Below are 55,873 nucleotides of genomic sequence, written 5' to 3'. Positions count from 1 at the left end.
GCTCGGCGAGCTGGACGAAACGCTGTGATTCGGGAATCCATTGCCGATGACCGAGCGTGATCGCGACGAATCGGGCCGGCCCCGCAGCGCCCGACCCCGCGACGCCCTGGGCCGGCCCCTGCCGCCGGGCAGCGAAGGCGTTCCACGCATTCCGGACGACCTGGCGCTGGCGCCGGTCGAGACGCTGGCGTACGCCCAGGATCTGCTGGACCGAGGCCTCGCCTTCAACGCCCATGAGGTGCTCGAGGCCGCCTGGAAGAACGGACCGGCCGACGAGCAGGCCCTGTGGCAAGGCCTGACGCAGCTCGCGGTGGGGATCACCCACGCGCAGCGTGGCAACGTCAAGGGTGCGACCACGCTGCTCAGCCGTGCCCGCGCCCATCTGGCGCAGCAGGATCGGCCGGCGCCGCACGCGGTTGATGCGGCCGGGCTGGTGGACTTCGCCGATGCGCTGATCGACGCCCTCGCCGCCGGGGCGGATATCACCGCGCCGCGGCTACGGCCCCGCCTGACGGCCTGAAATGGCAGGTGCTCCAACGGGATCGGCGCGTCCCGCTACCAGTCTTGTTGATTCTCCAACAGCGTGACCCGGCGAAGTTCCACAACGAACCACAAGGTTGCGGCGACGGTGGCGAGTAGCGCGATGATCGCCACCGTGCTGAGCCATTCGTAATGCTGGTAGGCGGCGACGGCCAAGCTGGCGATGATGCCGCACAATGCGACCCCCAGCAGAATGAACCCGGGCCAAAAGAAGTTGTCCTTCATCGTGAGACCGGCGCGCGGATGCGCCGTCCGATGACGATCGGTCGGGTCGTGATGTGTGTCTCCCATGGTTCCCTCTCGTCGGTCAATTCCGCAGTGACTCGGCAACTTTGGGGAAGCCGATATCACGGGGAACGTAGACGTCGAACAGCAGGATCGCGCCGATCGTCGTCACGAGCCAGACCATGACCGTCGCGGCGAGCCACGATGCGCCGCCGTAGATGCTGAGTCCGTGCGTCGACACCGAAGCCAGGCTCATCGCGCCGATGGTCAGGGTCAGCCCGGTGCAGCCCAGCAGCAGCGACGCGTATCCATGGGGCAATTTCAAGATCTTCACCGACAGGGTCGTCTGCGTTACCGAGAAGAACACCACGGCGACGATGAGGCCCGATGCCGTCAGCACAACGTGGGGAACGGTCCTCGCCGCCAGCGCCAGCCCGATGGTCCAGGTGGCCGACCGCGCGGCGGTCCGGAGCACAAAGTGCTTCACGACACCGGGCGCTTTACCACGGCGATATCGCATCGTGGTCGGCGATGCGCGCGGGTAGCCTGATCGTCGAACCGATGGATGTGGGCGGCGCTGGTGGGCAAGGTGACCATGGCGGCTCCTGAAAACTAACAGATAAGTAATTAAACTTTAGAAATTATTCGCTGTAACGTCAAGACTCTTGTGATTTAGAAGTGGGCGCGATGGACCAACTGCAACGCGATGCCGCCGGAATCGGCGCCCTCGCCGACCCCGTGCGCTACGAGCTGTATCAGTTTGTGTGTTCGCAGCCCGGACCGGTGAGCCGCGATCAGGCGGCCGAAGTGGTGGGAATCGCCCGGCACCAGGCGAAGTTTCATCTCGACCGGCTGACGGACGAAGGCCTGCTGGAATGTGACTACGCCCGGTTGACCGGCCGGACCGGCCCGGGAGCGGGGCGCACCTCGAAGCTGTACCGACGTGTCCGTCGCGACATCGCCGTGAGTTTGCCGCAACGTCAGTACGAGTTGGCCGGGCGGCTGATGGGCCGGGCCATCGTCCAATCCCAGCAGAGCGGCGCGCCCGTCGTAGAGGTGTTGCACCGCAACGCCCACGACTACGGCCGGAGCATCGCGGAGAGCGCGCTGAGCGCGGCCCGCCGGCGGCCGGCCGACGCGCGTGCGGCGCTGAAACTGGTGGCACGCTTGTTGCGGGAGTATGGCTATGAACCGGGTCACGACGACGACGGCGTGTACCTGGTCAACTGCCCGTTCCATGCGCTGGCTCAGGAACAGACCGAATTGGCCTGCGGCATGAACCACGCGCTGATCAACGGGATGGTCGACGCGATGACCCCGCGTTGCCTGGATGCCCGGCTGCAGCCGACGCCGGGCCGGTGCTGTGTGGTGGTCGCAGCAAGCGCTGACTAGCTCACGGCGCTGCCGCGTGCCAAACCCGTTGCTTCAGTGGGCCATTCAGGCACCGCCGGCGTCCGCCGGGTACGTCACCCGCCCGCGCTCGTCGACGACGGGTGTGGCGCCCCATTGCCCGAGTCGATGCTCACGCGGCGTGGATCCGCTGATGAGGTGCCATACCGTCCAGCCCTGGGCGACAAGGCTGTTCGCGATCAATTGCCGATGGCATCGCCACGGCACGGGCTCACCGCACATGATCGCCACGCGGTGGGAGCGGGCGAGCGTGATCAGTTCCGCCAGGCCGCGCTGGTATTCGTCGGTGAGGGTGTAATCGGCGTAATTCTTGAAGCTGGCGTTCTGCCAGCCCGCGTTGATGGTGGGGTCGACGCTTTGCCGGCCGCGTCGTCCCCCGAGCGCGGGAAGGTGGAGGTAGCCGATGCCGGCGTCGCCGAGCCAGCGCGCCATCTCCGCACTGCCGAACTGGGGATTGCGTCGCGAGCCGGGCTGGGCGCGCACGTCGACGAGCAGGTCGATGCGGGCCTGATCGAGGGGTTCCAGGAAGGTGGGCACCGGGCATGTCCAATGCCCGATCGTCCAGATCTCGCCGTCGTCGCTCATGGTGGTGTCGCGGCGTGTCCTAGTCGATCTTCTCCAGGGCGTCGCCCTTGTGCATCGCGACGTGGTCGGTTTTGTCGCTTCTGATCTCGTATTGCGGGTCGTCTTTCGTGCAGTGCCGTTTGTGGCCCTTGTACTCGGTGTCGCGGGTGTGCTTCTTGACCACGATGCCGCTGACGTGACCGGCTTCCGAATTCCATCGGACGTGGTCCCCGACCTCGAACTGTTTGGCCACCGTGCGCCTCCTTCGCGTGCGTTGTGGTTCGCTCCGTGGGTTCCCCCACCACTGCGACGAGTAACCGTGCGCGTGGTCGAATGGGCGCATGCTGTTTCGTCAGCTGGAGTACTTCGTCGCGCTCGCGCAAGAGCGCCACTTCGCGCGCGCCGCGCGGGCGTGCTACGTGTCGCAGCCCGCGCTGTCGGAGGCCATCCGCAAGCTCGAATCCGAACTCAACGTCCCGCTGGTGCGGCGGGGGCAGCGGTTCGAAGGCCTCACCCCCGAAGGCGAGCGGCTGGTGCCCTGGGCGCGGCGCATCCTGGCCGACCGCGACTCGCTCAAACGGGAGGTCACCGCGCTGCAGGCCGGGCTGACCGGTGAGTTGCGGCTGGGGGTGGTCCCGGCCGCATCGACCACCGTTGCGCTGCTTACGGATCCGTTCTGTGCCGCGCATCCCCTGGTGCGGGTCCGGCTCGAGGTCAATCTGCGTTCGGCCGGCATCGTCGAACGCGTCCGCAAGTTCGAATTGGACGCGGGCATCCTCTATCCGGACCAACAGGACACGGCCGACCTGCTGGTCACGCCGCTCTACCACGAACAGCCGGTGCTCATCGCCGCCGCCGAGCTGCTGGGCGGCGAGTCGGACACCATCGCGTGGTCGGATGCCGTGCAGCTGCCGCTGTGCCTGCTCACCCAGGGCATGCGCGGGCGCCGGGTCATCGACGACGCGTTGGCCACCCACGGCCTCGAGGTGACACCGCAGCTGGAAACCGACTCCGTGGCAGCGTTGTTCGCGCACGTGCGCACCGGCCGGTGGGCGAGCATCGTGCCCCAACCGTGGATCCACACCCTGGGCATCCCCGCCGGGGCCAGCGTGCTGCGACTGCGCCGGCCCTCGGTCACCGCGCTGATCGCGTTGGTCACCAACCGGGCCGAGCCGGGTTCGTTGCTGGCGCGGGCGTTGCGGCGGACCGCGCGCGAGGCCCGCATCGGCGCCACGCTCTCCGAGCGGTCCTAGCCCCCGTCTCCACTGATCGGCGTCGCCTATCAGCCAGTCGGAATCGCGTCTTGGACAGCCCGTGGCCGCGCCGTGAGACTGGGGTTGATCGCCAGTTAAGGAGAATTCAATGGCCAAGTGTGTGATGGTGCTTTATCCCGACCCCGTCGACGGATACCCGCCGGCCTACGCGCGCGACAGCATCCCGACGATCCACGGATATCCCGACGGCAGCACCGTGCCGACTCCGTCAACGATCGATTTCACGCCCGGTGAGTTGCTTGGCTGCGTGTCGGGCGCCCTCGGGCTGCGCAAGTTTTTCGAAGACGCGGGCCACGAACTGGTGGTGACGTCGGACAAGGACGGACCCGACTCGGAGTTCGAACGCGCGTTGCCCGACGCCGAAATCGTGATCTCGCAACCGTTTTGGCCGGCCTACCTGACCAAGGAGCGCATCGCCAAGGCGCCCAAGCTCAAGCTGGCCCTGACCGCCGGCATCGGCTCGGACCACGTGGATCTGGATGCGGCCAAGGAGCGCGGGATCACCGTGGCGGAAGTGACCTACAGCAACAGCATCAGCGTCGCCGAGCACGCGGTGATGCAGATCCTGGCACTGGTCCGCAATTTCGTCCCGTCCCACCGGTGGGCCGTCGAGGGCGGCTGGAACATCGCCGACTGCGTCGAGCGCGCCTACGACCTCGAGGGCATGGACGTGGGTGTGATCGCCGCCGGACGGATCGGGCGTGCGGTGCTGCGCCGGTTGGCGCCGTTCGACGTCAACCTGCACTACACCGACACCCGCCGGTTGGCACCGGAGGTCGAAAAGGAACTGAACGTGACGTTCCATCCCACGGTGCAGGAGCTGGTGCGGGCGGTCGACGTGGTCTCGATCCACTCGCCGCTGTACGCGGACACCCGCGCGATGTTCGACGAGAAGCTGATCTCGACGATGCGGCGTGGCTCCTACATCGTCAACACCGCCCGCGCCGAGGAGACCGTCCCGGAAGCGATCGCCGACGCGCTGCGCAGCGGGCAACTCGGCGGTTACGCCGGCGACGTGTGGTACCCGCAGCCCCCGCCGGTCGCCCATCCGTGGCGGACGATGCCGAATAACGCGATGACGCCGCATGTTTCGGGGACGACCCTGTCGGCGCAGGCGCGCTACGCGGCCGGCACCCGGGAGATCCTGGAAAGCTGGTTCGCCGGCACGCCGATCCGTCCGGAGTACCTGATCGTCGAGGGCGGCAGGCTCGCGGGCACCGGGGCGCTGTCCTACCAGAAGTAGTCGCGGGCATCGGCCAGTTGGCGCTCAGCCCCCGCCTTTGCCCTTGCTCTCTTCGAGCTGCCCGGGGCAGTAGGCCTTCGCCGATATCGTGGCGAATTGGGCGGCGCCGTTGGTGGTCAGGGCGGGGTTGTTGTCGCGGATGTCGGTGAGGAGTTGCAGGCCGGATACGCCGCGAGTGATCATGCCGCACACCGACTTTCCCGCGGCGACGGCCTGGCCGGGGTCCTTGAAGCTGATCCCGACGGTGTGGAGGTCGGACAGGAAGGATCCGTTGTTGTCATCGGCGGGTGCCTCGTCCTCGCCCGGCGTGGCGTGTGCGGGTGCCGCGAGCGTGATGCCCAGCGATACGGTGAGAAGCGCGAGCAGCCGTGTCATGGAGCCTCCTTCGGTGTGGTTATCCCAGCTGGGATTCGGGGTGTGCGGCGGCGGGCGTCGGTTCGTCGTTGACGTGCACGGCGTGCACGCCGGGTGTGGTTCTGAGTTGGGCGACCAGGTCGTCGAGGCCGGCCTCGTCGACGTTCCAGTGCTGCACCTGGTCGGGCATTTCTTGTAGTTGGGCGATGATGCGGTCGAGTTTGACCGGTTGGGTGCGGCGCTGGCCGGCGATCGCGCGGGTCTGGATCCCGGTGGTGGTGTTGATGACGCGGGCGGCGGGGCCGCCGAGTGCACCGCCGGCCAGGCTGCCCAGGGTGGCGTCGTTGACCAGCTCGGCCGGGAAACCCGCCGCGGCGGCCGCGGCCGCGCTGGTGGCCGGCAGTGCGGTGGAGGCCAGCCGGATGGCGGGGGCGGCGGTGGCCCAGCTCGAGGGCACCGACAGCTTTCCCACGGTCGGCGCGGTGCCCAGCACCGCCGATACGGGACGCACCGGGACGCCGGCGCCAAGGCCTCCGGGGGAGGCCAGACCCGCGCCCAGCGACGCTTTGGGCAAGCCGGCGCTCCAGGGGGCGTAGACGAAGGCCCCCTTCCATTCCGAGACGCCCAGGCCGCCACTGGCGCCGACGACGTTGGTCCAGGTGGCCTGCCCGCCGACGCCCTTGACGCTGGAAAACAGCGCCTCCCACAGCGGCGCGACCTCCTTACTGCCGGTCATGCCCTCGATCAGCTTCTGCCACGATTGGGTGTATCCCGTGGTAAGCGAGTTGACGTAGTCCTGCAGCTGTTGCATCCACGAGGACGACGAGCTCGACGCCGCGGCGGCCGTGGTGCTCGCCTGAGCCGCCGACCCGGTGTCCTTGCTGACAGCGGGTGCCTGCTCGAACGGCGCCAGCTCCCCGGCGGACTGGGAGGCGGCGGCGTAGCCGAACATCGCGGTGACGTCTTGGGACCACATCTGGGCGTATTCGGCTTCGGTGGCCGCGATCGCCGCGCCGTTTTGCCCCAACAGGTTGGTCGCCTGCAGCGCTGCCAGCTGGGTGCGGTTGTCGGCGATCAGCGCGGGCGGGACGACGGAGGCCAGCGCGGCCTCATAGGCACTGGCCGCGGCCTGGGCTTGGGCGGCAGTCTGCTCAGCGAGGCCCGCCGTGGTCGAGATCCAGTTCACGTACGGTGCCGCGGCGGACGCCATGGAGTCCGACGACGGGCCCTGCCAGTCCTCGCCGATGAGTTCGGAGATCGCCGCGCCGTACGAGGATGCGGTGGAATGCAATTCGGCGGCCAGCGCCTGCCATGCGGCGGCCGCCGACAGCATGGGCGCCGCGCCGGGGCCGGCGTAGAGCTGGGTGGAGATGACCTCTGGTGGGAGCGCTGCGAAATCGGTGAAAACCATGGCGGTGCCTTTCCTTATTTCGGGTTCGGCGGGATCACGATGACCGTGGAGGTGGTGGCGATGTCATCAACGGCCACCGCCCCGGGCACCCGGACCGCCGGCCCGGCCACCGCGCGGGTGGCGCTGCTCCCGACGGCGCGTCCGGCCAGGCTCGACAGGGCGGTGGGGCCGAGCAGGCCCTGGCCGGGGCTCATCGTCATCGCCGGTGCGGCGTCCAGCATCGTCTCGGGCAACTCGGCGGCCAGGGTCCTGATCGCGGGCGCGGCCGAGGCCCAGTTCGCGGGAACCGACAACGATCCGACGACACCGGCACGACCCACCGCCGCCGACACCGTTCCCGCACTCGGCGCCTGAAAGGAGGTGGAGCCGGTCAGCAGATCGCTGTGCAGCAACGGGGCCAGAACCCCATGGAGACCCTTGGGATGCAGTGTGGGGTCGACACTTTGAACGTTGCCGCCCATCGCCTTGGTGTTGAGCGCAAGCTGATAAAAACCCTTCCCCGCGTCTGCGACCCCAAGCGGCGAGTAGGGCCCGGTCAGGGTGCTGAGGAAGCTGTTGAAACTCTTCAGGCCCCCCGTGGCTTCCCCGAGACCGAGCGACACTCCCGGCGACGTCGTCGCCGTCGCCGTCGCCGCGGTTTGTGCCGCGGCCGGGGCCTGCGAGAGCGCCTGGGAGACCGCGGATTCCACGTTCGAACTCGCCGAGGACTGGGCAGCCGAGGCGACCGCGGCGGCCTGGTTGGTTTCCGCGCTGCCGTCGGTGGTCGTCGGCGGCGTGGTGAACGGGGCCAGTTGAGTCGCGGCCGCCGAGGAACCCGCATAGCCATACATCGCGGCCGCGTCTTGGGCCCACATCTCGGCGTACTGGGCCTCGGTGGCCGCGATGGCCGGGGTGTTTTGGCCCAGGATGTTGGTCGCGACCAGTGTCGCCAACAACGCCCGGTTGGCCGCGATCACCGGCGGCGGCACCGTGGCCGCGAAGACGGCCTCATACGCGCCCGCCGCCGCCTTCGCCTGACTGGCCGACTGCTCGGCCTGCGCGGCGCTGCCGATCAGCCACGCGACGTACGGCGCGGCCGCGGCCGCCATTGACGTCGACGAGGGGCCATTCCACGCGGTTCTCAGCTCTGCGACGACGGACCCGTAAGACGCTGCCGTGGCGCGTAATTCGGACGCTAATCCGTCCCAGGCGGCCGCGGCGGCCAACAACGGGGCCGGCCCGGGGCCTGAGTAGATCCTGCCGGAGTTGATCTCCGGCGGTAACGCTCCGAATTCCATTTGTTTCCTCCGCCTCCGGCCGCGAACACCACGGACCCCGCGCTCGTCCTTGCCGATAAGGTTGGTCTTCAACAACATTGAGCAACTTCGGTCGGCACCCGCCAGTGGATGCCAGTTGCTTGAAATGTTCGGGTGCTCAGAAGACTAGCCAGCTCTGCCCGAAGAGCTCGTGGCAAATGCAGGCCGACGCCGGGGGAACACCGCGTTCGAATGGCAAGGCCTGCAACGCAGCGGTTTGATTGGCAAGGCGCCGATAGCCCCGTCTACCTCGGGCGAATTCGTACACGTCCCAGAGTGAAAACACGATCAACACCCGGCAAACATGAGCGTGCCAGGGGGTTTCCTCAATAAAAATCTCACCATCCAAAATTCGCTGCCCCGCACCGGGCGCGGTCATCCGCGTGCGCTTGACCAGAGTCCACTGGCAACACGACGTCGCCGTCGCGGCCCGGAATCACCGGCGCAGCGACGACCGCGAATGTTGTTTCGCTCCACAGCCTCCGGTGCCTGAGCCGGCCGCCCCGGCGGCGTCAACCGATGCGAACACCACTACGTCGGCCTTGCCGCGCCCACTATCGCGGGGCGGTCTGGCCTCGTCATCAGAAGTCCCACCTCATGCGGGTCAGTGAGTTTCGGCGGCGGTGGCGGCAAAGCGACGATCCACCCAGTTGCCGAAGCGCGGTGCGGACTTGATCTGGCCCGCCGCCGCCAGTAGGTCGGTGAGGCGCTGTTCGGCGTCAATCACGGTGTCGTCGAGGGGGATCGGCTGTCGCAGAGTGCGCCCCTGCGCGACGGCGGCGACGGCGGGGTCGATGCCGGCGGACCCGGCGTACTGAGCGGCCCACTCCTGCGGGTGCTCGCGCGCCCAGACCGCGGCTCGGGTGTATCGCGCCAGCAGATCCGCCAGGGCGGTGTTCCGTTTGGCGTCGGCCAGCGTTTGGTCGGAGGCGATCCCGAACGAGTACTTGTACTTGCGTGTGACCAGGCCCCGCACCGGGAGTTGCTGTTCGGCCTGCGCGGTATAGGGATCCCACACGGCCCACGCGTCGACCTGGCCATTGCGGAATCCCGACAGGGCGTCGGCCGGTTGCAGGAACACCAGGTGGACGTCGTCGGGTTTGAGTCCGGCCTTGTCGAGCTGATCAAGCACATTGGCGTGCGCCGAACTGCCCTTGGCCAGCGCGATGGTTTTGCCTCGCAGGTCGGTGACGGAGTGAATAGGCGAATCGGCGTGAACCAGAATCTGATCGCCGGGGCCCCCACCGTCGAATGCGGACACCACCTTGATGCGGGCGTTGGCGACCGCGCCGAAAATCGGTGGGGTGTCACCGGTGATGGCGAAATCGATCTTGCCGGCGGCGGCGGCCTCGACCATCGGTGGTCCCGAGGTGAAGGTGGAGAATTCGATCCGGTACGGAAGGTTCTGCAGCTCGCCGGCGGCCCTCAGCATGGCTTCGGTGCCAACGCTCTTTTGATCGCCGACCTTGAGAGTCAGGTCGGCCAGCTGTGACAGCGGAACTCGGTCCGGCACCGCGCCGGGGCCGGCGGCCTGTTGGCGGGAGACGCACGCCGGCAGCAGCAGAGCGATGGCAGCCAGCAGTAGCGCGGTATGGCGTCGTGTCGACATCGAGCTCCTCAGATCAGGACACCGAGCTGGCTGAGCACGTCGGTGCGGTACCCGGGACGGGGCCGGTTGGCACGGGATTCGCGCAGGCAAGGCTGCGGCGCTGTGGAAGGCGAGGCTATGGCAGATCGGTTGGGCGGACAACGGTTTGAATTTCCGTGAACGCAACCGCGCCTAGAGGAGGTTCACGCGGCCTTGCGTCGCGTCCTGGCCGATACGACCGGTGACGCCGAGATTGGCCTCAATTGGTGGTGGTAGGTGTCGACAACGTCATGGGCGGCGCATAGCCACCCACCAGGGCGCGATGCCACCACGCCCGGTCTCGGCGCAGCTCGGCCGGGGTGGTGAAGCGATACTGGTAGAGCTGGGCGCGCACAAACCGCGGCGGCGCATCCGGGAACGGGTTGTGGCGCAACAGACGCAGGGTCGGCCGGTCGTTGCGCAGCAGCCGCTGCAGGAACGGCCGCAGCCAGGGCTGCGCGTAGCCCGGCGAGATCGCGGCGAACCACATCAGCCAGTCCAGGCGCAGATGATAGGGGGCCCACTGTCGCGGCAGCCGGCGCGGCCCACCCGGCTTGCCTTTGAATTCGTATTCCCGCCAGACGGTCTGGTCGCTGAGCTGGTCATCGTCGGTGCCCTCGATCACCACCTCCCGACGGATCCGCCCGATGCTGCCGAAGGCCCCGTAGGTGTTCACCAAGTGAAATGAGTTGAACGACATGTTCATTCGCTGGCGCGACGACAACATGTTCCGAATCGGCCAGTAGCTCATGAACAGCACCGCCGCCGACACCGCGGCAACCAGGACCGCAAACCACGCGGGCGCCGCCGGGCCGTCGTGCGCCGGGACCAGCCCCCCGGGAAGCAGCGACGCGACCGACGCGTCGTCGATGGCGCTGCACGCCAACAGAATCGTCACCCAGTTCAGCCAGGCGAAGTTGCCCGACGCGACCAGCCACAGCTGCGTGATGACGATGATCGCCGCGGCCACGCTGGCCACCGGCTGCGGCGCGAACAATCCGAACGGCACGATCAGCTGCGCGAAATGGTTGCCCGCCACCTCGACCCGGTGCAGCGGTTTGGGTAGATGGTGGAAGAACCAGCTCAGCGGCCCGGGCATGGGCTGCGTCTCATGGTGGTAGTACAGACACGTCAGGTCGCGCCAGCACGGATCGCCGCGCATCTTGATCAGCCCCGCACCGAATTCGACTCGGAACAACAGCAATCGGACCATCCACAACGTCAGCACCGGGGGCGCCACGTCGTTGTTGCCGAGAAAGATCATCAAAAACCCGGTCTCGAGAAGCAACGACTCCCAACCGAACGAGTACCAGGTCTGCCCGACGTTCACGATCGACAGATAGAGCACCCACAGCACGAGCCACATCGCCATCGCGGCCCACAGCGGCGCCGCGTCGGCCACGCCGGCGGCGACGGCCGCCGACAGTGCCGCGCCGAACCAGGCGACCGCCGCGAACAGCCGATCGGAGTAGCGCAGATGAAAGATGCTCGGCGTGCGCCAAAACGACTGCGCCGCCACAAACCGGGGAATGGGCAGCATCCCGTGTTCGCCGATGAGTGCGCGGAATTGCGCGGCCGCCGCGACGAACGCCAGCAGATAGATCGCCGCGGCGCCGCGCTCGAGGACCAGTCTGCCCACCCAGTATTCGGGCGCGGAAAACCAGGTCATGGCGCTCACTCCCCGATCGGCGGCTGTCGCACCGACCGCATATCCAGTCAATCAGCCGATAAACGGGGGTAGCCACTACGCGCCAAAACTATTCGGCACTATTCGTCGCCGGGCCGGCGCTCCCGGTCGGGCATGACGATCACCGAGGCGGTCAGCACCGCGAGCGAAACCAGCGCCAGCAGTTGGACGTTCGCCGAATGACCCGCGTAGCCGTCCGCCGAGCGCCAGGGCTGGCGCGACAACGCCGCCCCGGCCACAATCAGCCCGCCGGCGCTGCCCACCAGGGCGAGGCGTTCCCAGCGCCGGGCGCGCAGCGCGTAGCGCAACCCCAGGGCGGCGCCCATCACGACGACGCCGCCGGCGCCGGCGATCAGCGCCCCGGCGGCCAGCGCCGGGACCGCCGCCCATGCCCCGGGCCGCCATGGTTGCGTGGGGGCGCCCGCGTCGCGGGTTCGGGTGCGCCAGAACGCCAGCAGCGCCAGCAGCGGCAACAAGGCCAGTCCCACCACCAGTCCCGCGCCGTAGAGCGGGTTGGAGGCGAACGTCAGCGTGATGGTGCCGGGGTCGCCCGCGGGGACCACCCACCCCTGCTGCCAGCCGTTGACGGCGATCGGCGTCAGCCGGGCCCCGCTGCCGGTGCGCGCCACCCAGCCGGGGTTGATGCTTTCCGGGATGACCATCACCCGGGGGGTGGCCGACGGGGGAGCCTGGACCTCGCGCCGGGCCGGTCCCCATGCCCGCCAGGACGAAAGACGTTCGGCCCGCGCGCTTTCGGGGGCCCGCGAGGTCGACAGTTGGGCCCCGTCGACGACGAACTGCGCCCCCGGGCTGATCAGCAGCTCCTGGTCGCCGGCGGGCAGCGCGATCGGATCGCGGTCGCACGGCACCGCCGCCAGGGGCTGATCGTCCAGTATCGCCCCGACGGTGGTGTGGATCGCGGTGTGCACGAACCGGCCCGCGACCGCGATGACCGGGCCGCGATCGCACCCGAGGGAGATCTCCCGGCCGCGGTTGCGGGCGGCGTCGGCGGGCGCGATCGCGTTGCCGTCGGCGCCGAGCGCGGCCACCTCGGCCAGCCCGGGCGGCTTGAGCTGGTCGAAGCCCAACGCGTTGCGGTCGATGACGTCGTCCCAGTCCAGCAGGCTGAGCGTCACCGTGTCGGTCACCCGGGGCTTCAGCGCGAGCGTCTGCGCCCCGCCTGAATCGGCCTTGACCGCCGCCACTTGCGGGCCGTCACCGAGGTTGACGGCCACCATCGTCGGACGCACGGGCAGCGCCGCCCGGCTGGGCACCAGCCGCAACCCGGTGACCTCGGTGGGTCGAGGCAGCCTCAGCGTCAGCGTCGGCGGGGTCTTGTGCTGCACCACCCGCTGCGGCGCCGTCCAGGCGGTGGCCGGGTCGCCGTCGGTGCCCGCGTAGGCCGAGCCCAGCACATCGACTGCATCCGAATCACCCTGGGCGACAGTCGCATTGGGCTCGGCGATCAGGGCGGCCAGCTTCGGGCCCTGCCGGGGCCGCACCCACACCGTCGGGGTCACCAACACCGGCGCCGGCACGGTCAACGTCCGGCTGAAGTTGACCGGCTCCTCCGGGGTCAGCGCCATCGACGGCGCGCAGCGCACGGTGTCGGGCGCCGGGGCGCAGCCGGGCCTGCCGAGCAGTTCCGAGCCCAGGTCCCACCCTGCGATCGGGGCGCCGGGGGGCGGCCCGGGCACCCGCACGGTGTGCCGCAGGTCGACCTGGTGGGCGAACCCGGACGCGTCGTACTGGGTGATCGTCAGGTCGGTGATGCCGAATTGCACGCCGGCGGACCCGTCATCGGTGCCCGCGGCGGTGATCCGCACCCACGGCGTTTCACCGTAGGGGAGCGCCGCGGCGAGCGGCTTGCCCGGTTCGTCGAACCGCAGCGTGGTGCTGCCGGTGGCGGTTTCGATCAGGATGCGGCGGACCTGGGCGCCGACGGCGGTTGCACTGGGGGTCAACGTGATTGCCGCATTCGTCACGGGGTGGTCGAAATCGATCCGCATCCACTGGCCGACGGCGGCCTGCAGCGAGTTGGACACCCAGGCGGTCGCGGAGTCCCCGTCGATCGCGGCGGCCGGGGAGGTCGCCGGGGCGACGTCGGGCATGGCGGTGGAATCCGACGACGAGCTCGACACGGTGATCCGCCCGCCGGTCCACGCGCCGGCCACCGGCTCCGCGCCCGGGACGGGATAGTCCGGCACCCGGTTGTAGGTGTGCCGCGCGTCGCCGGGGGCCCGGATCGCCGACGAATGTTGGTCCACCCGACCGTAATCCGTCTCCCGGGCGACCGGGGTGTCGGTGACGGTCACGCCGGCTCCCGGCGCCAGCGGCAGCCCGGCGGCGCCCGCGTCGGCGGTCAGCAGCGCCGGGCCGAGTGGCGGCTGGCCCAGCAGCCGCCGCCGTTCGTCCAGGCGCAGCAACGCTTCCGGGCCGCCGTCGACGCGGGCCAGCCGGTCGGCGTCGACGAGGTAGGGCGTGGCGGGGTCGCTGACGTCACCGCCGCCGGTGACCCGGTAGATCTCGACCGCTGGGTAGCGCGGCCGCAACCCGCTGTCGGCGACGAAGCCGGACAGCGTGCCGGGCCCCACCGGGGCGCCGAACTGCGCCACCTTCCGCAGCCCCGGCGAGCCGTCCACGGCGCGGTGCACCAGGATCGGGCGCGCCGAGCGCGACGTGTCGGGATCCAGGTCGTTGCGCACCGCAAGGTAGGAAATGCCTTGGCGCGCAAGGGTATCGGCCAATCCCGCCGAGGGCCGGCCGGCGGCGAACAGGCGCTGAACCGAATCCAGCGCCCGGATGGTCTGCGGCGGGGTCAGCGGGATCGAATCGCGCACCCCCCACGGGCTGCTGCCCAGCACCTGCAGCGGCTCGTCGTGGCTGGTGCCCCACACCTGCGTGGCGAACGGCGCCCCCGGCACGACGAGCACCCGCCCGGGTGTGGGGGCGCCCGTGTTGTGCTCGGTGAGCCAGTCGGCGGCCTCATGCCAATACGGCGGGATGGCGGTGAACGTCCCCGGCGGCGCCAGCCGACCGGTCCACGCCAGCGAGGTGCTGACCATCAGCGCCGTCAGGACCACCATCGCGGCCGCCACCCGCCTGTCGCGCTCCGGGTGGGCGAACGCGCGCAGCCACACCGGCGTCGGGGCGGCGCCCGGCAGCGGTATCCGGCCCAGCAGGTGGGCGATGCCCAGCGCCACCGGGATGCCGATCACCGACCCCAGCTTGTGCACGTTGCGCAACGGGGCGCCGCCGGCGTCCAGGAAGGCCTGCACCGCGTGCGCCACCGGAGAGCCCAGCCCGCCGCTGTAGCCGACGGCCATCAAGACCGCCCCGACCAACAGCATCGTGACCAGGCGGCCACGCGCCGGCATGGCGGCCGAGGCCAGCCCCGCCAGCCCGGCCGCGGCGACCAGGCAGGTGCCCAGGATGGCCGCCGACCCCGTCACCAGCGGGGCGCCCGCGGTGGCGTTGGGCGCCACGTACGGGGTCCAGCTGTCGGTCCCGCGCAACATCTCGGTCAGTGACGACCATTGCGTTGTCACGCCGGAGGATTCGATGAAGTCCAGGAACGGCGGGCTGATGGCGCGCAGCATCACCAGCGCCACCACCCACCACAGCGTGGCTAGCAGCAGCGCCAGCAGCCACCACCCGGTGTAACGCCACCACCGCCGGTTCGGTCGGTGGCATGCCCACCAGATCACCGCGGGCAGGCAGCCGGCCAGTGTCGCGATGGCGTTGACCGCGCCCATCAGCGCGACGGCCAGGCCCGCCCGGGCGGCCAGCGCTCGCACGGACCGATCCGTCGACGCCCGCAACGCGAGGATCGTGGGCAGCAACACCCAGGGCGCCAGCATCATCGGCAAGGTTTCCGACGAGATCGATCCGAGGGTGGTCAGCACCCGCGGCGACAGCGCGAACGCGACCGCGGCGATCACCCGCGACGCCGGGCTGCCGATCCGCAGCGCCTCGGCGACGCGCATCAGCCCCCAGAAGCCCGCTGTGAGCAGCAGCGCCCACCACAGCCGCTGAGTGATCCAGCCGGGCACGCCCAGCGCGTGACCGATCAGGAAAAAGGTGCCGTGCGGAAACAGGTAGCCGTAGGCCTGATTCTGCGCCTGCCCGAACGGCAGCTCGCTGTTCCACAGGTTGGTCGCGCGCGCCAAAAATCGCAGGGGGTTGGCGGTCAGGTCGAGTTTCGTGTCGGGGGAGATCCGCCCCGGCGACTGGGCGAACGTCAACGCCAGCGCGATCGCGCCGACCAACCACAACCAGCGGCGCGACACAGCCGACGAAGTGAGGGTCGTCTCCGCGGGCTCCGGCCGCGCTGCCCCTACCTCGCCGCTAGCTACGGTTGCCGTACTCGACCCGGTTGAGCACTGACGACTGCGGATCGCCCCCGGGGAGTGGCGGCTTCGTGTCTTGCTGGACCATCAACGTGATCCCGAAGATCGCGGCCGCGCCGAGCAACAGGCCAACCACAACGCTCGCTGCCGCGGGCGCAACGATCCGGTTCATCGACGGCTCCTGGGTAATTGCGGGGCTTGCGGTCGTGACTTCAACCTAGCGCCAACCTAGCAGAAGAGCGTTCGACCGAGCGCTCGTCACCAGTGCAGACAGTGTCCGTGGAAACAGCGGTCGCCGTATTGCACCTGATAGGGCAACGCCGGGCGCGCCGGCGCCTGCGCCGGGACGGCGGTGTCGTCGGCCACCGCGAGCGTGATGCCGACCGTCGTCGCGATCCCGACGGCCAACCCCGCCGCGATGCTGGCCGCGGCCGCCACCGTGAAACCGCTCATCGCCTGCTGACCTCCCCTGATGGGCAACCTACCGCTTGTGCCCCCTGGGGACGGGGACGAAACGCCCCCCTGTGAAAGCATGGCCCGATGGCATTTTCGCGCACCTTCGCCGTGCTCGCGGCCGCGTCGGCGCTGGTGGCCGGCTGCGGCCACCACCCGGCGCCACCCGCCCACTCGTCGACGTCGAGCAAGCCGGCGGCCGCGCCCGCGCCCCCGGTGTGCGCCGACCCGGCGGCGGTGCCGGCCGCGCTGGGCATCCGCGACAAGCTGGCCCAACTCCTGATGGTGGGCGTGAAGAACGCCGACGACGCCCGGGCCGTCGTCAACGGCTACCACGTCGGCGGGATCTTCATCGGCAGCTGGACCGACCTCGCAATCTTCCAGGGGCCGTTGGCGGACATCAGCGCCAAGGCGGGACCGCTGCCGCTGGCGGTCAGCGTCGACGAAGAGGGTGGGCGGGTGTCGCGGCTGAAGACCCTGATCGGGACGTCGCCGCCGGCCCGGGAGCTGGCGCAGACACAAACCGTCCAGCAGGTCCACGATTTGGCCGCCGACCGCGGCCGCAAGATGCGCGACCTGGGCATCACCGTCGACTTCGCTCCCGTGGTCGACGTCAGCGACGAGGACGACGACGCCGTCATCGGCAACCGTTCCTTCGGCGCGGACCCGCAGACGGTGACCGACTACGCCGGGGCGTACGCGCGGGGCCTCCGCGACGCCGGGCTGCTGCCGGTGCTCAAGCATTTCCCCGGGCACGGGCACGGCTCGGGTGATTCGCACACCGGCGGTGTGGTCACGCCGCCGCTCGCCGACCTGCAGACCAGTGACCTGGTGCCCTACCGGTCGCTGGTGGCCGCGGCGCCGGTCGCGGTGATGGTGGGCCACCTGCAGGTCCCGGGCCTCACCGGCGATGTCCCCGCCAGCCTGAGCCCCGAGGCGGTGCAATTGCTGCGAAACGGCGTCGGCTACAAGGGTCCGCCGTTCACCGGCCCGGTGTTCAGCGACGACCTGTCCAGCATGGCCGCCATCTCCGACCGGTACGGGGTGTCGGAGGCGGTGCTGCGCAGCCTGTTGGCCGGCGTCGACGTCGCGCTGTGGGTCACCACCGACGAGGTGCCCGCGGTGCTGGACCGCTTGCAAAAGGCCGTCGCCTCAGGCGAACTGCCGGCACGCCGGGTGGACGAGGCGCTGGTGCGGGTGGCGAAGATGAAGGGCCCCGGCCCGACCTGCGGGCACTAGCGGCGATCGCGAGCGCGGCCGGGCCGACCGCCGCAACCTTGAGTGTGAACTGACGGCTTTGAGTGTGCAGTGGCGGCGCGCCCGATCGGCGTGTCGCCGCCGCAGATTCACACCGAAAGCCAACGATTCACACTCGACGGGCCAAGGCGCGGCGGCGAAGACGGGCCAAGGCGAAGCCGGCGAAGCGGGTCGCCGCATCGTCCACCCCGGGCGAAGCGGGTTGCCGCCGTGGGCACTAGTGCTGTGCGGCCCGGGCGCATTGCTTACTCTTGAGTCAGATAGACGGGCTAGAGAGGCGAGCGATGGCGGGTGGTACCAAGCGGTTACCGCGCGCCGTGCGCGAGCAGCAGATGCTCGACGCCGCCGTGCAGATGTTCTCGGTCAACGGCTACCACGAGACCTCGATGGACGCCATCGCCGCCGAGGCGCAGATCTCCAAGCCCATGCTGTACCTGTATTACGGCTCCAAGGAGGACCTGTTCGGTGCCTGCCTGAACCGGGAAATGACCCGGTTCATCGACGTGCTGCGCGCCGACATCGACTTTCGGCAGAGCCCGAATGACATGCTGCGCAACACGATCGCGTCGTTCATGCGCTACATCGACGCGAACCGGGCGTCGTGGATCGTGATGTACACCCAGGCCACCAGCTCGCAGGCGTTCGCCCACATGGTGCGCGAGGGACGCGAGCAGATCATCGACCTGGTCGCCGGGCTGATGCGGGCCGGCAGCCGCGCGCCGCGGCCGGACATCGAGCACGAGATGATGGCCGTGGCGCTGGTGGGCGCCGGCGAGGCGGTGGCCAATCGGTTGTCCACCGGCGATATCGATGTCGACGAGGCGGCCCAGCTGATGATCGACCTGTTCTGGTACGGCCTCAAGGGCTCACCGGAGGAGCGGGAAGCGGCCCGGTCCCAGCCGGACGGCTCGGACGCCGCCGGCGACTAGACCCCTCTTTCGTCAGGTGGCCCCGATGCCCGTCGCCCGCACGGACCGCGGCAACCTCGACTTCTTTTGCGCGGTCGTCATCGTCGGGCTGCTGGCCGGCGTCGCTGGGTTGGCGACGACGCTCGTGCTGCGGGCGGTCCAGCACGCCACCTACCACTACAGCTTCGGCACCCTGCTGGCCGGGGTCGCCGCCAGCAGCCCGATACGCCGCGTGGTCGGCCCGATGATCGGCGCCGCGTTGGCCGCGCTCGGGTGGTGGCTGCTGCGGCACCGCACGGACGTGCCGCCGCTGGCGGAAACCATCGCCCGCCGAGAACGCGTGCCGCGGCTCTCGTGGAGCATCGACGCCATGCTGCAGGTGGTGCTCGTCGGGTCGGGAGCATCGCTCGGCAGGGAAGGGGCGCCACGCCAATTCGCCGCGGCGCTAAGCGATTTGGGAACCGGATGGCTCAAGCGGCTCTCCGGGCGCGACCGCGAGATCCTGCTGGCCTGCGCGGCCGGGGCGGGGCTGGGCGCGGTCTATGCGGTCCCGCTGGCCGGGGCGCTCTTCTCGATCCGGATCTTGCTGGGCACCTGGCACCCGCGCGCGGTGGGCGCGGCGTTCCTGTCCTCCGGCCTGGCGGTCGCCATCGGCTCGGCCATCACGCGCGATCAACCCAACCTGCAGTGGCCGATCGAGGAATCGACCTATCTGTTGACAGCGCACGGATTGCTGTTGGCGCCGGTGGCTTTCGCGGCGGGCTGGGCCTTCAACCGGTTGATGGCCGCGGCGCGGCCGCCGCGCCCGGTGCGAAGCTGGGTGCTGATCCCGGCGCTGGCCGGGGCGGGCCTGGTAATGGGCGTCTGCTCGCATTGGTGGCCCGAGTTACCCGGCAACGGCCGCAGCATCCTGACGGTCAGCCTGGCCAGCGGCATGACCCTGGTGTCCGCGCTGGCGATCCTGGCATTGAAACCCCTTCTGACAGCGTTGTTCCTGCGCGCCGGGGGTACGGGCGGGCTGCTGACGCCGTCGCTGGCCACCGGCGCGGCGGCGGGGGCGGCGCTGGTGCTGGCGATCAACTGGGCGAGCGGGACGCACCTGCACGTGCCGGCGGTGTCGCTGGCCGGGGCCGCCGGTGTGCTCGCGGTGACCCAGGGCTCGCCGATCTGGGCGGCGATCTTCGTGTGGGAACTCGCCCGCCCGCCGCTGTGGTTGTTTGCGCTGTTCCTGCTGACCGCGACCGCCGCCCACGCGCTGAAAGTGCTTGCCTGCGGGCGCGGTTCGACGCACGCCGGCTAGCCGGTCGCCACCGGTAGAAGCTAAAGCGGCCGGACCGTGCCGGTCAGGTGCGGGTATCCCTTGGCGATGTTGCGCAGCGAAAGGTCCCAGCCGTCGTCGTTTTCGTCGATGTAGAGACCGGCCGTCGCGGGCAGCACCAGCGGCTTGCCGAAGCGCACCGAGTACCGAGCCGCGTCCGGGATGGCGGCCTCGATGTTGGCCAATACGGCTGCGGCGCTGAACATTCCGTGCGCGATCACGGTGGGGAATCCGAACAGCTTGGCCGCGATCGGGTTGGTGTGTATCGGGTTGTGATCGCCCCCGACGACGGCGTAGCGCCGGATCAGGCCCGGGCTGATGCGCAGCACGGTGGGCGGTGGCGGCAGCTTGGGCTGTTTCTGCGGGGGCGGTTTGGGTTCGTCGGACAGGCTGGTGCGTTGCTGGTGCAGGAAGGTCGTGACCTGGTGCCACGCGGTGTCGTTGCCGACGCTGACATCGGTCACCAGGTCGACCAGCAGACCTTTGCGGTGTTCGCGCAGGTTCTCGGCGTGCACGTGCACGCCGACGGTGTCGGTGACCGCGATGGGGCGGTATTGGGTGATGTGGTTTTCGGTGTGCACCGAACCCATTGCGGCGAAAGGAAAGTCGAACCCGGTCACCAGCGACATCAGCGCCGGAAAGGTCAGCGCGAACGGGTAGGTCAGCGGCACGCAGTTGCCGTAGCGCAGGCCGGTCACCGCCGCGTACTCGGCGACGTTCGTGCGGTCGATGGGCAGTTCCTCGATGGTGACCGTGCGGGTGGGCAGTCCGCCGCCGCGGGACACCACCGGCAGGGCTCCCGCGGCCGCGCGCAGCAGATTCTTCAGGCCGCTTGGCTGGTTCATCACGTTCTCCTATGCGCCCAGCATGGCCTGGCCGCATACGCGAATGACGTTGCCGGTCACCGCGTTCGAGGCCGGGCTGGCGAAGTAGGCGATGGCCTCCGCGACATCCACCGGCTGGCCGCCCTGCAGCAGTGAGTTCATCCGGCGGCCGACCTCGCGGGTGGCCAGCGGGATGGCGGCCGTCATCTGGGTCTCGATGAATCCCGGTGCGACGGCGTTGATGGTGATGCCCTTGTCGTAGAGCTCCGGGGCCAGCGCCTGGGTCAGGCCGATCATCCCCGCCTTGGTGGTGGCGTAATTGGTCTGGCCGCGGTTGCCCGCGATGCCGGCCATCGACGACAGGCCGATCACCCGGCCGCCCTCGCCGATGCTGCCGTTGCCGACCAGCCCCTCGGTAAGGCGCAGCGGGGCAAGCAGATTGACGGCCAAGACGGCGTCCCAGCGCGCATCGTCCATGTTGGCCAGCAGCTTGTCGCGGGTGATCCCGGCGTTGTTGACAAGGACGTCGGCGTGGCCGCCGTGATGCTCGCGCAGGTGCTCGGTGATCTTGTCGACGGCGTCGGGGGCAGTGACGTCGAGCCACAGCGCGGTGCCCCCCACCCGGCTGGCCGTCTCGGCCAGCGCCTCGGCGGCCGATTCGACGTCGATCGCGACGACGCGCGCACCGTCGCGGGCGAACACCTCGGCGATCGTCGCGCCGATGCCGCGGGCCGCGCCTGTCACGATGGCGACCTTGCCGTCCAGCGGCCGTTCCCAATCACCCGGCGGTGTGGAGTCCGCCTCCCCGACATAGAACACCTGGCCGTCCACGTACGCCGACTTGGCCGACAGGATGAACCGCATGGTCGATTCCAGGCCCGTCGCAGCGGGTTTGGCGTCCGGCGACAGGTACACCAGCGCGACCGTGCTGCCGTTGCGCAGCTCCTTGCCCAGCGAGCGGGTGAAGCCCTCCAACGCGCGCTGGGCGATCCGCTCGTGCGGGTTGGCGGCGCCGTCGGGCGTGGTGCCGACCACCGCCACGCGGGCCGAGTGGCCCAGGTTGCGCAGCAGCGGGGTGAAGAACTCGTACAACCCCTTGAGCCCTTCGGGCGTGGTGATGCCGGTGGCGTCGAAGACCAGCCCGCCGAACTTGTCGGCCCAGCGCCCGCCCAGGTTGTTGCCGACCAGGTCGTAGTCGGCGTCCAGCGCCGCGCGCAGCGGCTCGACGACTCTGCCCTCCCCGCCGATCAGCAGCGCCCCGGCCAGCGGCGGATCACCGGCGCGATAGCGGCGCAGCGTCTCGGGTTGGGGAACACCGAGCTGCTTGGCGAGGAACGAACCAGGACCGGAGTTGACGATCTGAGAGAACAGATCGGACGAGACCTTGGGAGCCACCGGAGCTACCTTCCATGTTCTTGCGAAGTCGGGGTATGCCTACAGCACAACCGTATCGAGGACGAACTTACTGCAGAGTAAGAACAGTGGGTAGTATGGCCCCAGACGGGCGAATCCCAAACCGATAGACCGCACGAGCACGGAGAAAACAGTGGCCCCTGCAAGTTCTGAGGCAAGTACACCGGCTGCTCAGCGCAGCTCCGAGCGGCGGCGCGTCGCCATCCTGGGCGGCAACCGCATCCCGTTTGCCCGGTCCGACGGCGCCTACGCCGAGGCCTCCAACCAGGACATGTTCACCGCCGCGCTGGGCGGGCTGGTGGATCGCTTCGGGCTGGCCGGCGAGCGGCTCGGCGTGGTGGTCGGCGGCGCCGTGCTCAAGCACAGCCGGGACTTCAACCTCACGCGCGAATGCGTGCTCGGTTCGCAGCTGGCGTCGTACACGCCGGCGTTCGACCTGCAGCAGGCGTGCGGCACCGGCCTGCAGGCGGCGATCGCCGCCGCCGACGGCATCGCGGCCGGCCGCTACGAGGTGGCCGCCGCCGGCGGGGTGGACACCACCTCCGACGCGCCGATCGGCCTCGGCGACAACTTGCGCCGCACCCTGCTCAAGTTGCGCCGCGCCAAGTCCAACGTGCAGCGGCTGAAGCTGGTGGGCACGCTGCCCGCGACCCTGGGCGTGGAGATCCCGGTCAACAGCGAACCGCGCACCGGGCTGTCCATGGGGGAGCACCAGGCGATCACCGCCAAGCAGATGGGCATCTCGCGCGTCGCCCAGGACGAGCTGGCCGCCGCCAGCCACCGCAACATGGCCGCCGCCTACGACCGCGGCTTCTTCGACGACCTCGTCACGCCGTTTCTGGGGCTGTACCGCGACGACAACCTGCGAGCGGACTCGTCGGCCGAGAAGCTGGCCAAGCTGCGGCCGGTGTTCGGCGTCAAGGCCGGCGACGCGACGATGACGGCCGGCAACTCGACCCCGCTGACCGACGGCGCCTCGGTCGCCCTGCTGGGCACCGACGAGTGGGCGGAGGCCCACTCGCTCACACCGCTGGCGTACCTGGTGGACTCCGAAACGGCGGCGGTCGACTACGTCAACGGGCGGGACGGCCTGCTCATGGCGCCCACGTACGCGGTGCCGCGGCTGCTCGCCCGCAATGGCCTGAGCCTGCAGGATTTCGATTTCTACGAGATCCACGAGGCGTTCGCGTCGGTCGTGCTGTGTCACCTGCAGGCGTGGGAATCCGAGGAGTACTGCAAGGGGCGGCTGGGGCTGGACGCCGCGCTGGGCTCGATCGACCGGTCCAAGCTCAACGTCAACGGCTCCTCGCTGGCCGCCGGCCACCCGTTTGCCGCCACCGGCGGGCGGATCCTGGCTCAGGCCGCCAAGCAGCTCGCGCAGCGAAAGGCCGAGCAGAAGGGCGCGGGCAAGCCGGTGCGCGCCCTGGTCTCGATCTGCGCGGCGGGCGGCCAGGGAGTGGCCGCGATCCTGGAGGCCTGACCGTCGGGCCGATGAGATGGGTCACATCGGGTTAGCGATCGAAGGCGACGGGTATCCGTGACCCCGGATGGCCCCGTGTTGTGGTCTGACCCCCCGACCCCGACGGCAATACGGGGCATCCCCCGGAACGACCGCCTGTCGGTCTCGGCCGATGGGCGTCCGAAAAGGGCCGCCGCTGGAGTGAGGGGATCCAGCGGCGGCCTTTTTGGTTCCTTCGACGGACCGACTCCTCCGATGTAACCGCGCGGTATTGGGCATTGCGGTGATCGCCCGGTCGTCGATCAGGCGCGGTCGTGGAGGGTGACGTGGTAGCCGTCGGGGTCGGCGAAGGTGAATGTCCGGCCGAAGGGGCCGTCGATCGGTGCGGAGACGATGGTGTGGCCGTCGGCCACGAGAGCATCGTGGATGCTCTGGACGTCGGTGGCGTGCACCCAGATCGCGGCACCGATGCCGGGCTGAGCCACGGATGCGAGGTCGGTGCCCGGAGCGACCTCGCGGAGCGCGAACGCGATTGGCTGCGTTTCGAACACAACGGCGTGCGGAGGTCCGGCCGGCGAGCGGACGAGGCCGAGGTACTGCTCGTAGAACGCCTGCGATGCGTCGAGGTCGCGCGCTTGCAGGGAGATGAAGTCGGGGCCGGTGGCGGGCATGACGCTGCTCCTTCGATTCGTGTCAGATTTCTGACATAGCGAAGTATGTCAGAATACTGACATGAGTCAAGAGGGTGTCGGCGTAGACCTGGATACGTCCCTGGGCTACGCGCTGAAAGAGGCGTCGAGTGCGCTGCGCGCGGCCATGGAGGAGGTGCTGCGCCCGCTCGGGATGAGCGTGACGCACTACTCCTGCCTCGAGCTGCTCGCGCAACGGCCGGGTTTGTCGAACTCCGAGCTCGCGCGGGGCGCGTTCGTGACACGGCAGTCGATGAACGTGCTCCTTCAGGCCCTGGAGCGCGACGGCTATGTGGCCCGGCCCGCGGAGGCACCCGTCGGGAAGATTCTTCCCACGCGCCTCACGCCGCGTGGCCGACAGAGCCTGGAGAAAGCCAGCAAGGCGGTCCGGTCCGTCGAGGTCAGAATGCTGGCCGGCCTGACCGAGGCCCAGCGGTCAGACGCGTTCCGGATCCTGCACAGCATGACCCGGTCCCTGCGCGATGGCCCGGGTAGGAGTACACCCGAACGATAAAAACCCGTCCAGACGACCTCGCCGGCGCACAAAAATCCCCCGCCTTCTTTCGGAGGCGGGGGATTTTTGTGCGTCCCTACGAAGCGGCCTAGAAGGCGGCCTCGTCGAGCTCCATGATGTCGTTGTCCAGCGTCTCGATGACCTCGCGGGTGCTGGTCAGCATCGGCAGGAAGTTCTTCGCGAAGAACGACGCCACCGCGACCTTGCCCTCGTAGAAGGCCTTGTCGTCACCGCTGGCGCCGGCGTCGAGTGCCGCCACGGCCACCGCGGCCTGACGCTGCAACAGCCAGCCGATGACCAGGTCACCGACGCTCATCAGGAAGCGCACCGAACCCAGACCCACCTTGTAGAGGCTGGTCACGTCCTCCTGCGCCGCCATCAGGTAACCGGTCAGCGAGGTCGCCATGGCCTGAACGTCGGTCAGGGCCTTGGCCAGGTACTCGCGTTCCGTCTTCAACCGCCCGTTGCCGGACTCGCTGTCGACGAACTTCTGGATCTGCTCGGACACGTGGGCCAGCGCCACACCCTTGTCGCGGACGATCTTGCGGAAGAAGAAGTCCTGCGCCTGGATGGCGGTGGTGCCCTCGTAGAGCGAGTCGATCTTGGCGTCCCGGATGTACTGCTCGATCGGGTAGTCCTGCAGGAAGCCGGACCCACCGAACGTCTGCAGGCTCTCGGTCAGCTTGGCGTAGGCCTGCTCCGAGCCGACACCCTTGACCACCGGCAGCATCAGGTCGTTGACCTTCACGGCCAGCTCGGCGTCCACACCGTGCAGGGCCTCGGCCACCGCGGCGTCCTGGTAGGTCGACGTGAACAGGTACAGCGCCCGCAGACCCTCGGCGTAGGCCTTCTGGGTCATCAGCGACCGGCGCACGTCGGGGTGGTGCGTGATGGTCACCCGCGGTGCCGTCTTGTCGGTCATCTGGGTCATGTCCGCGCCCTGGACCCGGGACTTCGCGTACTCCAACGCGTTCAGGTAACCCGTCGACAGGGTCGCGATGGCCTTGGTGCCGACCATCATGCGGGCCTGCTCGATCACGTCGAACATCTGCGCGATGCCGTTGTGCACCTCGCCGACCAGCCAGCCCTTGGCGGGAACGTCGTGCTGGCCGAAGCTCAGCTCACAGGTCGCCGACACCTTCAGGCCCATCTTGTGCTCGACGTTGGTGACGAACACGCCGTTACGCTCGCCCAGCTCACCGGTCTCGAAGTCGAACAGGAACTTGGGCACGAAGAACAGCGACAGGCCCTTGGTGCCGGGTCCGGCGCCCTCGGGGCGCGCCAGCACCAGGTGGAAGATGTTCTCGAACAGGTCGCCGGAGTCGGCCGAGGTGATGAATCGCTTCACACCGTCGATGTGCCAGGACCCGTCGTCCTGCTTGACGGCCTTGGTCCGCCCGGCGCCGACGTCGGAGCCGGCGTCCGGCTCGGTGAGCACCATGGTCGAACCCCAGCCGCGCTCGGCGGCCAGGACGGCCCACTTCTTCTGCTCCTCGGTGCCGAGGTGGTACAGGATGTTCGCGAAACCCGCGCCGCCGGCGTACATCCACACGGCCGGGTTGGCGCCCAGGATGTGCTCGTGCAGCGCCCACAGCAGCGACTTGGGCATTGCCACGCCGCCGAGGGCCTCGTCGATGCCGACCTTGTCCCACCCGGCCTCGATGACGGCGTGTACGGACTTCTTGAAGGATTCCGGCAGCGTCACCGAGTGCGTCTTCGGGTCGAAGACCGGCGGGTTGCGGTCGCCCTCGACGAACGAGTCGGCGATCGGCCCCTCGGCCAGCCGGCTCATCTCGTTGAGCATTTCGTTGGCGGTGTCTACGTCCAGGTCGCTGTATTCGCCCTGGCCCAAGGCCTTGTCAACGCCCAATACCTCGAACAGGTTGAACGCCTGGTCGCGGACGTTGCTCTTGTAGTGGCTCACTACGGTCCTCCTCGTTGAGAATGCCACTTGTGGTTGGGTACTAGGTCTAAGTTACCCACCAGTAACAACACCTAAAATATCGTTAGCGTCAGTGGGATGCAAGCGGATGTGAGCTAGATTTCATTGCCTAATTAACCAACCGGTTGGGAAGGGTGCGCCGATGCCGTCGAAAACCCGCGCTACCTGCGGAGACGGGCGCGGGACGATCGATGTGCCGGGCGTCACTGCGGTGCCGGTCGTCGACCTGCGCGCCGATCCGGCGCGGTTGCGGGACGGTCTGCGCGAAGCCGCCCACCGGGTCGGATTCTTCTATCTGACCGGCCATGGGGTCGCCCCGGAATTGGTGACGCGGATGCTCGAGGCCGCGCGCCGGCTCTTCGCGCTGCCGCAGCACGACAAGGACTCGGTCGCCATGGTGCGCAGCCCGCATTTCCGCGGCTACACCCGCCTGGGCGGCGAGGTGACCCGCGGCGAGGTGGATTGGCGCGAGCAGATCGACATCGGGCCGCAACGTCCGCCGATCGGCGGGCTGGGCAAGTCCGACTACCGGTGGCTACAGGGTCCCAACCAGTGGCCGGCCGCGCTGCCCGAGCTGCCCGGACTCGTCGAGGAGTGGGACGCCGCGCTGTCGGCGGTGGCCCGCACCCTGCTGCGGCACTGGGCGGCCTCGCTGGGCAGCCCGGCGGACGTGTTCGACCCCGCCTTCGCCGAAACCCCGGCCACGCTGATCAAGATCATCCGCTACCCGGGGCGCGCGGCCGGCTCCCAGGGCGTGGGCGCGCACCGGGACGCCGGAGTGCTCACGCTGCTGCTGGCGGAGCCGGGCAGCCGGGGCCTGCAGGTGCGGCGGGCGTTCGACGGCGCCTGGATCGACGTCCCCCCGCGCGAGGGGGCGTTCATCGTCAACATCGGTGAACTGCTGGAGGCGGCGACGCGCGGCTACCTGCGGGCCACCGAGCACCGGGTCAACCTGCAGGGCCCGGCGACCGACCGGATCTCGGTGCCCTACTTCTTCAATCCGCGCCTCGACGCGCGGATACCCGTGCTCGCGCTGCCCCGCGAACTCGCGGCGGGCACCGGGACGGACTGGGCGGCGTCGCAGGATCCCGCCGACCCCATCTTCTCGGTCTACGGCCGCAACGCCTGGAAGAGCCGGCTGCGCTCGCACCCGGATGTCGCTTCCGCGCATGGGTATTGGGCAGAGCGCTTAGAAAACGAGTAAGGGTGTCCGCGCCGGGACGATGCGCGCCGGGTAGGGTCGGACCCGAAAATACGTCTGGCGCTCTAGGGGCGAAAAAGTCCGGTGAACTCGAACAACAAGCTGACAGCGTCGTCACTTCGTGAGGCCTTCGGTCATTTCCCATCGGGTGTGGTGGCCATCGCCGCCGAGGTGAACGGAACCCGGGAAGGGCTGGCCGCCAGCACCTTCGTGCCGGTCTCGCTGGACCCGCCGTTGGTGTCGTTCTGCGTGCAGAACACCTCGACGACGTGGCCCAAACTCAAGGACCTGCCCATGCTGGGCATCAGCGTGCTCGGCGAGGCGCACGACGAGGCCGCCCGCACGCTGGCCGCCAAGACCGGCGACAGGTTCGCCGGCCTGGAGACCGTCTCCCGGCCCACCGGGGCGGTGTTCATCAAGGGCACCGGCCTGTGGCTGGAAAGCGCCATCGAGCAACTCATTCCCGCCGGTGACCACACGATCGTCGTGTTGCGGGTCAGCGAGGTGACCGTGGACGCCGACGTGGCGCCCATCGTGTTCCACCGGAGCAATTTCCGCCGCTTGGGCGCCTGAACCGGGGCCGCCGGCGCGCGCTAGGGGCGGTGGCTGAGTTCTTCCCGGAAGCCCTGGATGCGGCTCTCGAGTTCGGCGGCGTCGTTGTGCCGCCCCTCCTTCTGCGCGAGCTGGGCGCGCACGGACAATTGCCGGATCGCGGTCCGAATGTTGTTGATGCTGGCGGTTTCTCGCCTGGGTTCCATCAGCTGCCTTTCCGGTCGTTGGTACAGCGGCCGTCCATCCGGACGGCCCGACAGGATGCAGGTTGGTTACCCGGGTACCGCGACGCCCTAACCCCGCCAGCCGGTGAGGGCGCGGCGGGAGCGCTCAGCGACGGAACAGCTTGTTACCGAGCCAGACCACCGGGTCGTACTTGCGGTCGGCGACGCGCTCCTTCATCGGGATCAGCGCGTTGTCGGTGATCTTGATGTTCTCCGGGCAGACCTCGGTGCAGCACTTGGTGATGTTGCAGTACCCCAGGCCGTGCTCTTCCTGGGCGTCCTTGCGCCGGTCCCGGGTGTCCAGCGGGTGCATCTCCAGCTCGGCGATCCGCATCAGGAAGCGGGGGCCGGCGAACGCCTTCTTGTTCTCCTCGTGGTCGCGGACCACGTGGCACACGTTCTGGCACAGGAAGCATTCGATGCACTTGCGGAACTCTTGGGAGCGCTGGACGTCCTCCTGCGCCATCCGGTACTCGCCGGGTTGCAGGTCCTTGGGCGGTGCGAAAGACGGTATCTCGCGGGCCTTCTCGTAGTTGAACGAGACGTCGGTGACCAGGTCCCGGATCACCGGGAACGTCCGCAGCGGCGTGACCGTGACGACCTCGTCCTCGGCGAACGTCGACATCCGGGTCATGCAGAGCAACCGCGGATAGCCGTTGATCTCCGCGGAGCACGAGCCGCACTTGCCCGCCTTGCAGTTCCACCGGACCGCCAGGTCGGGCGTCTGGGTCTGCTGCAGGCGGTGAATGATGTCGAGGACGACCTCACCCTCGTTGACCTCGACGGTGAAGTCCTGCAACGCACCGTTGGCGTCGTCGCCGCGCCACACCCGCATCGTCGCGTTGTAGGTCATTTACTTCTCCGTCCTGGGTGTCCGCCCTGGATGCCCGGCGAGCTCCTCGTCGGTGTAGTACTTCTCCAGCTCGGCGATGTCGAACAGTTCCAGCAGATCGGGCCGCATCGGCGTCTGCTCTTTCTTCGTGATGGTGATGTCGGGGATCACCGCGGCTTCAACGTCGCCTGGCTCGGCGACTGCCTCGCAGACCAGCAACAGCTTGCGCCACGACGAGTCCATCGACGGGTGGTCGTCGCGGGTGTGCCCGCCCCGGCTCTCGGTGCGCTGCAGCGCGGCCTTGGCGACGCATTCGCTGACCAGCAGCATGTTGCGCAGGTCGATGGCCAGGTTCCAGCCCGGGTTGTAGCGGCGCTGCCCCTCCACATGCAGGTTCTTGAACCGCTCCCGCAGCTTGTCGAGCCGGGCCAAAGCCTCGGAGATCTCGTCGGCATTGCGGATGATGCCGACCAGGTCGTTCATCGACTGCTGCAGCTCGAGCTGCAGGGTGTAGGGGTTCTCGCCGGGGCCGCCGCCCGCCGGCGCCTCGAAGGGGGACAGGGCCCGCTTCGCCGCCGCCTCGACGGCGCCGTCGCCGACCGTCGGACGGCTGCTCAGCGCCCGCACGTAGTCGGCGGCGCCCAGGCCGGCGCGCCGGCCGAACACCAGCAGGTCCGACAGCGAGTTGCCGCCCAGCCGGTTCGAGCCGTGCATGCCGCCGGAGCATTCGCCCGCGGCGAAGAGCCCGGGCACGGTGGCCGCCCCGGTGTCGGCGTCGACCTCGACGCCGCCCATCACGTAGTGGCAGGTCGGCCCGACTTCCATCGGCTCCTTGGTGATGTCGACCCCGGCCAGCTCCTTGAACTGGTGGTACATCGACGGCAGGCGGCGGTTGATCTCCGCGGGCGTCAGCCGCGACGCGATGTCGAGGAAGACGCCGCCGTGTGGGCTGCCCCGGCCGGCCTTGACCTCGGAGTTGATCGCGCGCGCGACCTCGTCGCGCGGCAGCAGGTCAGGGGTGCGGCGGGCCGAGTCGTTGTCCTTGAGCCACTGGTCGGCCTCTTGCTCGGTCTCGGCGTACTGGCCTTTGAAGACCGGCGGGATGTAGTCGAACATGAACCGCTTGTCGTCGGAGTTCTTCAGCACCCCGCCGTCGCCGCGAACGCCCTCGGTGACCAGGATCCCCTTCACGCTCGGCGGCCACACCATGCCCGTCGGGTGGAACTGGACGAACTCCATGTTGATCAGGGACGCGCCCGCCCGGAGCGCCAGGGCGTGCCCGTCGCCGGTGTACTCCCAGGAGTTCGAGGTGACCTTGAACGACTTGCCGATGCCGCCGGTGGCCAGCACCACCGCGGGCGCCTCGAACAGGATGAAGTTGCCGCTTTCGCGGATGTAGCCGAACGCCCCGGCGATCGCGTCGCCGTCCTTGATCAGTTCGGTGATCGTGGTTTCGGCGAACACCCGGATGCGGGCCTCGTAGTCGCCGAGCTCGGCGTAGTCCTCCTGCTGCAGCGAGACGATCTTCTGCTGCATGGTGCGGATCAGCTCCAGGCCGGTGCGGTCACCGACGTGCGCCAGCCGCGGGTAGGTGTGCCCGCCGAAGTTGCGCTGGCTGATCTTGCCGTCCTTGAGGCGATCGAACAGCGCGCCATAGGTTTCCAGCTCCCAGACGCGGTCGGGGGCCTCCTTGGCGTGCAGTTCGGCCATCCGCCAGTTGTTGAGGAACTTCCCACCGCGCATCGTGTCGCCGAAGTGGGTCTTCCAGTTGTCCTTCGGGTTGGTGTTGCCCATCGAGGCCGCGCACCCACCCTCGGCCATCACGGTGTGTGCCTTGCCGAACAGGGACTTGCACACCACCGCGACCCGCAGGCCGCGTTCGCGCGCCTCGATGACCGCGCGCAATCCCGCGCCGCCGGCGCCGATGACGACTACGTCGTAGGCATGCCGCTCGACATCAACCATGAAAACCCTCGCTAGCTACGTTCTGATTTGTAAGTCAAATGGCTTTTCAGCCAACGAATCTCAGGTCGCTGATGGCGCCGCTGGCCACCAGTGCGATGTAGAAATCGGTGAGCATCAGGGTGCCCAGCGTGATCCAGGCGAACTGCTTGTGCCGGGTGTTCATCGCGCTGACCTGCGTCCAGATCCAATACCGCACAGGGTTTTTGGAGAAGTGCTTGAGTCGCCCACCGGTCACGTGCCGGCAGGAGTGGCAGGACAGCGTGTAGACCCACAGCATGATGACGTTGCCCAGCAGGATCAGGTTGCCCAGCCCGAAGCCGAATCCGCCCGGCCCGCTGTCGGAATGGAACGCGACGATCGCGTCGTAGCTGTTGACGATCGAGATGAGGCAGGCGATGTAGAAGAAGTACCGGTGGGTGTTCTGGATGATCAGCGGGAACTTCGTCTCGCCGCTGTAGTGCACGCGGGGCTCGGCCACCGCACACGCGGTGGGCGACTGCCACACCGTGCGGTAGTAGGCGCCGCGGTAGTAGTAGCAGGTCAACCGGAACAGCAGCAGGAACGGCAGCGACACCGCCGCATACGGCAGCCACCACACGTCGGGCAGGAACTGCGGCCAGATGTCGCCGGCCTCACCGCAACCCTTGCTGACGCACGGCGAGTAGAACGGCGTCAGGTAGTGGTATTTGGGGACGAAGAAGTAGTTCTGCTGGAACGCTCGTGCCGTCGCGTAGATGACGAATGCGGCGAAGCCGAGGTCGATCCTCAGCGGCGACATCCACCACCGGTCGGTACGGAGGGTCCGCTGCTGTATACGGGCGCGCGTGGGTGAAAAGACACCGGACGCAGGACGGTTCGCCGTGGGTGCGCTCATCTAGTTGTTCCTCTTCGAACGGGCTGTCTGTCGAAGGGTACACAGAGAGAAGGCCCCCTCCAGCGGGGGGCATGGAGTCGGGGCGCTCGGGTTGTTCAGGCCCTGTTGTGACCGCCGACGCCCTCGTCGTCGACATCACGCCAGAATTCGCTGTCGTACTGGGTGTCGGGGATGACGATCTTCTCGCCCGACTGCTGCACGGTGGCACCCGCCAGGTCCAACTCGGACACGTCGGTGTCGAGCAGATCGACGTCGGACAGGATGCGGTCGGCGTCGATGACGATGCGACGCATCGCGGGGCTGTCGCCGTATCGCGACCGCAGCGAGCTCACGCACCGCCGCAGGCCGCCGATCAGATCGTGCAGTTCGGCGAATTCTGTCGTGCCAGTCGTGCTCGTCAACGCATCTCCTCGGCAGTGTTTCGGATCACAGTACGTCCCCAATACTATCCACGGCACAGGCGAACGTCAGACCATTGAGCTCCGACGCCAAGGGAGCAAACACTGATGACGGGCCCCACCACGCCGGCCGAGCGCGCCGCCACCCTGTTGAAGCTGCACCGGCCGGGCAACCCGGTCATCCTGCCGACCGTGTGGGACGCCTGGTCGGCGCGACTGGCCGTCGGCGCGGGATTCGCCGCGCTGACCGTGGGGAGCCATCCGATGGCGGACTCGATCGGCAAACCCGACAACGAGGGCATGTCGTTCGACGACGTGCTCACCCGCGTCGCGCAGATCACCGCGGCGGTCTCGGAAACGGAAGGCGTCCCGGTCTCGGTGGACATCGAATCCGGCTACGGACTCCCGGCCGACCGCCTGATCGAGGGCCTGCTGAGCGTCGGGGCCGTCGGGCTGAACATCGAGGACACCGTGCACTCGGAGGGCGGACGGCTGCGGTCCGCCGAGGAACACGCCGAGCTGGTCGGCGCGCTGCGGTCGGCCGCCGACGCGGCGGGAGTGCATGTGGTCATCAACGCCCGGACCGATCTGTTCCTGCGCCAAGACGGCGAGGAGTCCGATCGCGTCGACCGCGCCGTGGCGCGACTGAATCAGGCGGCCGCCGCCGGCGCCGATGTCCTGTACCCGGTCGGCCGCCACCACCCCGACACGTTGCGGCGCTTGACCGCGGAATTGGTGTTGCCGGTCAACGCGATCGCGCTGCCCGACCAGGACGACCCCGCGGCCTTCGGTCCGCTGGGCGTGGCGCGAATCAGCTTCGGGCCCTTCCTGCAGGCCGCGCTGACGGGCCGGGCCAACGAGCTGCTCGCCCGCTGGGGCTGACGCGCAACAGAGGGCAAAAGCCCCCGACACGCGGTGCGTGCGGGGGCTTTTGCGTCTCGTCGGTGCCTTACTTGGTGATCGCGATGCGTTGCGCCTGGTTCCCGGCGTACGCGCCGCTGACCCGCACCGTCAGCACTCCGGCGTCATAGGACGCCGTGATGGCGTCGCCGGTGACGTGGGCGGGCAGCTGGAATGACCGGCGGAACGAGCCGTAGCGGATCTCGCGCAGCGTCCGGCCGTCCTTCTCCTCCGCGTGCTCGTCGCGGTGTTCGCCGTGGATGACCAGGCGACCGCGGTCGACCTCGACGTTCACGTCCCGGTCGACGTCAACGCCCGGGAGCTCGACACGTACGACCGCGTCGTCACCGTCCTTGACGATCTCGGCGGCGGGGCGCCAACCGCTGCTCAGCGGGTTGTTCCAGTCCGCCGCGGCGGCGGGGCCGAAGAAGTCGCGCAGCCACCGGTCGGTGTCCCAGGCCGGTCGCGACCACAGTGCGAGGTTGCTCATGGTGCTTCCCCTTTCGATTCCTTGATCTTCGTTGTGAGATTCCTGTGACCGGCGCTCCGATGACCGGCTACTAGTACAAACATGAGTCGACCACGCTTAAGTTCCAACTGGCCGTTCGCCGGCAGCGAACGATCAATCACAGCCGTCCCTGTGAGTTGTGAGATCCTCGTCATAGGACTGTCACATTGCGCGAAAAAGACGTAATTTCTGGCCGTTACTCTCAAAGCCATGTCTGCAGACGGGATTTCGCGCGCAAGCTGTGCGCCGCGTCACATCATCGTAGTCGGACATGGCATGGTGGGCCACCGGTTCGTCGAGGCGCTCCGCGCCCGCGACACCGAGGGCCGTTGGCGCATAACGGTTTTCGCCGAGGAGACCGACGCCGCCTATGACCGCGTGGGGCTGACCTCCTACACCGAAAGCTGGGACCGCAAGCTGCTCGCGCTGCCCGGCAACGAGTACGCGGGCGACGACCGGGTCCGACTGGTGCTGAACCAGCGGGTCACCGAAATCGACCGCGCGACAAAGTCGGTGCTCACCGCCGACGGGCGGCGCCACGACTACGACACCCTGGTCCTGGCGACCGGCTCCTACGCGTTCGTGCCGCCGGTGCCCGGCCACGACCTGCCCGCCTGCCACGTGTACCGCACGCTCGACGACCTCGACGCCATCCGCGCCGATGCCCAGCGCGCGGCGCAAAGCTCACACGCGACCGCGGGCGTGGTCATCGGTGGCGGCCTGCTGGGGCTGGAGGCCGCAAATGCGCTGCGCCAGTTCGGGTTGCGGACCCACGTCATCGAGATGATGCCGCGACTGATGGCCCAGCAGATCGACGAGGCCGGCGGCGCGCTGCTGGCCCGGATGGTCGGGGACCTGGGCATCTCCGTGCATGTCGGCACCGGCACCGAGTCGATCGAATCGGTCGACCACCCGGACGGGTCGACGTCGGTGCGGGTGCGCCTGACCGACGGGCAGGTGGTCAACGCCGGCCTGGTGATCTTCGCGGCCGGGATCCGGCCGCGCGACGAACTGGCGGTCGCCGCCGGGCTGACGCGCGCCGAGCGCGGCGGTGTGCTCACCGACGTGTCCTGCCGGACAAGCGATCCCGACATCTACGCGATCGGCGAGGTCGCCGCGATCGGCGGCCGGTGCTACGGCCTGGTGGGTCCGGGCTACACCTCGGCCGAGGTGGTGGCCGACCGCCTGCTGGACGGCGTCGCGGAGTTCGGCGAGGCGGACCTGTCCACGAAGCTGAAGCTGCTGGGCGTCGACGTCGCCAGCTTCGGTGACGCGATGGGCGTCACCGAGAACTGCCTCGAGGTCGCCATCAACGACGCGGTGAACCGGACGTACGCGAAGCTGGTGCTCTCCGACGACGCCAAGACCCTGCTCGGGGGCGTCCTGGTCGGCGACGCCTCCTCCTACGGGGTGCTGCGGCCGATGGTCGGCAGCGAGCTGCCCGGGGATCCGCTCGCGCTGATCGCGCCGGCCCAATCCGGCGGCGGCGAGGCATTGGGCATTGGGGCGCTGCCGGATTCGGCCCAGATCTGCTCGTGCAACAACGTCACCAAGGGCGATCTGAAGTGCGCGATCGCCGACGGCTGCGCCGATGTGCCCTCGCTGAAGTCGTGCACCTCGGCCGGGACGTCGTGCGGGTCGTGCGTGCCGCTGCTCAAGCAGCTGCTGGAAGCCGAGGGCGTCGAGCAGTCCAAGGCGCTGTGCGAGCACTTCAGCCAGTCGCGCGCCGAGCTTTTCGAGATCATCTCCGCCACCGAGCTGCGGACCTTCTCCGGACTGCTGGAGCGCTTCGGCCGCGGAAAGGGTTGCGACATCTGCAAACCCGTGGTCGCGTCGATCCTGGCGTCCACCGGCTCGGACCACATCCTCGAGGGCGAGCAGGCCTCGCTGCAGGACTCCAACGACCACTTCCTGGCCAACATCCAGAAGAACGGCAGCTACTCGGTGGTGCCGCGGGTCCCCGGCGGCGACATCAAGCCCGAGCACCTGATCCTGATCGGCCAGATCGCCCAGGACTTCGGCCTTTACACCAAGATCACCGGGGGCCAGCGCATCGATCTGTTCGGCGCGCGGGTGGACCAACTGCCCGAGATCTGGAAGCGCCTGGTCGACGGCGGCATGGAATCCGGGCACGCGTACGGCAAGGCGCTGCGCACGGTGAAGAGCTGTGTGGGCACCGACTGGTGCCGTTACGGGCAGCAGGATTCGGTGCAGCTGGCCATCGACCTCGAACTGCGCTACCGCGGCCTGCGGGCGCCGCACAAGATCAAGATGGGCGTCTCGGGTTGCGCGCGGGAGTGCGCCGAAGCCCGCTCCAAGGACGTCGGCGTCATCGCCACCGAAAAGGGCTGGAACCTCTACGTCGGCGGCAACGGCGGGATGACCCCCAAGCACGCGCAGCTGCTGGTCAGCGACCTCGACACCGAGACGCTGGTCCGGTACGTCGATCGGTTCGTCATGTACTACATTCGCACGGCCGACCGGCTGCAGCGCACCGCGCCGTGGGTCGAGTCGCTCGACGGCGGTCTGGAGCACGTGCGCGAGGTCGTCTGCGAGGACTCGCTGGGCCTGGCAGCCGAATTCGAGGCCGCGATGGAGCGGCACGTGCGCAACTACAAGTGCGAATGGAAGGGGGTGCTCGACGACCCGGACAAGCTCTCGCGCTTCGTTTCGTTCGTCAACGCCCCCGACGCCGTCGATTCGACGGTGACGTTCACCGAGCACGCCGGGCGCAAAATCCCTGTGTCCATTGGCATGCCGACGGTTCGCGAGCACAACTCCGAAGGAACGAGGAAGGTATCATGACGCTTCTCAACGACATTGCCGTGTGGACGAGCGCGTGCGCGTACGACCACCTCATTCCGGGCCGCGGCGTCGGCGTACTGCTCGACGACGGTTCCCAGGCCGCGTTGTTCCGGCTCGACGACGGGTCCGTGCACGCGGTGGGCAACGTCGACCCGTTCTCCGGGGCGGCCGTGCTGTCCCGCGGCATCGTCGGCGACCGCGGAGGCCGCGTCACGGTTCAGTCGCCGATTCTCAAGCAGGCGTTCTCGCTCGAAGACGGTTCCTGCCTGGACGATCCGAGCGTTTCGGTGCCGGTGTACCCGGTGCGGATCACCGCCGACGGCTTCGTGCAGATCGCCCGCGACGCCGAGGCCCGGGCGGCCTGAGCGCGCGACCGCTCACCGGGTGATGTCGCCGACCAGGTAGCGCTGCATCGTCGGACCGATCGCGTCGACCAGCGCGTCCACCGACATCGAGTGCAGCGGCTCGGAGCGGATGCCGTAGCGCATGATGCCTAGGCCCACGAGCTGGGAGGCGCACAACGAGGCCCGCGTGGCCGCCTTGTCGGCGCCGAGGATTTTCAGCAGCGGGCCGAAGACCGGGCCCACGAAATTGCTTTGGACGATTTCGGCGGTCTTGGCCATGCCCGTGGACGCGACGGCGCTGGCCGCGAACGGCCCACCCCCGGCGGCATCCCAGGTGGTGATCAGCATCGTCAGGGTCCGGCGGCCGATTTGATTGACCCCTCCGGTGACGAGCCGGTCGATGAATTCCGGTGTGCCGAACGGCAAACGCAGCGCCTTGGCGACCGGATCAAGGATGCCACGCGACGGCTCTTCGCGACGGGGCATGGTGCCAGGATCGCCGGTTCGAGCCCAAAGATCAAGGAATTGGCCGTAACGCGCGCGCGTGGGTGACCTGTTGGGGGGCCGATCGACGCGACGCATGCCGGGCGGTGGCGGCCAGGGCGGGCGGCAGGGCGCGGCGGAATCGGTTCGCGATCAGGCGCGCCAGGCCGGGATGGGTGCCCAGCGGTTGACTGACGAGATCGGCGCCGCAATCGTGCAGCCGTTGTTGGAACAGGCCGTCGGCCAACAGGTAGGAGGCGACCACGACGCGTCCACCGCGGCGCCTCGCTCGGTCGACGGACTCGTGCAGTTGCGGGTCCCCGGTGGCCGCGAACGCCAGGCTCACCCGCGATCCGGTGAGCGCCGACAACAACGTCGCCGTGGTGTGCAGGTCGGCGCGGGCCTTGTCGTCCGAGGTTCCCGCGGCCGCCAGAATCACCGAATCGCCCGGCCGCCAACCGCATTTCAGCAGCTGATCGCCGACGATCCGCGCGACCTGCCCGCTCGGGCCCAGCGCGGGGGTGACGGTCACGTTCGGATGACCGCTGATCGCGACGTGGGCGGGCAGGTCGGCCCGGACGTGATATCCGCGCGACAGGAACGCCGGCACCACGATGGCCGGCCGGCCGGCGGCCTTCGCTGTGGCCAGCACCTCGCTGGGGGTGGGTCCCACCACGTCGACGAACGCCACGTCGACCGGGCTGCGGACGAGCGTACTCACCTGTGCCGCAAGGTCTTCGACCATCGCCACGCCGCCGGGCCTGCGGGTGCCGTGCGCCACCAGGATCAGTGCCATGGGGATTCGTCCGGATGGTCGATCGCGAGCCGGTAGCCACGCTTGACCACCGTCGCGATGATGTTCTTGTCGCCCAGCGCCGTTCGCAGCCGCAGCACGGCCGTGTCGACGGCGTGGGGATCGTTGCTGTTGCCGGGAAGCACCCGCAACAGGTCGTTGCGCGCGACGACGTCGCCGGGGCGCTCCGCCAGCGCGCGCAGCGTCGCCATTCCCGATCCCGACAGGGACCGCGGCGAACCGTCGACCAGCACGCAGGTCCCGCGGATCTCCATCTCGTGGCCGGCCGCCCGGATGGTGGTCGAGCGAAGGGTCGGGAGCTCCTGGGCGATGTGACGGGCCAACGCCCCCAACCGCATTCGCTCGGGCGACGACGTGGGGACCCCGGCGCGGAGCAGGGGCTGCGCGGTGACCGGGCCCACGCACATCGCGTGCACGTCGCTGCGAAGTGCTTGCAGCAGTTGCTCTTCGACGCCCAACTCGCGGCTGCGCTCCAGCAGCGCCGCGCCCGCGGGCGCCGAGGTGAAGGTCACCGCGTCGAACTGCCGCCGGGCGACCGAGGTGACGAGTTGGTCGAAGTCGCCGCCGGCCGGCGTTGGTTTCCAGCGATATACGTGGATGGGGACCACCTGGGCGCCCGCGGACCGCAACCCGTTGAGGAATTCCGGGAACGGGTCCCAGGTGTCGGCCGCGCCGTGCAGCTGGACCGCGACCCGCTTTCCGGCGACATCCGATTCGAGCAGGTAGCGCAGGACCTCGCTCGACGATTCGGACCTGGGCGACCACTCCTCGTGCAGTCCGGCGGCGCGCAAGGCGCCGGTCGCCTTCGGCCCGCGGGCCACGATCCGCGCCCGGGACAGGGACGCCAGCAGCTGGGTGGCCAGTCCCCAGCCGTCGGCCGCGGCGACCCAGCCGCGGAAGCCGATGCCGGTGTGCGCCACCAAGATATCGGGAGGCTCGGCGATGACCGCTTCGGTGTGGCGGTGCAGTTCTTCGTCTTCGGGCAGCGCGATGAGGTTGATGGCCGCGGCGCTGGACACCTCCGCGCCGTTGCGGCGCAGCAACGCGCACAGCTCTTCGGCCCGGTTCGCCGACGTCACGGCGATCCGGTAGCCGGTCAGCGGCGCGGAGTCTGGTGGGGCCAGTTGGGGGGCCATATGAAGTGTGTATGCCTGCGACATTTCGGTTGCGTTACCGGGCAATTGCTGTGGCATTGCCCGTGTTGCGAGTCCGCTCACACACGGGCGGCCTCGGCTTCCGCCCGCGCCCCGGAGCGGCCCGGGGCCGTGACGGGACGCCGGACGTAGACCATCCAGGTCATGATCGCCGCGCCGACGTAGGAAGCCAAAAACGCCCAATACGCCGCCGTTTCGGTGCCGGTGCTCAGGTAGGACTGCCGCAGCGCCAGGTTGATTGCCACGCCGCCGAACGCGCCGACCGCGGAGCAGATGCCGATCAGCGATCCCGACTGCGCGCGCGCCCAACGACGACGGTCGTCTTCGCTCATGTCCAGCCCGCGACTGCGGGCCTCGTAGACCGTCGGGATCAACTTGAACACCGACCCGTTTCCCATGCCGGACAGGACGAACAGCACCATGAAGCCGGCGACGCAGCCGATCATGCTGACGGAACGTGTCACGGCGTGCTGGTCCTCGAGGGCGCTGATGGTGACCAACAGCGCGGCCGCCAGGGTCATCCCGGCGAGGACGCCAAGCGTGACGCGGCTGCCGCCGACGCGGTCGGCCAGCCGCCCCCCGTAGATGCGCGCCACGGAGCCCAGCAGGGGGCCGACGAAGGCGACCTGCGCGGCGTGCAGCGCGGCGTGCTTGGCGGTTTCCCCGCTTTCCAGGAAGTGGACCTGCAGCACCTGTCCGAAGGCGAAGGAGAACCCGATCCAGGAGCCGAAGGTGGCGATGTAGAGCAGCGAGATGACGTGGGTGTCGCGCTCGAACAGGATCGAGCGCATGGTGCGCAGCTGGGTGCCGTGGTGGACGTTGTCCATGACCAACGCGGCCGCGATCCCCACGGCGACGAGCAAGACCAGGTAGATCGCGCACACCCAGTACGGGGCCTGGTGCCCGGCGGTGGCCAGCACCAGCAGGCCGATCAGCTGGATCACCGCGACGCCGAGGTTGGCGACGCCGGCGTTGACCGCCATCGCGGCGCCCTTGAGGCGCTGCGGGTAGAAGGCGTTGACGTTGGCCAGCGAGGCCGCGTAGTTGCCGCCGCCCAGCCCCGTCAGCGCGGCGCACAGCACGAAGAGCCACAGGGGCAGGCCGGGGTTGGCCAACAGGGCGATCGTGCCCGCCGTCGGGATCACCAGCACGAAGGCCGAGAACGTCGTCCAATTGCGACCGCCGAAGGCGGCGATGCCCAGGGTGTAGGGGATCCGGGCGCAACCACCGACCAGGGTGGCCACCGCGCCCAGCAGCAGCTTGTCGCCCGCGGAGAAACCGTAGACGGCGCCCGGCATGAACAGCGCCATGACGGGCCACAGCGTCCAGATCGAGAAGGCCACGTGGTCACCCGCGATGGTGCCGAGCAGATTGCGCCGGGCGATCTTCTTGTTCCCGGCCTCCCAGGCCGCCGCGTCTTCGGGATTCCAGTCCGCGATGCGATGGTTGCGGTGCGGCGAGATCACCTGGGCGCGTTGGCATATGGACGCTGCGCGTGCGTGCATACCGATCCCTCTCTTTGGAAGCAGTTCGGGGTCTGGCCGGCGACGCGCGTGGGCGTCCCGCATGAAGGGGCATGCCCCGCCGTAGGTTTCCGATGCTCACATCTAGGACGCGAGCGGGTCAACCGGAATCGGCCGATATGGGCTGTTAGTTGATTACCAGTTATCTGGTAAGTCCCTGAAGGGTGCCGGCGCGCGCGAATGCCGATCGCCGCCAAGTGATCTCACGCCGGTGCGTCGGACTTTGTGAGCTGTCCTACAGTCGAACGCCGGAATTGCGTTAGCCGAACGGCCAACTCGCGACGCCGGCCCCGGCCACGGCGCCGACCGGGGCGCGCGGCCGCGCCCAGTGCAGCCGCACCGACTGGCCGGGCCGCACCTGGGCGACCTTGTCGACGTCCTCGTCGATCACCACACCCACCACCGGATAGCCGCCGGTGACGGGGTGGTCCGGACCGAGGATCACCGGTAAACCGTTGGGCGGCACCTGGATTGCGCCACGGGTGGCACCCTCGCTGGGCAGCTGCCGGTCCGGGTGGAGGCATTGCAGGGGCCGGCCGACCAACCGCATCCCCACCCGGTCGCTGCGATCGGACGCCACCCAAGCGGTGCGCACCAGCGCGTCGGGGTCGAGGAACCAGTCGTCGCGCGGCCCGGGCACCACGGACAGCTCGACGACGCCGCCGGTGATGGCCGCCACCGGCGCCTGGTCCAACTCGGGGTAGTCCGCGGTGTGCTCGCCGATTGGCAGCCGGTCCCCGGCCCGCAGGGGTGAGGGCCCGATGGCCGACATGACGTCGTAGCTGCGCGAGCCCAGCACCGGCTCCACGCAGATCCCGCCGCGGACCGCGAGGTAGCTTCGCAGCCCCGCCCGCGGGGCGCCCAAAGAGATCACCTGGCCGTCGCGCACGTGCTGAATGCTGTTGGTGCCGAACTCGATTCCGTCGACGGTCGGATCGGTGTCGGCGCCCGTCACCGCGATGTCCACGTCGCTGCCCCGGACCCTGGCCGCGAACCCGCCGAACGTCACCTCCACGGTGGCGCGGTCGTCGGGGTTGGCCACCAGCCGATTGGCCAGTTTGTGCGCGCGCCGGTCGGCGGCCCCGGACCGGCTGACGCCGAGGTGGGCCAGTCCCGGCCGGCCGAGGTCTTCGACGACGGCGAACGGCCCGGTGCGCAGGATCTCCAGGACTGCCACGACTGCCTCCTTGAATGGTGCGGCCCGGTTGGGCTAGACGGCCCGGAACTGAACCCACATGCCTTGCATCAGCAACGCAGGGTCCGGGCGCTGCAGGTCCCACAGGACCGCGTCGGTGTGGCCGATGAGTTGCCACCCGCCGGGGGATTGCCGGGGATAGATCGCGCTGAATTCTCCGGCGAGGGCGACGGATCCGGCCGGCACGGCGGTCCGCGGCTCGGGACGCCGGGGCACCCGCAGGCGCGGGTCGCCGTCGACCAGGTACGCGAAACCGGGTGCGAATCCGCTGAATCCGACCCGCCACAGGGTGGCGGTGTGGGCGTCGATCACCTGCGGGATGGTCAGCCCGGTGTGGCCGGCGACCTCGGCGAGGTCGGGGCCGTCGTAGACCACGTCGATCACCACGTCGGCGCCGCGCTCGGACGGGGCCGGTGGCGTGGCGGTGACGCGCATCGCGTGCAGCCTCCGGCGGACGACGCCCTGGCGGCGGGGGCCGTCCAGCTTCACCAGCACGGTGCGGGCGGCCGGCACGACATCGACCAAGCCCGCGATCGGCTCGGAGCGCAGCGCGGCGGTCCACGCCAAAACCTCTGCGGCACTGCCACATTGCACCATCAGCGCCCGGTCGCCGTAGTCCAGGACGGTGTTGCCGGCCAGCTCGGTCGGCAGTTCGTGGGCCAGGTCGCCGCTAAGGTCCGTCACGCTCATTACTCGACGGTAACCCCGGGATCGGGGCTCGTGCGAGGGGCGGCGGCGGGATTTTCGAGCACTGCCAGAGCTGCCTTAGCAAACGCTCAAACAGCCAGGATGCGCGCGGGCGGCTAGCTGTTGCGGGTCATGACGTTGTAGACGCCGGGATGGTCGGGATGTGAGGAGGACGGGTCCTTCGGCGGCAGGATGAGAAATCGCCAAACCCCTCGTCCTGAGCCTGAAGGAACCCGTCCATGACCCACGGTAATGCCCCGTTGTCCGTTGAAGGCCGTCGCCGCCTCGTTGCCCGCTGCGTCGACCGTCCCATTGCCCACGTAGCTGCTGAGATGGGGATCTCGCGGGCGTGTGCCTCCAAGTGGGTCAACCGGTTCCGACGGTTCGGCGAACTCGGCCTCTACGACCGCTCCTCGGCGCCGGTAGGGCAACCCACGGCCACTGCGGCTGAGATCATCAGTGCGATCGAGGCGATGCGCCGAGGCCGCAAGTGGTCAGCGGCGCGGATCGCCTTCGAACTCAATGCACGCGGCATCGTGATCGGCCGGCGCACCGTCAGCCGGCAGCTGGTTGCGCTGGGTTTGCATCGGCGCAAGTTCCTTGACCCCAGCGGGGATCTGAATCGAGTACCCCAACGCATTATCGCTCGCCGCCCCGGGCACATGGTGCACGTCGACGTCAAGAAGGTCGGCCGCATCCCCGACGGTGGTGGGTGGCGGGTGCACGGCAAGAACAGCGCCCAGGGCAGAGCCTCGCGAAGGGCCCGCCCCGGCTACGTCTATCTGCATTCCGCGGTGGACGGCTACTCCCGATTGACTTACACCGAAGCGCTCACCGATGAAAAGGCCATCACAGCAATCGGATTCATGCACCGTGCCCGGGTCTGGTTCGCTGCACACGGGATCGACCGCATCCAGCGGATCGTCACCGACAACGGCTCGTGCTACCGCGCCCGCGACTTCGCCCACGTCTTGCATGGCGCACGCCACCAGCGCATCACGCCCTACACCCCGCGCCACAACGGCAAGGTGGAGAGATATCACCGCATCCTGGCCGAAGAGTTCCTCTACGCCCGCACCTGGACCTCAGAATCCCAACGCACCGAAGCGCTCAAGGTCTGGAACATCCACTTCAACTACCATCGACCACACTCTGCCGCCGACGGCCAGCCACCAGCATCACGACTTACCACCGGCGTCACCAACGTCCTGTCCTCCTACAGCTAGCCCAGGATTTTGGCGAGCAGCGGGGGCAGTTGGTCGGCGACGAGGGGGTAGCTCAGCGGTGAGGCGAAGGCGATCGCGCCGGCTTGCTCCGCGGTGGTGAAGATGTGGCGGTTCTGCGCGGTGGTCAGTGACCCGGCCACCTCGGGGTCGGCCAGCAGGGCCTTCTGATCGTCGGGGTTGCGGGTCGTCCAGATCACCACGTCGGCCGAATCGAGCACGGACTTGATGTGATCGCGCGGGATGACGGCGCGCTGGTCGGTGCCGAACGGTTTGACGCTGTCGGCGATGACCAGCCCCATCTGGTTCAGGAAATCCGTGCGCCAGCCCGCCATGGTGGCCACGACGGTCCCCTGCCACAGCGCGCCGTGCATCAGCAGCGCCTTCTTGCCGGTCCACTGCGGGTTTCTCTTGCCGACGTCGGTGAACTTCTGGTCGACACCGTCGACCAGCGACTTCATCTGGTCCGCCTGGAACACGGCCTGCCCGACGGCGGCGGCCTGCTCCTTCCACGGTTCGAAGAAGGCGTCGCCCCCGGATTGCGCGACGGTCGGGGCGATCGCGGACAGTTTCTGATAGGTGTCGGCGTCGAGGCCGGCGTTGACGGCCACGATCAGGTCCGGTTTCAGCCCCGCGATCTGGTCGACCGGAATGCCGTTGTCCAGGTTCAGCACCACCGGCCGCGCGCCGCCGAGCTTGGGCGCGGCCCACGGCCAGACCGCGAACGGCTGGTCACCGAACCAGTTGGTCACCGCGATCGGCACCACACCGACGGCGAGGAGGTCGTCCTGCTCGGTGAAGCCGGCGCTGACGACGCGCTTGGGCGGCTCTTTGATGACGGTCTGACCGAACAGGTGGGTGAGGGTCACCGATCCCGGCGTGGCTCCCGGTGCGGGTTTGCTCGACGAGCACCCCGCCGAAAGCGCCGAGGACCCGGCCAGCGCGGCGACGCCGGAAGCCCCTGCGAGCTGCAAGAATCCCCGTCGATTCCATCCCTGTCGCATCGCGTGAGAGTATCGCGTTCCGCCACCCGGCGGCTCGCGTTGCAGAGTTCTGACAAACGCGCCCGCCCCGTTGCGATTTCTGCGTATCGCCCGCGTAACTGTGCACACCCGGACCGGTAACAGTGCCTCTCTAGCGTCAAGTGGTCACCGCCCGCGCCTACCCACAAGGGAGTCCCACCAGATGACCACGACCCTCAGCCCGGCATCGCAGCCCGCGCCGACGCGCGAGCGTCCTGCCGGACGGCACTGGATCGACGACTGGCGACCCGAAGACCCGGAGTTCTGGGAGGCGACCGGCAAGCCGATCGCCCGCCGCAACCTGATCTTCTCGATCTTCGCCGAGCACGTCGGGTTCAGCGTGTGGATGCTGTGGAGCATCGTCGTGGTGCAGATGACCGCGGGCGCGCACGGGCTGCCCGCCGCGTCCGGCTGGGCGCTGACCCCCAGCCAGGCGCTGTGCCTGGTCGCCGTCCCCAGCGGGGTGGGCGCCTTCCTGCGGCTGCCGTACACCTTCGCGGTGCCGATCTTCGGTGGCCGCAACTGGACGACCATCTCGGCGGCGCTGCTGCTGATCCCGTGCCTGCTGCTGGCCTGGGCGGTGAGCCATCCCGGCATCCCGTTCGCGGTCCTGGTGGCGGTCGCGGCGACCGCCGGCTTCGGCGGCGGCAACTTCGCCTCGTCGATGGCCAACATCTCCTTCTTCTACCCGGAGAAGGACAAGGGCTGGGCGCTGGGCCTGAACGCGGCCGGCGGCAACGTCGGCGTCGCCGTCGTGCATAAGATCATCCCGCCCGTCGTCGTCGCGGGCGGCGGGGTGGCCCTGGCGCGCGCCGGACTGTTCTACGTGCCGCTGGCCGTCGTGGCCGCCGTGTGCGCGTTCGGATTCATGAACAACCTGACCGAGGCCAAGGCCGACGTGAAGCCGGTATGGCAGTCGCTGCGCCACCCCGACACCTGGGTCATGTCGCTGCTCTACATCGGCACGTTCGGGTCCTTCATCGGCTACTCGGCCGCCTTCCCGACCCTGCTCAAGACGGTGTTCGGCCGCGGCGACATCGCGCTGACCTGGGCCTTCCTCGGCGCCGGCATCGGATCGGTGATCCGGCCCCTCGGCGGCAAGCTGGCCGACCGGATCGGCGGGGCGCGCATCACCGCCGCCAGCTTCGCGCTGTTGGCCCTCGGGGCGGCGGCCGCGCTGTGGTCGGTGCGGGCGGTCAACCTGCCGGCGTTCTTCGCCAGCTTCATGTTCTTGTTCGTCGCCACCGGCATCGGCAATGGCTCGACCTACCGGATGATTTCGCGGATCTTCAAGATCAAGGGCGAGCTGGCCGGCGGCGATCCGGACACCATGGTGCAGATGCGCCGCCAGGCCGCCGGCGCGCTGGGCGTCATCTCGGCGGTGGGCGCCTTCGGCGGGTTCATCGTGCCGCTGGCCTACGCCTGGTCGAAGTCGGAGTTCGGCAGCATCGAGCCGGCGCTGCGGTTCTACATCGCGTTCTTCCTCGCCCTGCTGGGCGTCACCTGGTACTGCTACCTGCGCAGGCACAACGCGATAACCCGGGTCGGGATCTAGTTAGGGCTGCTGCTTGCCGCCGTAATTGGCCCAGGGGCTGTAGTCGGCGATCAGCTCCTCCTGCGGCGGCCGCTGGTCCTCGGGAACGTGTTGCAGGTTGATCCGGATCCGGTACCAGATCGAGCTGGGCCCGCGCATGCCGTCGACGAGGACGTCGACCGGCTGCAGCCGCTCGGCCGCCGCCGGATGGCGGTCGCGCCAGGTGTCCAGCGCCGCCATCGCCTCGTCCTTGGTCTTGGTGCGGGCGATCTCGATCAGGGGCATCGAGGATTGACGCCGGCCGCCGGTGCCCTTGTCGCGCTTGCCCGACCCTTTGGGCGCCCGCTCGGGAGGCCCCATCTCCTCGGCCAGCACCAGCAACCGGTCGAGGTCACCGACCGCGTCGTCCATTCCCTCCCAGGGGTCACCGATCTCGGCGAACCGCGCGGGCACGGTATCGATCGTGAACGCCTCGGGCCGGCACCCGGCGACCTCGTCCCAGTGCAGCGGGGTCGAGACCCGGGCGTCGGGCGTCGCCCGCACCGAATAGGCCGAGGCGACCGTGCGGTCCTTCGCGTTCTGGTTGAAGTCGACGAACACCCCCTCGCGTTCTTCCTTCCACCACCGGCTGGTCGCCGCCTCGGGCACGCGCCGCTCCACCTCCCGGGCGACGGTCTGCGCGGCCAGCCGCACCTGGCGGAACTCCCAGCGCCGGGCGACGCGGGCGTAGACGTGGAAGCCGCGCGACCCCGACGTCTTCGGCCACGGGGTCAGGCCGTAGTCCTCGAGCACCTCGCGCGCCACCAGGGCGACGTCCACGATGCGCCGCCAGGAGACCCCGGGCATCGGATCGAGGTCGACGCGCAGTTCGTCGGGATGATCGAGGTCGTCGGCGAGCACCGGGTGCGGATTCAGGTCGACGCAGCCCAGGTTGATCGCCCAGGCCAGCCCGGCGGCGTCGCGGATGACGGCCTCCGCCGCGGAAGTGCCTCGCGCGTAACGGAGTTCGGCGACGTCGACCCAGTCCGGCCGTTTCGCCGGCGCGCGCTTCTGGAACACCGCCTCTTCGGTGATGCCCTTGACGAAGCGCTTCAGGATCATGGGGCGCCCCGCCACGCCGCGCAGCGCGCCGTCGGCCACGGACAGGTAATAGCGGACCAGGTCGAGCTTGGTGTAGGGGCCCGATGTTTTGTGGCCGTCCGCGCGGGGGAACACGACCTTGTCCGGATGGGTGACGGTGACCTCGCGCCCGGCCACCTCCAGCAAAACCGGACGGGTCATGCGGTTCATGTTAATTCGCCAGAATTTCTGGCCGTGCTGAGACGGACGTCACATATGGTGGATTCCATGCCTAACCTCCTCGGCCTGCCCGGTCAGGCCTCCAAAGCGGTAGCGAAACTGCACCAGTACGTCGAGCGCGGCTCCGCCGAACTGCACTACGTGCGCAAAATCTTCGAGTCGGGCGCGTTCCGGATCGAGCCGCCGCAGAACTACGCCGCGATGGCGGCCGACATCTACAAGTGGGGCGAGTTCGGCATGTTGCCCGCCCTCAACGCGCGGCGCCATCCCGACCGCGCGGCGTGCATCGACGAAGAGGGCGAATTCTCCTACCGCGAACTCGACGAGGCGGCGCACGCGGTGGCCAACGGGCTGATCGAGAAGGGCGTCAAGGGCGGCGACGGCGTCGCCATCCTGGCCCGCAACACCCGCTGGTTCCTGATCGCCAACTACGGCGCCGCGCGGGTCGGCGCGCGCATCATCCTGCTCAACAGCGAATTCTCGGGTCCGCAGATCAAAGAGGTGTCCGAGCGCGAGGGCGCCAAGCTGATCATCTACGACGACGAGTACGCCAAGGCCGTCAGCAAGGCCTCGCCGGAGCTGGGCAAGCTGCGGGCGCTGGGGACCAACCCGGATAGTGACGAGCCGTCCGGCAGCACCGACGAGACGCTGGCCGACCTGATCGAGCGCAGCAGCAAGGAGCCCGCCCCCAAGGCGGCCAGGCACGCCTCGATCATCATCCTGACCAGCGGGACCACCGGCACCCCGAAGGGCGCGAACCGCAGCACCCCGCCGACGCTGGCGCCGGTCGGCGGAATCCTGTCGCACGTCCCGTTCAAGGCCGGCGAAGTGACGTCGCTGCCGGCGCCGATGTTCCACGCGCTGGGTTATCTGCACGGCACGATCGCGATGTTCCTGGGCTCGACGCTGGTGCTGCGCCGCAAGTTCAAGCCGCCGCTGGTGCTGCAGGACATCGAGAAGTACAAGGTGACCGCGATGGTCGTCGTCCCGGTGATGTTGTCGCGGATCCTCGAAGCGGTCGAGAAGATGGACTCCAAGCCCGACCTGTCCAGCCTGAAGATCGTGTTCGTGTCGGGATCGGCGCTGGGGGCCGACCTGGCGGAGCGCTCGCTCAAGGACCTCGGCCCGGTGATCTACAACATGTACGGCTCGACCGAGATCGCCTTTGCGACGATCGCCGAACCCAAGCACCTGCAGTACAACTCGTCGACCGTCGGGCCGGTCGTCAAGGGCGTGCGCGTCAAGATCTACGACGACAACGGCAAGGAGCTGCCGCAGGGCGAGGTCGGCCGCATCTTCGTCGGCAACGCCTTCCCGTTCGAGGGCTACACGGGCGGGGGCAAGAAGCAGATCATCGACGGCCTGTTGTCGTCGGGCGACGTCGGCTACTTCGACGAGAACGGCCTGCTCTACATCAGCGGGCGTGACGACGAGATGATCGTCTCCGGCGGCGAGAACGTCTTCCCGGCCGAGGTCGAGGACCTCATCACCGGGCACCCCGACGTCGTCGAGGCCACCGCGATCGGCGTCGACGACAAGGAATGGGGCCACCGCCTGCGCGCGTTCGTGGTGAAGAAGGACGGCGCGGACCTCGACGAGGACACCGTCAAGCACTACGTGCGCGATCACCTGGCCCGCTACAAGGTGCCGCGCGAGGTCATCTTCCTCGACGAGCTGCCGCGCAACCCCACCGGCAAGATCCTCAAGCGCGAGCTGCGCGAAATGGAGATCGAATAGGCCTCAGCGGCGTTCTTTGATGGCCCGGGTGATCTGGGCCGTGAGCTTCGGGTCGACCAGGAGTTGGTCGATCAGCGCGGTGAGCACCTCTTGCCCGGTCACGCGGGCGACGCCGAGCCGATCGGCCGCCTCGCGCTGCCAGATGTCGAGGGCCCGGTGAGTGGCGGCCGCCAGGTCGACGGTCCGGCGAGTCCGCTGGGTGCGTCCCGCCTGGTTGGCCGGCGGCTCGCTGGCGATGCGCTGGCCGCGGGGCTGCCCGAGGCTGAGGCGCTCGGTCGGCGCGGCGTCTCCGGCGGGGCCGCCCCCCGGGGTGGGGGCGCGAAAGGATCCGGCGCTGGGTCCGTTGGGACTGGGCTTGAAGTTCACTTCGGTGTCTTCCTCCGTGAGTGCGGATCAGTAAATCAGCGCTCGTCGCCTATGTGTCAATACTGATTCTCTCACCGACGCCACCCTAAGTCGCGTCGCCGGGCCGCGGACGGCCCGGGTGGGACGCGGACGGATTTACGCGCGGCTCCGCGACGCCGGATGCAGGCGAAAGAGCAAATTCCTGCAAATAGCTGTCGCCGGTAAAAACGGGCGACAGGATTGCGGTGATCCGACGACCCGTGGTCGGTAATTCGGAGACGAATCAGTGGATCTGACAATGCGCATATTCGGACTTCAGTAAATACGGTAGGTTCGCGCAGTACATCAGTATACGGGGTACTACCTGCAGATATAAGCCGATCACCCGTGCGCTGGCTCAGTATTCGCGGATAAATGAATTGCGTAATAGGGATTGATCAGCGCGCGCTGGATTGGGCGCTATCACGTCATTGTTGCGCAATTCACACCGCAAAAGCCCCGAATTCGCTTGTTTGCTTAGAAATGTCCGGTTAGCGTTTTAAGCATCGATATCAAGTCTTTGAAAGGAGCGCCCTCGATGATCTCGTCAGCATCGTTACGTGGCGCGGCCGTAGGTGTTGTGGGCGCCGGAGCCGTGGCGGGCGCGCTGCTCTTCGGCGGCGCCCCCGTGGCTTCGGCCGCCCCCGGGCCGAGTCACTCCACAAGCTTCGCCAGTGCCGGGCCGCAGAGCGGACCGGGCTTCATTCCCGAGCGCCCCGGCGGTCGTGGATGGGGTGGCCATGATGGTCGGGGACATGGCAATTGGGGTCACGGCGGCTGGGGGCACGGTGGCTGGGTCCACGGGCCCGGCTACTGGAAGCCCCAGCACTGGTGGAACTGGTGGTGGTGACCACCATCTCCGCGCGGTAGCCGGCCATCACCGACACGCCAACCCTCGGGATGGACGGCCCGCGTATGGGGGGAACCATGCCGGCTTGACTCAGTCAGGCCGGCATGGCCCATTTCTGCGCCCGGTTACGGATCGCGCGGCAGGCCCAACAACCGTTCGGCGATGATGTTCAGCTGCACCTCGGACGTCCCGCCGTAGATGGTGGTCGCCCGGCTGGCCAGCAGGTACTCGCCCCATTTGCCGGGCAGTTGGTCGGTGTCGCCGATCGCGGCGTCGGTCCCGAAGGACGAGACCGCGAATTCGGCGTAACCCTGGCCGGTGCGCATCGACAACAACTTGGAGATCGCCGCCGACGGCATCGCGTCACCGCCGGCCAGCGTCAGCAGCGTGGAACGCAGGTTCAGCACCTTGGCCGCATGGCCCTCGGCAATCAACTGACCGGCGCGGTGCTGCGCGACCTGATCGAACTGCCCGTCACGAACGAACTCGACGAACTGCGACAGCGTGGCCAGGAAGTTCGCCTCGCTGCTGCCGATCGACACCCGCTCCGCGGTCAGCGTGTTGCGGCTGACCTCCCAGCCCCGGTTCACCTCACCGAGCACGCACTCGTCGGGCACGAACACGTCGTCGATGTAGACGGTGTTGAACATCGCGTTGCCGGTGAGCTCGCGCAGCGGCTTGACGTCGACGCCCTCGCTCTTCATGTCCAGCAGGAAGTACGTGATGCCGCTGTGTTTCGGCGCGCTGGGGTCGGTCCGTGCGAGCAGCGCACCCCACTGCGAGAACTGCGCGGCGGTCGTCCAGATCTTCTGGCCGGTGATGCGCCACCCTCCGTCGGTCCGGGTGGCCTTCGTGGACAGGCCGGCCAGATCCGAACCCGCGCCGGGCTCGGAAAACAGCTGACACCAGATCATCTCGCCGCGGAAGGTCGGCGGCAGGAACCGCTGCTTTTGCTCCTCGGTGCCGAACGCCACGATCGACGGGACGATCCAGGTGGCGATGCCGGTCTGGGGCCGCTTGACCCGCCCGGAGGCGAACTCCTGCGCGATGATGATCTGCTCCACCGGCCCGGCCGCCCGGCCCCACGGCTTGGGCAGGTACGGCAGCACCCAGCCGCCCTCGGCGATGGCGACCTTGCGTTGCTCGCGCTCGATCTCCTTGAGCGCCGCCACTTCAGCCCGGATCTCCGCCCGCAGCTTCTCGGTCTCGGGATCGAGGTCGATGTCGACCGCGCGCATCCCGGTGGTGGTCGCGGTGTCGACCACCTTTTGCGGGTAGTCCGAGCTGCGGCCGAAGGAGGCGGCCAACATCAGCGCCCGGCGGTAGTACACGTTCGTGTCGTGCTCCCACGTGAAGCCGATCCCACCGTGCACCTGAATGCAATCCTGCGCGCACCGTTGAGCGGCCGCCGGCGCCAGTGTCGCCGCCACGGCGGCGGCGAACTCGACGTGGGAACCCGCGGTGTCCCAACGGTTTTCGCGGGCCTCGTCGATCGCGCGGGCGGCATCCCACACCGCAGCCGTGGCCCGCTCGGTGTCGGCGATCATCTCGGCGCACTTGTGCTTGATGGCCTGGAATTGGCCGATCGGCCTGCCGAACTGCTCGCGGATCTTGGCGTAGCTCGACGCGGTGTCGGTCGCCCAGCGCGCCACGCCGATGGCTTCGGCGGACAGCAGCGTCGTCATCAGCGCGTGCGCGGTGCCCATGCTCAGGTTCGTCAAGACGACGTCGTCGCCGACCTCCACGGCGTTGGCCCGCACGTCGGCGATGGGCCGCAATGGGTCCAGGCTTTTCACCGGCTCGATCTCGAGCTGGTCGGCGCGCAGCACCACCCACGCCTCGCCGCTGTCGATCGCGACGGGCAGCACCAGCAGCGACGCCTGCGCGGCGGCGGGGACCGCGCGGAGCTCGCCGCGGATCACCAGAGAACCGCCCTGCCGGGTGGCGGTCAGCGCGCAGCAATTCAGGCCGTAGGCGGCGATCTCGGCGCCGGATGCCAGCCCGGCGAGCACCTTGGCGTCCGGGTCGTGCGCGGAGATCAACGCGCTGGCGATCGCGGACGGAACGAAGGGGCCCGGCACCGCCCCGTAGCCGAATTCCGCGAGCACGATGGCCAACTCGAGAACGCCGAAGCCCTGCCCGCCGACGGATTCCGCCAGATGAACGCCCTGCAGGCCCTGCTCGGCCGCGGCCTGCCAGTACGGCGGCGGGTTCTGGACCTCCGTCTCCATCGCCTCGTGCAGCGTCTCGGACGGGGCGATGCGCGCCACCAGCGCTCGCACGGAATCGGCCAGTTCTTGATGCTCGGGATTTATCGCGATCGGCATTGGTCGCCTTCCGTTGCTGCAGGACGCCGTCTCGGCCAAGTACCTTCCAAGCTAACAACCAGTCGGTTGGTTGACGACATCACCTACCGCCACCGCTTGCCGATCCATCCGGCGATGATGTCGGCCTGCTCGCTGCGGGCCCCGGGGGTGGTGAAGTAGTGATCGGTGTCCACCGAGGCCCGGGTCTTGTCCGCGCCGGCGAGGGCGTCGAAGATGCGTTGCGCGTCAGAGGGAAACACCCCGGTGTCGGCGTCGGCGTTGATCACCAGGGCCGGACACCGGATCCGGGCCAGGTGCGGCTCGGCCCGGGTCTGGGCCACCCGCAGGCTCCACATGCCCAGCCAGTTGCGCAGCGTGCAGGCCGCCGCGATGCCGTGCGCCGAGCGGTTCGCCTTGGCCGGGACGCCCGCATAGCACATGTTGGGCTGCCGGTTGGTCGGCTCGATGCCGGGATCGACCATGCGCGGGTCGGCCCAGGTGCGCATCACCGAAAACGGGCGATCGGAAAACCCCGCCGCGCGAACGCGTTTGAGCTCTCTTTCGGCCCAGTCGGTGATGGCGTGATTGCGCGCGACCTGCGCGCTGCGGTACCGGGCGAGGAAGTCCGCGGTGTAGGGCGGCCCATTGCGCCCGTTGAACAGGTCGAGGTCGGCGTCGGTGGCGACGGGATCGTTCTCGTCGACGACGGCGGCGTCCATCCAGGCGGTGAGCACTTCGGGTCGCCCGGGGTGGGCGGCGGTGGCCACGTAGCCGTCGGCGGGCGGCAACTCGGTCACCCCGGCCGCGGGGCGCATGCCTTCCAGCGGGGTCACGTTCGGCTCGACGGCCTGGGACTGGTAGGCGGCCATCAACGACCCCCCGCCCGAGTTACCCAGCAGCACAACGGTATCCACTCCCTGCACCTCGCGCAGCCAGCGCACCCCCACCCCGATGTCCACCAGCGCGTGGTCGAGCAGGAAGCTGCTTTCGAAGCCGCGGAACCTGGTGTTCCAGCCGAGGAATCCGATGCCGCGAGTGGCCATGTAGTCGGCGAGGTAGTGCTCGGAGAAGTCGATCTGGTAGTGCGCCGCGATCATCGCCACCTTGGGCTTGCGTCCCACCCCCCGGTGATACAGCCCCTGGCAGGGGTGCCCGCCGGCGCCGGCGCGCCCGGCCGTAGGCGACGGCAGCCCGACGAACTCGCGGATGACTCCGGCACCGGTGCGACGAGTCAATTCAGCGGTCCCCCTCAGTGGCGTAGATGGCCCGGTAATAGATGTTGGCCAGGGTTTGGATGCAGGCCTCGTCGTCCGGTTCCCCGCGTGCCGAACCGAGCTGGATGTAGCAGAACTGGTTGAACATCGCCACGATCGCCTCCGCGATCAGCTGCGGGTCGTCGTCGCGGCAACGGCCCTCGGCCTGCGCGCGGCGGACCGATTCGGCGATGAAAGAAATTGGTATCGAGCAGATTTCGGCCCAGTACTGGGCGAAGTCGTCGTTGATCATCGCCAGCTGTGACACGCTGATCACCTCGGCGAGCCGGTTGCGGTAGGTGTGCCAGTGCGCGGCGGCCGCCCCGTACGCGCGCTCGCGATCGGTCAACCCGTGCTGGGTCACCGCCAGCGCGCGCTGGTTGGCCTCGTCGCGGAAGCGCAGCGCCCATTGGCGCACCATCGCCTCTTTGGACTCGTAGTAGTTGTAGAAGGACGCCGCCGAGCGGCCGGCCTCCGCGGCGATGTCGGCGATGGTCGTGGCCAGGACGCCTTTGCGCGCGATGACGGTCCGAGCGGCCAGATCGATCGCGGCCTGCGTCCGCCTGCCGCGATGCGTGGGCAGCTCCGAGGGTGGCCCGCTCCGGTCAGCAGGGGATGCCGCGGTGGACACCGGCGCACCTCCCTGGGCCAAAACTGAATCTGATGTTAGATTCAGATTCGGATCTTGGCCAGGCTCGTCGAGCCGGGAACCGAGGGGAGCCGCACGATGATCAAGCCGCACAACACCAACGCGGAATTCGAACTCGGCGGGATCAATCATGTCGCGCTGGTGTGCTCGGACATGGCCAAAACCGTCGACTTCTACAGCAACATCCTGGGCATGCCGCTGATCAAGTCGCTCGATCTGCCCGGCGGGGCGGGCCAGCACTTCTTCTTCGACGCCGGCAACGGCGACTGCGTCGCCTTCTTCTGGTTCGCCGACGCCCCCGACCGGGTGCCGGGCATTTCGTCGCCGGGCGCCATCCCCGGCATCGGCGACATCACCAGCGCGGTCAGCACGATGAACCACCTGGCCTTCCACGTGCCGGC

53 protein-coding genes (2 of these 53 running past the window's edge) are annotated in these 55,873 nt (G+C 68.8%); 19 read left to right on the top strand and 34 right to left on the bottom strand.

Translation table 11 applies throughout. The features are described from left to right. Nucleotides 1-28, top strand: the end of a protein-coding gene (locus OCU_RS48480) for an acetolactate synthase large subunit (RefSeq protein WP_009957646.1). Its footprint begins 1,619 nt before the window's first position; 28 of the gene's 1,647 nt are visible here — the last part of the coding sequence; the start codon falls outside the window, past its left edge; it ends in the stop codon at nucleotides 26-28. Between the two features lie 18 nt (nucleotides 29-46). Next, nucleotides 47-520, top strand: a complete 474-nt coding sequence (locus OCU_RS48475; RefSeq protein WP_014381404.1) for a DUF309 domain-containing protein — start codon at nucleotides 47-49, stop codon at nucleotides 518-520. 35 nt (nucleotides 521-555) lie between these two features. Here the strand turns inward: OCU_RS48475 and usfY are convergent, their stop codons facing one another. Continuing rightward, nucleotides 556-831: a protein UsfY gene (gene usfY / locus OCU_RS48470; protein ID WP_225336761.1), complete on the bottom strand. Its 276-nt coding sequence runs from the start codon at nucleotides 829-831 to the stop codon at nucleotides 556-558. Between the two features lie 16 nt (nucleotides 832-847). Beyond that, entirely contained in the window at nucleotides 848-1,285 is a 438-nt protein-coding gene (locus OCU_RS48465; protein WP_225331558.1) for a hypothetical protein, read from the bottom strand. Nucleotides 1,286-1,452: 167 nt separating this feature from the next. On the opposite strand from OCU_RS48465, the gene OCU_RS48460 reads away from it, so the two are divergent. Then, a complete protein-coding gene (locus OCU_RS48460) occupies nucleotides 1,453-2,157 on the top strand; it encodes a helix-turn-helix transcriptional regulator (protein WP_041787125.1) in 705 nt (234 codons plus the stop codon). 45 nt (nucleotides 2,158-2,202) lie between these two features. On the opposite strand, the gene OCU_RS48455 is transcribed toward OCU_RS48460, so the two are convergent. Together OCU_RS48455 and OCU_RS48450 are read right to left on the bottom strand one after the other, a co-directional pair. Then, the gene (locus OCU_RS48455; RefSeq protein ID WP_014381401.1) at nucleotides 2,203-2,760 is read right to left on the bottom strand and encodes a DUF488 domain-containing protein; all 558 of its coding nucleotides are present in this window, start codon (nucleotides 2,758-2,760) and stop codon (nucleotides 2,203-2,205) included. A gap of 19 nt (nucleotides 2,761-2,779) precedes the next feature. Then, nucleotides 2,780-2,992, bottom strand: a complete 213-nt coding sequence (locus OCU_RS48450) for a hypervirulence associated TUDOR domain-containing protein (RefSeq protein WP_014381400.1) — start codon at nucleotides 2,990-2,992, stop codon at nucleotides 2,780-2,782. Between the two features lie 88 nt (nucleotides 2,993-3,080). Here OCU_RS48450 and OCU_RS48445 point away from each other — a divergent pair, with 88 nt between their 5' ends. Together OCU_RS48445 and OCU_RS48440 are read left to right on the top strand one after the other, a co-directional pair. Beyond that, on the top strand, nucleotides 3,081-3,992 hold the full coding sequence (locus OCU_RS48445) for a LysR family transcriptional regulator (RefSeq protein ID WP_008261812.1): 912 nt from the start codon (nucleotides 3,081-3,083) through the stop codon (nucleotides 3,990-3,992). Between the two features lie 109 nt (nucleotides 3,993-4,101). Beyond that, entirely contained in the window at nucleotides 4,102-5,256 is a 1,155-nt protein-coding gene (locus OCU_RS48440) for an NAD-dependent formate dehydrogenase (protein WP_009957650.1), read from the top strand. Nucleotides 5,257-5,280: 24 nt separating this feature from the next. On the opposite strand, the gene OCU_RS48435 is transcribed toward OCU_RS48440, so the two are convergent. From OCU_RS48435 to OCU_RS48405, 8 genes are all read right to left on the bottom strand, one after another. Continuing rightward, nucleotides 5,281-5,631 (bottom strand): DUF732 domain-containing protein, encoded by a 351-nt coding sequence (locus OCU_RS48435; RefSeq protein WP_009957651.1) that lies wholly within the window; start codon nucleotides 5,629-5,631, stop codon nucleotides 5,281-5,283. 19 nt (nucleotides 5,632-5,650) lie between these two features. Beyond that, complete coding sequence (locus tag OCU_RS48430) at nucleotides 5,651-7,021, bottom strand: PPE family protein (RefSeq protein WP_014381399.1); 1,371 nt, start codon at nucleotides 7,019-7,021, stop codon at nucleotides 5,651-5,653. A 14-nt stretch (nucleotides 7,022-7,035) separates the two neighbouring features. Then, on the bottom strand, nucleotides 7,036-8,298 hold the full coding sequence (locus OCU_RS48425) for a PPE family protein (protein ID WP_014381398.1): 1,263 nt from the start codon (nucleotides 8,296-8,298) through the stop codon (nucleotides 7,036-7,038). Nucleotides 8,299-8,920: 622 nt separating this feature from the next. After that, the gene (locus OCU_RS48420) at nucleotides 8,921-9,925 is read right to left on the bottom strand and encodes an ABC transporter substrate-binding protein (protein ID WP_008261807.1); all 1,005 of its coding nucleotides are present in this window, start codon (nucleotides 9,923-9,925) and stop codon (nucleotides 8,921-8,923) included. A 238-nt stretch (nucleotides 9,926-10,163) separates the two neighbouring features. Next, entirely contained in the window at nucleotides 10,164-11,612 is a 1,449-nt protein-coding gene (locus OCU_RS48415) for a lipase maturation factor family protein (protein WP_026071135.1), read from the bottom strand. 98 nt (nucleotides 11,613-11,710) lie between these two features. Continuing rightward, nucleotides 11,711-15,919, bottom strand: a complete 4,209-nt coding sequence (locus OCU_RS48410; RefSeq protein ID WP_014381397.1) for a DUF3367 domain-containing protein — start codon at nucleotides 15,917-15,919, stop codon at nucleotides 11,711-11,713. 58 nt (nucleotides 15,920-15,977) lie between these two features. Further along, complete coding sequence (locus OCU_RS50795; RefSeq protein WP_007769006.1) at nucleotides 15,978-16,151, bottom strand: DUF2613 domain-containing protein; 174 nt, start codon at nucleotides 16,149-16,151, stop codon at nucleotides 15,978-15,980. Nucleotides 16,152-16,237: 86 nt separating this feature from the next. Beyond that, the gene (locus OCU_RS48405; RefSeq protein WP_014381395.1) at nucleotides 16,238-16,432 is read right to left on the bottom strand and encodes a DUF2613 family protein; all 195 of its coding nucleotides are present in this window, start codon (nucleotides 16,430-16,432) and stop codon (nucleotides 16,238-16,240) included. An 87-nt stretch (nucleotides 16,433-16,519) separates the two neighbouring features. Between OCU_RS48405 and OCU_RS48400 the strand changes: the two genes are divergently transcribed. From OCU_RS48400 to OCU_RS48390, 3 genes are all read left to right on the top strand, one after another. After that, on the top strand, nucleotides 16,520-17,671 hold the full coding sequence (locus OCU_RS48400) for a glycoside hydrolase family 3 N-terminal domain-containing protein (RefSeq protein WP_014381394.1): 1,152 nt from the start codon (nucleotides 16,520-16,522) through the stop codon (nucleotides 17,669-17,671). Between the two features lie 302 nt (nucleotides 17,672-17,973). Continuing rightward, on the top strand, nucleotides 17,974-18,618 hold the full coding sequence (locus OCU_RS48395) for a TetR/AcrR family transcriptional regulator (protein ID WP_014383448.1): 645 nt from the start codon (nucleotides 17,974-17,976) through the stop codon (nucleotides 18,616-18,618). 25 nt (nucleotides 18,619-18,643) lie between these two features. Then, entirely contained in the window at nucleotides 18,644-19,897 is a 1,254-nt protein-coding gene (locus tag OCU_RS48390) for a chloride channel protein (RefSeq protein ID WP_036459866.1), read from the top strand. A gap of 20 nt (nucleotides 19,898-19,917) precedes the next feature. Here the strand turns inward: OCU_RS48390 and OCU_RS48385 are convergent, their stop codons facing one another. Both OCU_RS48385 and OCU_RS48380 read right to left on the bottom strand, forming a co-directional pair. Next, complete coding sequence (locus OCU_RS48385; RefSeq protein WP_008261782.1) at nucleotides 19,918-20,760, bottom strand: MaoC/PaaZ C-terminal domain-containing protein; 843 nt, start codon at nucleotides 20,758-20,760, stop codon at nucleotides 19,918-19,920. Between the two features lie 9 nt (nucleotides 20,761-20,769). Then, entirely contained in the window at nucleotides 20,770-22,134 is a 1,365-nt protein-coding gene (locus OCU_RS48380) for a 3-oxoacyl-ACP reductase (protein WP_014381390.1), read from the bottom strand. Nucleotides 22,135-22,285: 151 nt separating this feature from the next. Here OCU_RS48380 and OCU_RS48375 point away from each other — a divergent pair, with 151 nt between their 5' ends. Next, nucleotides 22,286-23,632 (top strand): acetyl-CoA C-acetyltransferase, encoded by a 1,347-nt coding sequence (locus OCU_RS48375; RefSeq protein ID WP_008261765.1) that lies wholly within the window; start codon nucleotides 22,286-22,288, stop codon nucleotides 23,630-23,632. A 281-nt stretch (nucleotides 23,633-23,913) separates the two neighbouring features. On the opposite strand, the gene OCU_RS48370 is transcribed toward OCU_RS48375, so the two are convergent. Next, nucleotides 23,914-24,282, bottom strand: a complete 369-nt coding sequence (locus tag OCU_RS48370) for a VOC family protein (RefSeq protein ID WP_014381389.1) — start codon at nucleotides 24,280-24,282, stop codon at nucleotides 23,914-23,916. 61 nt (nucleotides 24,283-24,343) lie between these two features. Between OCU_RS48370 and OCU_RS48365 the strand changes: the two genes are divergently transcribed. Beyond that, nucleotides 24,344-24,814 (top strand): MarR family winged helix-turn-helix transcriptional regulator, encoded by a 471-nt coding sequence (locus OCU_RS48365; RefSeq protein ID WP_014381388.1) that lies wholly within the window; start codon nucleotides 24,344-24,346, stop codon nucleotides 24,812-24,814. Nucleotides 24,815-24,902: 88 nt separating this feature from the next. Here the strand turns inward: OCU_RS48365 and OCU_RS48360 are convergent, their stop codons facing one another. After that, nucleotides 24,903-26,738: an acyl-CoA dehydrogenase gene (locus OCU_RS48360; RefSeq protein ID WP_014381387.1), complete on the bottom strand. Its 1,836-nt coding sequence runs from the start codon at nucleotides 26,736-26,738 to the stop codon at nucleotides 24,903-24,905. Nucleotides 26,739-26,898: 160 nt separating this feature from the next. Here OCU_RS48360 and OCU_RS48355 point away from each other — a divergent pair, with 160 nt between their 5' ends. Beyond that, nucleotides 26,899-27,960 carry an isopenicillin N synthase family dioxygenase gene (locus tag OCU_RS48355; protein ID WP_179293537.1) on the top strand — a complete coding sequence of 354 codons (1,062 nt, stop codon included), beginning with the start codon at nucleotides 26,899-26,901 and terminating at the stop codon, nucleotides 27,958-27,960. A gap of 81 nt (nucleotides 27,961-28,041) precedes the next feature. Further along, a complete protein-coding gene (locus OCU_RS48350; protein WP_009954328.1) occupies nucleotides 28,042-28,530 on the top strand; it encodes a flavin reductase family protein in 489 nt (162 codons plus the stop codon). 20 nt (nucleotides 28,531-28,550) lie between these two features. Here OCU_RS48350 and OCU_RS51455 read toward each other — a convergent pair whose 3' ends face one another. The 5 genes from OCU_RS51455 to OCU_RS48330 all read right to left on the bottom strand — a co-directional run bounded on the left by OCU_RS51455 (nucleotide 28,551) and on the right by OCU_RS48330 (nucleotide 32,805). Next, nucleotides 28,551-28,715 carry a hypothetical protein gene (locus tag OCU_RS51455; protein ID WP_008261761.1) on the bottom strand — a complete coding sequence of 55 codons (165 nt, stop codon included), beginning with the start codon at nucleotides 28,713-28,715 and terminating at the stop codon, nucleotides 28,551-28,553. Nucleotides 28,716-28,839: 124 nt separating this feature from the next. Further along, nucleotides 28,840-29,586 (bottom strand): succinate dehydrogenase/fumarate reductase iron-sulfur subunit, encoded by a 747-nt coding sequence (locus OCU_RS48345; protein ID WP_003874034.1) that lies wholly within the window; start codon nucleotides 29,584-29,586, stop codon nucleotides 28,840-28,842. Further along, the gene (locus OCU_RS48340; protein WP_014381385.1) at nucleotides 29,587-31,530 is read right to left on the bottom strand and encodes a fumarate reductase/succinate dehydrogenase flavoprotein subunit; all 1,944 of its coding nucleotides are present in this window, start codon (nucleotides 31,528-31,530) and stop codon (nucleotides 29,587-29,589) included. It lies immediately after the preceding gene. A gap of 46 nt (nucleotides 31,531-31,576) precedes the next feature. Next, nucleotides 31,577-32,404: a hypothetical protein gene (locus OCU_RS48335; protein WP_008261757.1), complete on the bottom strand. Its 828-nt coding sequence runs from the start codon at nucleotides 32,402-32,404 to the stop codon at nucleotides 31,577-31,579. Between the two features lie 95 nt (nucleotides 32,405-32,499). Further along, a complete protein-coding gene (locus OCU_RS48330) occupies nucleotides 32,500-32,805 on the bottom strand; it encodes a hypothetical protein (RefSeq protein WP_008261755.1) in 306 nt (101 codons plus the stop codon). 105 nt (nucleotides 32,806-32,910) lie between these two features. Here OCU_RS48330 and OCU_RS48325 point away from each other — a divergent pair, with 105 nt between their 5' ends. After that, nucleotides 32,911-33,684: an isocitrate lyase/PEP mutase family protein gene (locus tag OCU_RS48325; RefSeq protein WP_009954320.1), complete on the top strand. Its 774-nt coding sequence runs from the start codon at nucleotides 32,911-32,913 to the stop codon at nucleotides 33,682-33,684. A 67-nt stretch (nucleotides 33,685-33,751) separates the two neighbouring features. On the opposite strand, the gene OCU_RS48320 is transcribed toward OCU_RS48325, so the two are convergent. Then, nucleotides 33,752-34,192, bottom strand: coding sequence for an Hsp20/alpha crystallin family protein (locus OCU_RS48320; RefSeq protein ID WP_008261751.1), 441 nt, complete (start codon nucleotides 34,190-34,192; stop codon nucleotides 33,752-33,754). 228 nt (nucleotides 34,193-34,420) lie between these two features. On the opposite strand from OCU_RS48320, the gene nirB reads away from it, so the two are divergent. Continuing rightward, on the top strand, nucleotides 34,421-37,015 hold the full coding sequence (nirB, locus tag OCU_RS48315; RefSeq protein ID WP_026071137.1) for a nitrite reductase large subunit NirB: 2,595 nt from the start codon (nucleotides 34,421-34,423) through the stop codon (nucleotides 37,013-37,015). Continuing rightward, entirely contained in the window at nucleotides 37,012-37,380 is a 369-nt protein-coding gene (gene nirD, locus OCU_RS48310; RefSeq protein WP_008261748.1) for a nitrite reductase small subunit NirD, read from the top strand. The genes nirB and nirD overlap by 4 nt, the downstream gene beginning before the upstream one ends. A 12-nt stretch (nucleotides 37,381-37,392) precedes the next feature. On the opposite strand, the gene OCU_RS48305 is transcribed toward nirD, so the two are convergent. The 6 genes from OCU_RS48305 to OCU_RS48280 all read right to left on the bottom strand — a co-directional run bounded on the left by OCU_RS48305 (nucleotide 37,393) and on the right by OCU_RS48280 (nucleotide 43,218). Beyond that, nucleotides 37,393-37,845: a TetR/AcrR family transcriptional regulator gene (locus OCU_RS48305; RefSeq protein ID WP_008261746.1), complete on the bottom strand. Its 453-nt coding sequence runs from the start codon at nucleotides 37,843-37,845 to the stop codon at nucleotides 37,393-37,395. Between the two features lie 31 nt (nucleotides 37,846-37,876). Further along, a complete protein-coding gene (locus OCU_RS48300; protein ID WP_009954316.1) occupies nucleotides 37,877-38,638 on the bottom strand; it encodes a sirohydrochlorin chelatase in 762 nt (253 codons plus the stop codon). Next, nucleotides 38,629-39,780, bottom strand: coding sequence for a uroporphyrinogen-III synthase (locus tag OCU_RS48295; RefSeq protein WP_029384598.1), 1,152 nt, complete (start codon nucleotides 39,778-39,780; stop codon nucleotides 38,629-38,631). The genes OCU_RS48300 and OCU_RS48295 overlap by 10 nt, the downstream gene beginning before the upstream one ends. A gap of 89 nt (nucleotides 39,781-39,869) precedes the next feature. After that, a complete protein-coding gene (locus OCU_RS48290; protein ID WP_193375128.1) occupies nucleotides 39,870-41,315 on the bottom strand; it encodes an MFS transporter in 1,446 nt (481 codons plus the stop codon). 277 nt (nucleotides 41,316-41,592) lie between these two features. Then, nucleotides 41,593-42,510, bottom strand: a complete 918-nt coding sequence (locus OCU_RS48285; protein WP_014381382.1) for a 5-oxoprolinase/urea amidolyase family protein — start codon at nucleotides 42,508-42,510, stop codon at nucleotides 41,593-41,595. 33 nt (nucleotides 42,511-42,543) lie between these two features. Further along, entirely contained in the window at nucleotides 42,544-43,218 is a 675-nt protein-coding gene (locus OCU_RS48280; protein ID WP_009954749.1) for a 5-oxoprolinase subunit B family protein, read from the bottom strand. Nucleotides 43,219-43,454: 236 nt separating this feature from the next. Here OCU_RS48280 and OCU_RS48275 point away from each other — a divergent pair, with 236 nt between their 5' ends. Next, nucleotides 43,455-44,441, top strand: a complete 987-nt coding sequence (locus OCU_RS48275; RefSeq protein WP_078450385.1) for an IS481 family transposase — start codon at nucleotides 43,455-43,457, stop codon at nucleotides 44,439-44,441. Here the strand turns inward: OCU_RS48275 and OCU_RS48270 are convergent. Beyond that, nucleotides 44,438-45,442, bottom strand: a complete 1,005-nt coding sequence (locus OCU_RS48270; protein ID WP_029384732.1) for an ABC transporter substrate-binding protein — start codon at nucleotides 45,440-45,442, stop codon at nucleotides 44,438-44,440. The genes OCU_RS48275 and OCU_RS48270 overlap by 4 nt on opposite strands. 181 nt (nucleotides 45,443-45,623) lie before the next feature. Here OCU_RS48270 and OCU_RS48265 point away from each other — a divergent pair, with 181 nt between their 5' ends. Next, nucleotides 45,624-47,015 carry a NarK family nitrate/nitrite MFS transporter gene (locus tag OCU_RS48265; protein WP_014381380.1) on the top strand — a complete coding sequence of 464 codons (1,392 nt, stop codon included), beginning with the start codon at nucleotides 45,624-45,626 and terminating at the stop codon, nucleotides 47,013-47,015. Here OCU_RS48265 and OCU_RS48260 read toward each other — a convergent pair whose 3' ends face one another. Further along, the gene (locus OCU_RS48260; RefSeq protein WP_014381379.1) at nucleotides 47,016-48,284 is read right to left on the bottom strand and encodes a DNA polymerase domain-containing protein; all 1,269 of its coding nucleotides are present in this window, start codon (nucleotides 48,282-48,284) and stop codon (nucleotides 47,016-47,018) included. A 57-nt stretch (nucleotides 48,285-48,341) separates the two neighbouring features. Between OCU_RS48260 and fadD2 the strand changes: the two genes are divergently transcribed. Beyond that, the gene (gene fadD2 / locus OCU_RS48255; protein WP_009954756.1) at nucleotides 48,342-50,030 is read left to right on the top strand and encodes a long-chain-fatty-acid--CoA ligase FadD2; all 1,689 of its coding nucleotides are present in this window, start codon (nucleotides 48,342-48,344) and stop codon (nucleotides 50,028-50,030) included. 3 nt (nucleotides 50,031-50,033) lie between these two features. Here the strand turns inward: fadD2 and OCU_RS48250 are convergent, their stop codons facing one another. The 4 genes from OCU_RS48250 to OCU_RS48235 all read right to left on the bottom strand — a co-directional run bounded on the left by OCU_RS48250 (nucleotide 50,034) and on the right by OCU_RS48235 (nucleotide 55,454). Next, a complete protein-coding gene (locus OCU_RS48250; protein ID WP_009954758.1) occupies nucleotides 50,034-50,396 on the bottom strand; it encodes a hypothetical protein in 363 nt (120 codons plus the stop codon). Between the two features lie 993 nt (nucleotides 50,397-51,389). Continuing rightward, nucleotides 51,390-53,591, bottom strand: a complete 2,202-nt coding sequence (locus tag OCU_RS48245) for an acyl-CoA dehydrogenase (RefSeq protein WP_009954759.1) — start codon at nucleotides 53,589-53,591, stop codon at nucleotides 51,390-51,392. 83 nt (nucleotides 53,592-53,674) lie between these two features. After that, nucleotides 53,675-54,805: an alpha/beta hydrolase gene (locus tag OCU_RS48240; RefSeq protein ID WP_014381377.1), complete on the bottom strand. Its 1,131-nt coding sequence runs from the start codon at nucleotides 54,803-54,805 to the stop codon at nucleotides 53,675-53,677. Between the two features lies 1 nt (nucleotide 54,806). Further along, nucleotides 54,807-55,454, bottom strand: coding sequence for a TetR/AcrR family transcriptional regulator (locus OCU_RS48235; RefSeq protein WP_009954762.1), 648 nt, complete (start codon nucleotides 55,452-55,454; stop codon nucleotides 54,807-54,809). Nucleotides 55,455-55,550: 96 nt separating this feature from the next. On the opposite strand from OCU_RS48235, the gene OCU_RS48230 reads away from it, so the two are divergent. Then, nucleotides 55,551-55,873, top strand: partial view of a VOC family protein gene (locus OCU_RS48230; protein ID WP_008261724.1) — the 5' portion only. The gene runs 259 nt beyond the window's last position; 323 of the gene's 582 nt are visible here — the first part of the coding sequence; it begins with the start codon at nucleotides 55,551-55,553; its stop codon lies off the right edge, out of view.

Origin of the sequence: Mycobacterium intracellulare ATCC 13950 (genome assembly GCF_000277125.1) — a bacterium.
In the GTDB taxonomy this organism is placed as follows: domain Bacteria; phylum Actinomycetota; class Actinomycetes; order Mycobacteriales; family Mycobacteriaceae; genus Mycobacterium; species Mycobacterium intracellulare.
This window is presented reverse-complemented; position numbering and strand designations above follow the sequence as displayed.

What these genes read in the sequence shown, in the direction of transcription:
- OCU_RS48475 (WP_014381404.1), top strand. Translation starts at nt 47, where the DNA reads ATGACCGAGCGTGATCGCGACGAATCGGGCCGGCCCCGCAGCGCCCGA.
- usfY (WP_225336761.1), bottom strand. Translation starts at nt 831, where the DNA reads ATGGGAGACACACATCACGACCCGACCGATCGTCATCGGACGGCGCAT.
- OCU_RS48465 (WP_225331558.1), bottom strand. Translation starts at nt 1,285, where the DNA reads ATGCGATATCGCCGTGGTAAAGCGCCCGGTGTCGTGAAGCACTTTGTG.
- OCU_RS48460 (WP_041787125.1), top strand. Translation starts at nt 1,453, where the DNA reads ATGGACCAACTGCAACGCGATGCCGCCGGAATCGGCGCCCTCGCCGAC.
- OCU_RS48455 (WP_014381401.1), bottom strand. Translation starts at nt 2,760, where the DNA reads ATGAGCGACGACGGCGAGATCTGGACGATCGGGCATTGGACATGCCCG.
- OCU_RS48445 (WP_008261812.1), top strand. Translation starts at nt 3,081, where the DNA reads ATGCTGTTTCGTCAGCTGGAGTACTTCGTCGCGCTCGCGCAAGAGCGC.
- OCU_RS48440 (WP_009957650.1), top strand. Translation starts at nt 4,102, where the DNA reads ATGGCCAAGTGTGTGATGGTGCTTTATCCCGACCCCGTCGACGGATAC.
- OCU_RS48435 (WP_009957651.1), bottom strand. Translation starts at nt 5,631, where the DNA reads ATGACACGGCTGCTCGCGCTTCTCACCGTATCGCTGGGCATCACGCTC.
- OCU_RS48430 (WP_014381399.1), bottom strand. Translation starts at nt 7,021, where the DNA reads ATGGTTTTCACCGATTTCGCAGCGCTCCCACCAGAGGTCATCTCCACC.
- OCU_RS48425 (WP_014381398.1), bottom strand. Translation starts at nt 8,298, where the DNA reads ATGGAATTCGGAGCGTTACCGCCGGAGATCAACTCCGGCAGGATCTAC.
- OCU_RS48420 (WP_008261807.1), bottom strand. Translation starts at nt 9,925, where the DNA reads ATGTCGACACGACGCCATACCGCGCTACTGCTGGCTGCCATCGCTCTG.
- OCU_RS48415 (WP_026071135.1), bottom strand. Translation starts at nt 11,612, where the DNA reads ATGACCTGGTTTTCCGCGCCCGAATACTGGGTGGGCAGACTGGTCCTC.
- OCU_RS50795 (WP_007769006.1), bottom strand. Translation starts at nt 16,151, where the DNA reads ATGAACCGGATCGTTGCGCCCGCGGCAGCGAGCGTTGTGGTTGGCCTG.
- OCU_RS48405 (WP_014381395.1), bottom strand. Translation starts at nt 16,432, where the DNA reads ATGAGCGGTTTCACGGTGGCGGCCGCGGCCAGCATCGCGGCGGGGTTG.
- OCU_RS48400 (WP_014381394.1), top strand. Translation starts at nt 16,520, where the DNA reads ATGGCATTTTCGCGCACCTTCGCCGTGCTCGCGGCCGCGTCGGCGCTG.
- OCU_RS48395 (WP_014383448.1), top strand. Translation starts at nt 17,974, where the DNA reads ATGGCGGGTGGTACCAAGCGGTTACCGCGCGCCGTGCGCGAGCAGCAG.
- OCU_RS48390 (WP_036459866.1), top strand. Translation starts at nt 18,644, where the DNA reads ATGCCCGTCGCCCGCACGGACCGCGGCAACCTCGACTTCTTTTGCGCG.
- OCU_RS48385 (WP_008261782.1), bottom strand. Translation starts at nt 20,760, where the DNA reads ATGAACCAGCCAAGCGGCCTGAAGAATCTGCTGCGCGCGGCCGCGGGA.
- OCU_RS48370 (WP_014381389.1), bottom strand. Translation starts at nt 24,282, where the DNA reads ATGCCCGCCACCGGCCCCGACTTCATCTCCCTGCAAGCGCGCGACCTC.
- OCU_RS48365 (WP_014381388.1), top strand. Translation starts at nt 24,344, where the DNA reads ATGAGTCAAGAGGGTGTCGGCGTAGACCTGGATACGTCCCTGGGCTAC.
- OCU_RS48355 (WP_179293537.1), top strand. Translation starts at nt 26,899, where the DNA reads ATGCCGTCGAAAACCCGCGCTACCTGCGGAGACGGGCGCGGGACGATC.
- OCU_RS51455 (WP_008261761.1), bottom strand. Translation starts at nt 28,715, where the DNA reads ATGGAACCCAGGCGAGAAACCGCCAGCATCAACAACATTCGGACCGCG.
- OCU_RS48345 (WP_003874034.1), bottom strand. Translation starts at nt 29,586, where the DNA reads ATGACCTACAACGCGACGATGCGGGTGTGGCGCGGCGACGACGCCAAC.
- OCU_RS48340 (WP_014381385.1), bottom strand. Translation starts at nt 31,530, where the DNA reads ATGGTTGATGTCGAGCGGCATGCCTACGACGTAGTCGTCATCGGCGCC.
- OCU_RS48335 (WP_008261757.1), bottom strand. Translation starts at nt 32,404, where the DNA reads ATGAGCGCACCCACGGCGAACCGTCCTGCGTCCGGTGTCTTTTCACCC.
- OCU_RS48325 (WP_009954320.1), top strand. Translation starts at nt 32,911, where the DNA reads ATGACGGGCCCCACCACGCCGGCCGAGCGCGCCGCCACCCTGTTGAAG.
- OCU_RS48320 (WP_008261751.1), bottom strand. Translation starts at nt 34,192, where the DNA reads ATGAGCAACCTCGCACTGTGGTCGCGACCGGCCTGGGACACCGACCGG.
- nirB (WP_026071137.1), top strand. Translation starts at nt 34,421, where the DNA reads ATGTCTGCAGACGGGATTTCGCGCGCAAGCTGTGCGCCGCGTCACATC.
- nirD (WP_008261748.1), top strand. Translation starts at nt 37,012, where the DNA reads ATGACGCTTCTCAACGACATTGCCGTGTGGACGAGCGCGTGCGCGTAC.
- OCU_RS48305 (WP_008261746.1), bottom strand. Translation starts at nt 37,845, where the DNA reads ATGCCCCGTCGCGAAGAGCCGTCGCGTGGCATCCTTGATCCGGTCGCC.
- OCU_RS48300 (WP_009954316.1), bottom strand. Translation starts at nt 38,638, where the DNA reads ATGGCACTGATCCTGGTGGCGCACGGCACCCGCAGGCCCGGCGGCGTG.
- OCU_RS48290 (WP_193375128.1), bottom strand. Translation starts at nt 41,315, where the DNA reads ATGCACGCACGCGCAGCGTCCATATGCCAACGCGCCCAGGTGATCTCG.
- OCU_RS48280 (WP_009954749.1), bottom strand. Translation starts at nt 43,218, where the DNA reads ATGAGCGTGACGGACCTTAGCGGCGACCTGGCCCACGAACTGCCGACC.
- OCU_RS48275 (WP_078450385.1), top strand. Translation starts at nt 43,455, where the DNA reads ATGACCCACGGTAATGCCCCGTTGTCCGTTGAAGGCCGTCGCCGCCTC.
- OCU_RS48270 (WP_029384732.1), bottom strand. Translation starts at nt 45,442, where the DNA reads ATGCGACAGGGATGGAATCGACGGGGATTCTTGCAGCTCGCAGGGGCT.
- OCU_RS48265 (WP_014381380.1), top strand. Translation starts at nt 45,624, where the DNA reads ATGACCACGACCCTCAGCCCGGCATCGCAGCCCGCGCCGACGCGCGAG.
- OCU_RS48260 (WP_014381379.1), bottom strand. Translation starts at nt 48,284, where the DNA reads ATGAACCGCATGACCCGTCCGGTTTTGCTGGAGGTGGCCGGGCGCGAG.
- fadD2 (WP_009954756.1), top strand. Translation starts at nt 48,342, where the DNA reads ATGCCTAACCTCCTCGGCCTGCCCGGTCAGGCCTCCAAAGCGGTAGCG.
- OCU_RS48245 (WP_009954759.1), bottom strand. Translation starts at nt 53,591, where the DNA reads ATGCCGATCGCGATAAATCCCGAGCATCAAGAACTGGCCGATTCCGTG.